The organism is Streptomyces sp. NPDC006283 (assembly GCF_040613325.1).
Taxonomy (GTDB): Bacteria; Actinomycetota; Actinomycetes; order Streptomycetales; family Streptomycetaceae; genus Streptomyces.
In genome coordinates, this window is the sequence record NZ_JBEXRZ010000026.1 from 1 (window position 1) to 49,935 (window position 49,935).

Below are 49,935 nucleotides of genomic sequence, written 5' to 3' on the forward strand. Positions count from 1 at the left end.
TGAGGGCCCGAGAAGATCGCCCGGACAGGTCCTGAGCGCCGGTACACCGGCTCCCGCCCGTCCGCCCGAGAACGACGCGGACGGGCGGGCCCCGCCGTCTGCGCCCCGTTCCTCCTTCGCCGCGTCCTGTCGCCCGCCCGTACGGCGGCCCTTTCCGCGCGGCCGGGAGCGGGTCCATGCCGCGGCACACCTCACTGACGCACCACCAGGGAAAGGCCCATTCGAACGATGTTTGACGTCGAGTCGGACCGGACGTCCGCTTCCGGCATATCCGTCACGGGCGGGCAGACCGGCATCTGGCTTGCCCAGCAGATCGACCCGGACAGCTCCGCCTACAACATCGTGTTCGTCCTGGACCTGTTGGGCGACGTCGACCTCGACCGTCTCGCCGCCTCGGTACGGCAGGCCGTGGGGGAGGCCGAGAGTCTGCACGTGTGCGTCGGCTCCGGTGACGGCGGCCCCCGGCAGACGCCGGCTCCCGTCTCCTTCGACGTCCCCGTCGTCGACCTGCGAAGCGCCGCCGACCCCGAGCGGGCCGCCGACGAGTGGATGGACGCCGAGCGCGACCGCCCCGCCGATCTCGGCGCGTCCCCACTCTTCGCCCACGCCCTGCTGCGACTGTCGGACAGCCATGTCGCGTGGTACCAGCGCTACCACCACATCGTCACCGACGGCATGGGCGTCGCCCTCATCACTCGCCGGGCCGGGGAGATCTACTCCGCCGGCGAGCAGGCACCGGCCGCCCCCGACTGGCGGATCGCCGCCCTGGTGGACGCCGACCAGGCCTACCGCGCCTCGGATCGCCACCAGGAGGACCGCGCCTACTGGCTGGCCCGCATGGCCGACCGTCCCGAGCCCGTACGCCTCGTGGAGCGGGCACCTTCGCCCATGACGCGGCGGCTGCGACGCACGTCGGAGTTGTCCGACGCTTCCTTCGAACGGCTGCGGGCCGCGGCGGACAGTGCGGGCATGCGGGTCTCCCGTCTGCTGATCGCCGCCGTCGCCGCCTACCTGCACCGGGTCAGCGGTGAGCAGGACCTCGTCCTCGGCCTGCCGATCGCCGCACGCCAGGACGCCGTGTCGGCCGGCATCCCCGGCATGGTGTCCAACATCGTCCCCCTGCGGCTGTCCGTCCGCCCCGGCACGACCGGCGCCGAACTCATGACCGACGTCCGCGCGGCGGTCGCCCAGGCGGTCGCGCACGGGCGCTACCGTGCCGAGGACCTGGCCAGGGAACTGGGCCTGGCCGACGGCGTGTCCGAGCTGGTCGGCCCGACGGTCAACGTCCTGCCCCGTCCCGAGGACCTGCGGTTCTCGGACCACGAGACCGAATTGGACCCCGTCTGGCTCGGCCCGGTCAGCGACCTGGCCCTCAGCTTCATCGAGACCCGGGAAGGCCGCGGCATACGGGTCCACGTCGACGCCGACGCGGACGTGTGCGACGAGGAGAGCCTGCGCGCCCACGAGACCCGCTTCCTGGCGCTGCTGGACGCACTCGCCGAGGACCTGCACCGTCCCGTCGGCCACATCGAGCTGACCTCCGGCGCGGAGCGGGAGCGGCTCCTCGGCGAGTTCGGGGTGGCCCCGCGCGAGACGGCCGAGCTGTCCTGGCCCGCCGCCTTCGAGCGCCAGGTACACCGCAACCCCGACTCCGTCGCCCTGGTCTGTGAGGACCGGGAGCTGACGTACGCCGAACTGAACGCGGCGGCCAACCGGTTGGCCCGCCTCCTCGCCGCCCGCGGCGTCGGTCACGAGGACATCGTCGGCGTGGCCGTGCCGCGCACTCCCGAACTCGTGGTCTCCCTGCTCGCGGTCATGAAGGCGGGAGCCGCCTACCTGCCCCTGGACGCCGACCACCCGCAGGACCGCATCGCCTACATGCTGGAAGACGCAGGGGCGCGCACCGTCATCACCACCCGAGAACTGTCCGACGCACTGCCCGAGGCCTCCGGCGTCGGCCGGCTGCTGCTCGACTCCCCGGCCGTGACCTCCGAGTGCGCCGCCTTCGACGCCTGTGACCTCGGCCTGCCCGTCACGCTCGGCCAGGCCGCGTACGTCATCTACACCTCCGGGTCCACCGGCCGGCCCAAGGGCGTCGTGGTCTCCCACGACGGCGTCGGCAGCCTCATCGCCACCGCCACCGACCGCATCGGCATCACGTCCGACAGCCGCGTCGTCCAGTTCGCCTCCGTGGGCTTCGACGTGACGGTCTGGGACCTGATCATGTCGCTGTGCGTCGGCGGCCGTGTCATCGTCGTGCCCGCGGAGCGGCGCGTCGCCGGGCCCGCCCTCACGGACTACATCGCACGCCACCGCGCCACCCACATGATCCTGCCGCCGTCCCTCGTCTCGGCCCTGCCGCAGGACTGCGACCTGCCCGACGGCGCCGTGCTGATCGTCGGCACCGAGGCGGTGCCCAGTGAGCTCATCGCCCGCTGGGCCGGCCGGCTCCAGGTCGTCGTCGCGTACGGCCTCACCGAGGCCACCGTCAACTCCACCCTGTGGATCGCCACCGCCGAGCGGCCCGGACCGGCGCCCATCGGCGAGCCCGACCCCAACACCCGTGCCTATGTGCTCGACTCCGCGCTCCGCCCCGTGCCGCTCGGCACCGAGGGCGAGCTGTACGTCGCCGGACGCGGCCTCGCCCGCGGCTACCTGGGCAGGCCGGGGCTCACCTCCGAGCGCTTCGTCGCCGACCCGTACGCCGCCGAGCCGGGCGCCCGGATGTACCGCACGGGTGACCGTGTCCGCTGGACCGAAGACGGCAACCTGGAGTTCCTGGGACGCGCCGACGGCCAGATCAAGATCCGCGGCCACCGCATCGAACCCGGCGAGATCGAGAGCGCCTTCATGGCCTGCCCGGGCATCGCCCAGGCCGCCGTCCTCGTCCGCGAGGACCACCGGAGCGCCAAGCGGCTCGTCGCCTACGTCGTGCCCGAGACCGGTACGGACACCGACGCCTCCGTGGCCGGGGCACGCGCCCGGATCGCCGAGGCGCTGCCCGACTACATGGTCCCCTCCGCCGTCGTACGCCTCGACGGGCCCCTCCCGCTGACGCCCAACGGCAAGCTGGACAGCCGCGCCCTGCCGGAGCCGCAGTGGACCGCGACGGCCGGCGGCGACGCGCCCACCACCCCCGACGAGACCGCGCTCGCCGCGCTGTTCGCCGAAGTGCTCGGGCTGCCGTCGGTCGGCGTCCACGACAGCTTCTTCGAACTGGGCGGCGACAGCATCGTCGCAATGCAGCTGGTCAACCGCGCCCGTGAGGCCGGGCTCGCGATCACCCCGCGTGACGTCTTCCGGCAGCGGACCGTGGCGGCGCTTGCGCGGTCGGCGGGTCGGACCGGCGTCGACGAGGCGCCGGCGGCCCGGACGGCCGCACGCGAGGTGCACCTCGACGAGGACGCCCTGCCCGTCTCCCCGCTCCAGGAAGGTTTCTTCTTCCACGCGGCGTTCGACCAGGAAGCCGGCGACCTGTACGTCGTCCAGGAACTTCTCGACCTCACGGGCACCGTCGACCCGGACCGGCTGCGCCGGGCGCTCCAACTGCTGCTCGACCGGCACCCGCTGCTGCGTGCCTCGTTCCGTCAGCTGCCCGGCGGCGAGGTCGTCCAGCGCATCCCCGACCGGACGGACCTGCCGTGGCGCGAGGCGGACACCGCCCGCACCACGCTGGAGGACCTGCTGCGGCAGGACCGCGCAGAGGGCTTCGACCTCGCCCGGCCGCCTCTGATGCGGGCCACCCTGATCCGGGACGGGCAGCGCCACCGTCTGCTGCTCACCCTCCACCACATCATCGCCGACGGCTGGTCGGTCTCCGTCCTGCTGCGCGAACTGACCGCCGCCTACCAGGGCGAGACACTGCCCGAGCCGCCCGCCCCGCAGCCGTACCTGTCCTGGCTGGCCGGCCGGGACCGCGACGCCGCCCGCGACGCGTGGCGGCAGGCGCTGGCCGGTCTGGAAGGCCCCACCCGACTGCCCGCCCCCAGCACGGGAGACGGCCGGGTCGCACCGGTCGCCAGGCCCGAGCACGTGGACGTCCGGCTGCCCGAGTCGCTCACCGCCGACCTGACCGCCTGTGCCCGCAGCCACGGCGTTACGCTCAGCACCGTCGTGCACGGCGCCTGGGCCGTCCTCCTCGGCGGCCTGACAGGCAGCCAGGACGTCGTGTTCGGCACCACCGTCTCGGGACGCACCACCGAGGTCGAGGGCCTCGACTCGGCCGTGGGCCTGTTCATCAACACCGTGCCGGCCCGGGTCACCCTCCAGCCGGGCGAGTCGCTCGCCGAGCTGCTGCGGCGCGTCCAGGACGAGCACGCGGCCCTCCTGGACCACCAGCACCTCGGGCTCGCCGAGATCCAGCGGATCGCGGGCGGCGGCGAACTCTTCGACACACTCGTGGTGTTCGAGAACTTCCCCTCCGGCGACCTGTCCGGCGGACACGACCAGGAGGCGCTGCGCGTCACCGGCGCCGAGGTGTTCGACGCCGTGCACTACCCGCTCGCGCTGATCGTCGAGCCCGGCGGCGCGCATCTGTCGCTGCGGTTCAAGTACGACGCGGCCCGGCTCGAAGCGCTGTCCGTGGCGGTGACCGCCCACCGGTTCGAGGCGCTGCTGCGCACCCTCGTGTCCGACCCGACCCGCCCGGTCGCCCGGCTCGGGATGCTGTCCGACCGCGAGCAGGAGCACCTCACCGCGCTGAACGCCACGGCACACCCGCTGCCCGACGCGGATGCCACCCTCGCCTCGCTCTTCGCCGCACAGGCGGCACGGACCCCCGACGCCACGGCCGTCGTCTTCGAGGACACCATCCTGAGCTACGCCGAGCTCGACCGGCGCGCCGAGGCACTGGCCCGGCGCCTGCGGGCACGCGGCGCCGGCCCGGAGCGCTTCGTCGCGGTCGCGGTGCCCCGCTCGGCGGAGCTGATGGTCGCGCTGCTCGGCGTGCACAAGGCGGGTGCCGCCTACCTGCCCGTCGACCTCGACTACCCCGCCGACCGGGTGGCGTTCATGCTCGCCGACTCGGGGGCCCGTACCGTCGTGACCAACGGCGACTCCGCCGGACGGCTGCCCGACGTGCCGGGCCTCGAACACGTCGTCGTGGACCATGACGAGGAGGTCCCCGACGCGCCGCGCGTGGCGGCGGGACCGGACCACCCCGCGTACCTGATCTACACCTCCGGCTCCACCGGGCGTCCCAAGGGCGTCGCCGTCACCCACCGGGCCATCGTCAACCGGCTGGCCTGGATGCAGGGCGAGTACGGGCTCACCGCCGACGACCGGGTGCTGCAGAAGACCCCCTCCAGTTTCGACGTGTCGGTCTGGGAGTTCTTCTGGGCCCTCGTCGAGGGCGCGACCGTCGTCCTCGCCCGGCCCGACGGCCACCGCGACCCCGCCTACCTCGCCGACCTGATCCGCACCGAGCGGATCACGACGATGCACTTCGTGCCGTCGATGCTGGCCGCGTTCGTCCAGGTGATGGACGGTGCCGCCGACGCACCGGACTGGGCGGCGAGCCTGCGCCGGGTGTTCTGCAGCGGTGAGGCACTCACCGGCCCGGACGCGCGCCGCTGGTCGGACCTGACGTCCCGCCACGGCCGCGGCCCCGTGCCGCTGCACAACCTGTACGGCCCCACCGAGGCTGCCGTCGACGTCACGTACTTCCCGTACGGGGGCGCGACCGAGCTCGCCGTGCCGATCGGCCGCCCCGTGTGGAACACCCGCCTATACGTGCTGGACGCCTTCCTGCGCCCCGTCCCGGACGGCGTTCCGGGCGAGCTGTACCTCGCCGGCGTCCAGCTGGCCCGCGGCTACCACGACCGGCACGGCCTGACCGCCGAGCGGTTCGTCGCCGACCCGTTCGGCGAGCCGGGCACACGCATGTACCGGACCGGCGACCTGGTCAGGCGCCGCGCCGACGGCGCCGTCGAATACCTCGGCCGCACCGACCGACAGGTCAAGATCCGCGGCAACCGCGTCGAACTGGGCGAGATCGAGGCCGTCCTGGCCGCCCTGCCGGGTGTCGCCCGCGCCGCCGTGATCGTCCGCGACGGGACGCTCCTCGGCTACGCGGTTCCCGGCAGCGGTGCCGCCCTCGACGCCGAAGCCCTTCACGGGGCGCTCGCCGAGGCGCTGCCCGCGGCGATGGTGCCGACGGCCGTCATGGCCCTCGACGAACTGCCCCTGTCACCCAGCGGCAAGCTCGACCAGAACGCCCTGCCCTCGCCGTCCGTCGCCCCCAGGGAAGGCGGACGCGCGCCCCGCGACGAGCGCGAGCGGGCCCTGTGCGAGATATTCGCCGCCGTCCTCGGCATGCCGGGGATCGGCGCCGACGACGACTTTTTCATGCTCGGCGGCGACAGCCTCACCTCGATCGCCGTCGCCACCCGGGCCCGTGAAAGGGGACTGACCATCAGCCCGCGCGATGTGTTCGAGCACCGTACGCCCGCCGCGCTCGCCGCGGCTGCCGCGAGCGTGCCGGACGAGCCCGCCGCCCAGGCCGCTCCCGAGCCGCCCGCCGCCGGTGTCACCGTGTCCGCCGCCGAGGCCGGGCAGGCCGCCGCAGCCCTCCAGGCGATGCTCGCCGCGCAGGCGCAGTCCGGCGGCGCGGTCGACCCGGCCCTGAAGGCGCTGCTCGACCAGCTGACCGCCGGCGCGCCGGCCGAGCCCGAAGCCCCCGCACCGCTCGGCGGCCTCGAGCTGTCCCCGGAGGAGACCGCCCGCGTCGAGACCGCCGCCGGGCTGCCGGTCGCCGACATCTGGCCGCTCTCCCCGCTCCAGGAGGGCATGTACTTCCACGCCACCTACGACGCGGGTGACGCGCTCGACGTCTACCTGTCGCAGGAAACCCTGGACTTCGACCGCCGCCTGGACGCCGACCGGCTGCGCGCCGCCTGCCGGGCGCTCCTGGAACGGAACACCGGCCTGCGCGCCGGATTCACCAGCGAGGGCCTGCCCCGGCCCGTGCAGTTCATCGCGGACGGCGCCGAGATCCCCGTGGTGGAGACCGACCTGTCCGAGCTCCCCGCCGACGAGCAGCGCGCACGCGTCGACGAGCTTCTCGCCGCCGACCGCCGACGCCGCTTCGACCTGTCGTCGCCGCCCCTGTGCCGCCTCCAGCTGATCCGGCTCGGCGACGGCCGCGACCGGCTCGTCGTCACCCACCACCTCATCCTGTGGGACGGCTGGTCCGCCTGGCTGTTCCTGGAGGAGCTGTTCACGCTGTACGAGCGGGCCGGCGACACCACCGGTCTGGCCGCCCCCGGCTCCTACCGCGACTTCCTGGCCTGGCTGGACGAGCAGGACACTGCCCAGGCCGTCGACGCGTGGCGCGGCGCGCTCGCCGGGTTCGACGAGCCGACCCTCGTCGCCCCGGCCGGCCGCGACGCGGGCCCGGTCATCCCCGCCGACTACGACGCGGTACTGACGCGGGAGAGCAGCGACCGGCTGCGGGCGCTCGCCCGGCAGCACGGTCTCACCCTGAACACGCTGCTCAACGCCGCCTGGGGCCTTGTCCTCTCCGCGATGACCGGCCGCATCGACGTCGCCTTCGGCACCGCCGTCGCCGGACGGCCCGCCGACGTGCCCAACGTCGCCGGCATCATCGGCATGTTCCTCAACACCATCCCGGCACGCCTCGCGTTCAGGCCGGACGAGCCGCTGATCGACCTGCTGCGCCGCATGCAGTCCGAGCGCGCCGCGGTCATGCCGTACGAGTACGTCGGCCTCGGCACGCTCCAGCAGGAGACCGGCCACCGCCGCCTGTTCGACACGCTCTTCGTGCTCCGCTCCGCCGACGGAGAGGACCGCGCCACGGCGCTCCGGCAGCGGCACGGCATCACCGACATGTCGAACGTGGACGGCACACATTTCCCGCTGACCCTGATCGTCACGCCCGAGAACCGGCTGCGGGTGACCCTGGCGGCCCGGCCCGACCTGTTCGACACGGAGGCAGCGACCACGATCCTCGGCCGGTTCACGACCGTCCTCGAGCGACTCGGGGAGATGCTCGCCGCTCCGGATGCCGCCTCGGCCCGGACCGTCGGCGTGGACCTGCTGCTGCCGCCGGAGCGTGCCGCCCTGAGTGCCGAATGGGCCGGCAGCCGCGAGCCCGTGCCGAACGAGACCATCGCCGACATGCTTAACGCCCAGGTCGCCCGTACCCCGGACGCGGTGGCGCTGGTCTTCGGCGAGCGCGCCCTGACGTACGCCGAACTGGACGCGCACATCAACCGGATCGCCCGCCTGCTCCTCGCCCGGGGCGCGGGACCGGAGAAGGTCGTGGCCCTGGCGCTGCCCCGCTCCATCGACATGGTCGCCGCGCTGTTCGCCGTCCTGCGGACCGGCGCCGCGTACCTGCCGCTGGACCTGGACCACCCCGCCGACCGGCTGCGGCTGATGGTCGAGGACACCGGGCCGCTGTGCCTGGTCTCCACCACGGCCGTCGCACCGGCCCTGCGCGGCGACGCAGGGGCCGTGGCGCCCGAACTGCTCCTCGACGACGAGGCGGTGGCCGCCGAGCTGGCCGCCCTGCCCGGCGCGGAGATCAACGACGCCGAGCGGCCCGCGTTCGCCCACGACGTCGCGGACCGCCTGGAGTACCCGGCGTACGTCATCTACACCTCCGGCTCGACCGGCAGGCCCAAGGGCGTCGTCACCCCCTACCGGGGACTGACGAACATGCAGCTCAACCACCAGAAGGAGATCTTCGACCCGGCCATCGCCTCGGCCGGCGGGCGGCGGCTGCGCATCGCGCACACCGTGTCCTTCGCCTTCGACATGTCGTGGGAGGAGCTGCTCTGGCTCGTCGAGGGCCACGAGGTCCACGTCTGCGACGAGGAGCTGCGCCGCGACGCCGAGGCGCTGGTCGCCTACTGCGACCGGCACCGGGTCGACGTGGTCAACGTGACCCCCACCTACGCCCAGCTCCTCATCGAGGAGGGCCTTCTCGAGAGCGACGAGACGGCAGGGAAGCACCGTCCGGCGCTGGTCCTGCTCGGCGGCGAGGCCGTCTCCGACACGGTGTGGACGAAGCTGCGCCGCACCGAAGGCACCTACGGCTACAACCTGTACGGACCGACCGAGTACACGATCAACACCCTCGGCGGCTCGACGACGGACAGCGCGACCTCCACGGTCGGGATGCCCATCCGCAACACCCGCGGCTACGTCCTGGACGCGATGCTGCGCCCCGTTCCGCCGGGCTGCCCCGGTGAGCTGTACATCGCCGGCACCGGCCTGGCCCGCGGTTACCACGACCGTCCCGGACTGAGCGCCGAGCGGTTCGTCGCCGACCCCTTCGGCGAGCCGGGAGAGCGGATGTACCGCACCGGTGACCTCGTACGGCAGCGGCCCGACGGCCTGCTCGACTTCCTGGGCCGCACCGACGACCAGGTGAAGATCCGCGGCTACCGGATCGAGCTGGGCGAGATATCCACCGCCCTGTCCTCGCACCCCGACGTCGCCCACGCGGCCGTCGTCGTCAACGAGAGCACCGGCACCAAGCGTCTCGTCGGCTACTTCGCGCCACAGGACGGTACCGAGGCGGGGGAGGAGCTGCTCCAGCGGCTGCGCGACCACCTGAAGGCCGGGCTGCCGGACTACATGGTCCCGTCCGCGCTCGTCGCCGTGGACACCCTGCCGCTCACCGTCAACGGCAAGCTGGACGTCCGGGCCCTGCCCGCCCCCGACTTCGCCGGAGCGGGTACGAGCCGCGCTCCTCGCACCCCGCGGGAGGAGACGCTCTGCGCCCTCTTCGCGGAGGTGCTCGGCCTGCCGGAGGGCAGCGTCGGCATCGACAGCGACTTCTTCGAACTGGGTGGCCACTCGCTGCTGGCCACCCGTCTCGTCAGCCGTGCCCGCACCGCCCTCGACGCCGAACTCGCGATCCGCGACCTCTTCGAGGCGCCGACCGTCGCGGAGCTGGTCGAGCGCGCGGCCCGCTCCGGCGGCGCCGCCCGGCCGGCGCTGACCGCCGGTGAGCGGCCCGACGAGCTGCCGCTCTCGCACGCCCAGCAGCGACTGTGGGTCATCCAGCAGATCGAGTGCACCTCCGCCGCCTACAACTTCCCGCTGGTCATGCGGCTGCGCGGAGCCCTCGACGTCGACGCGTGGACGGCGGCGCTGGCCGATGTGACGAGTCGCCACGAGGCCCTGCGGACGGTGTTCGTGGAGCCGGAAGGGCAGGCGATCCAGCGCGTACTGCCCACCGAAGAGGCGCGGCCCGCGGTGGAGCGGCTGCGCGCCACCGAGGACGAGGTGCCTGCCCTCGTCGACGCGGCCATCAACCGGCCGTTCGACCTCGCCACCGAACTGCCGCTGCGCGCCACGGTCGTGGAGCTGGCGCCGGAGGAACACGTCGTCGTCCTGCTGCTGCACCACATCACCACCGACGAGTGGTCGGACCGCCCGTTCCTCCGCGACCTCGCCACCGCGTACTCCGCCCGGATCTCCGGTGCCGCACCCGACTGGGAGCCGCTGCCCGTCCAGTACGCCGACTACGCGCTGTGGCAGCAGCGCCTCCTCGGCGACCCGGCGGACGCGGACAGCCTGGCCGCCCGGCAACTGGAGTACTGGCGTACGGCGCTGGACGGCGCCCCCGAGGAGCTGGAGCTGCCCACGGACCGTCCGCGTCCGGCACGGCCGGCGTTCTCCGGCGCCGAACTGGACATCGCCTTCGATGCCGACGTCCACGAAGGGCTGAAGCGGCTCGCCCGCGAGACCGGGGCCAGCATGTTCATGGTGGTGCACGCGGCCGTGGCCGCCCTGCTGCACCGCATGGGCGCCGGAACCGACATCCCCCTCGGCTCCCCCATCGCGGGGCGCGGCGACGAAGCGCTCGACGACCTGGTCGGCTTCTTCGTCAACACGCTGGTGCTGCGCACCGACCTGAGCGGCGACCCGAGCTTCACCGAGCTTCTCGCCCGGGTCCGGGAGACCGATCTGGCCGCGTTCTCGCACGCGGACGTGCCGTTCGAGTCGGTGGTGGAGAAGCTCAACCCGACGCGCTCACTGTCCCGGAACCCGTTGTTCCAGGTGATGGTCGGCTACCACGCCCGTACGGGCGACGGACTGGAACTGCCCGGCCTCCGCGCCGACTACGTACCGTTCCGGATCCGCTCCGCCAAGTTCGACCTGGTGTTCAGCTTCACCGAGCACACACCGGCCGACGGCGGCGAGGGCTCCCTGAACTGCCGTCTGGAGTTCGCCACGGAGCTGTTCGACCACGACACCGCCGAACGACTCGGCGACCGCCTCACGGCGCTCGTCGCCGCCCTCGTCGCCGCACCCGAGCGGCCCGTCTCGCAGGCGGAGATCCTCGGCGACGACGAGCGGCAGCTGGTCCTCGAGGGCTTCAACGACACCTCCCGCCATGTCGAAGAGGCGTCGTTCCCGGCGCTGTTCGCGCGGCGCCTCGCCGAGCGGCCCGACGCGGTCGCCGTCGTCGACCGCGCCCGCTCCATGACGTACGCGCAGCTCGACGCCCGGGCCAACCGTGTCGCCAGGCTGCTGGCCGCGCGCGGCGTGGGCGCCGAGAGCGTCGTCGGTGTCGCCGTTCCCCGTTCGGCCGACATGGTCGCCACCGTGCTCGCCGCGCTCAAGCTGGGCGCCGCGTTCCTGCCCCTCGACCTGGTCCACCCGGCCGAACGTCTCACCTACATGATCGAGGACTCGCGGGCGGCTCTCGTGGTCGGCACCGAGCCGGTCGCGGGGAAGATCCCGGCGGTGGCGGACGTATCGGTGGTGCTGCTCGACGAGCCCTCGGTGGCCGCCGAGCTGGACGCCCTGCCGGAGACCGCGCTCGGGAGCGAGCAGGTCGACCTGGACCAGGCCGCGTACGTCATCTACACGTCCGGCTCGACGGGCCGCCCCAAGGGCGTGGTGGTCCCGCACGAGGGCATCGCCAGCCTGGTGGCCACAGCCGTCGACCGCATGGGCCTGGAACACGACAGCCACGTCCTGCAGTTCGCGTCTATCGGCTTCGACGTCTTCGCCTTCGAACTGTCGATGGCGCTGTGCCACGGCGGCCGGCTCGTCCTCATCACGGACGAGGCGAGGGTCGCCGGCCCGGCGCTCACCGACTTCCTCGCGGACCAGCGGATCACCCACATGATCCTTCCGCCGTCGCTCGTGTCGGCCCTGCCGCCGGGCTGCGAGCTGCCCGAGGGGTCGACCGTCCTGGTCGGCACGGAGACCGTCCCGCCGGACCTGTTCGAGCGGTTCGGCGCCACGGCACACCTGATCTGCGCCTACGGGCTCACCGAGGCGACGGTCAACTCCACGCTGTGGCCCGCACGCGAGTACGGGGGCCTCCCGTCCGGTCGGGTGCCCATCGGCCGGCCCGACCCCAACACCCGCGCCTACGTGCTTGACGAGAACCTGCGGCCGGTCCCGCCGGGTGTCGCGGGCGAGCTGTACGTCTCCGGACGCGGCCTCGCACGCGGCTACCTCGGCAAGACCGCGCTGACCTCCGAGCGGTTCGTCGCCGACCCGTTCGGCCCGCCCGGCAGCCGGATGTACCGCACCGGTGACCGCGCCCGCTGGCGCGCGGACGGCAACCTCGACTTCCTCGGGCGCGTCGACACCCAGGTGAAGGTGCGCGGCTTCCGCATCGAACTGGGCGAGATCGAGGCGGCCCTCGCCGGACACCCGTCGGTCGCGCAGGCCGCCGTGGTGCCCGACCGCGACGGCGACATCGTCCGGCTGGTCGGCTACGCCGTTCCGGAAGCCGGGGAGCTCGACCCGCAGGAGCTGCGCACCCACGTCGCCGGTGTCCTGCCCGAGTACATGGTCCCGGCGCTCGTCGTGCCCCTGGACGGCCCGCTGCCCCTGACGCCCAACGGGAAGCTGGACCGCAAGGCACTGCCCACGCCGGACTGGGCCGCGATGACCGGAGACGCGCTCCCGGCCACCGGGACGCAGGCCAGGCTCGCCGAGCTGTTCTGCGAGATCCTCAAGCTGGAGAAGGTCGGCATCCACGACAACTTCTTCGCGCTCGGCGGCCACTCCATGGCCTCGATGCGGCTCCTGGGCCGTATCCGCGCCGAGTTCGGGGTCGAGCTGAGCATCCGGGACGTCTTCGACGCACTGACGGTCGCCGGTATCGAGGGCAAGCTGAAGGGCGCGGCGACCGCCCGCCCGGCACTGCTCCCGGCGGAGAACCGCCAGGAGCCGTCGGCGGCGGCCCCGGTCCAGCGCTGGCAGTGGGACACCTACCGCCGACACGCGGGCTTCGACCACGCGCTCGTCCTGCGCTCTCCCGGCGGTCTGGACGCGAATGCCCTGTCCGCCGCGCTCGCCGATGTGGCTGCTCGTCACGAGCCGCTCCGCACGGCGTTCACGGAACGGGACGGCGTTCTCCACCACCGGCCCGCCGCCGCCCCCGCCCTGACCCGGGAGAAGTGCGAGGACCTGGAGGCCCGGCTGGCGGAACTCGCGGCCGGGTCACCGAAGCCGGACCGCGAGGCGCCCCTGGGGGCGCACCTGCTGACCGAGGCCGCGGGCCGGCAGGCACTGCTCCTGACCATGCACTACCTGGCGGTCGACGAATGGTCGGTCGTGCCCCTCTTCCGTGACCTGACGACGGCGTACGCGGCCCGCACGGAAGGCCGGATGCCCGAGTGGCAGCCGCTGCCGGTCTCGTACACGGACTACGCTCACTGGGCCCGCGAAATCCTCGGCGACCTGGGCGACCCGGACAGCCGCGGCGGCCGGCAGCTCGCCTACTGGCGGGAGGCGTTGAAGGACGTACCGTCCGAACTGGCACTCCCGGCGGACGGCCCGCGCTCGTCCTCGTCCGGCGCGGACCACGTCGGCTTCGTGCTCGACGAGGAGCTGCACGCGGCCATGGACGACCTGGCCCGGGCGACCGGCACCAGCATGTTCATGGTTCTGCACTCCGCACTGGCGGCGCTGCTCACCGCCCACGGAGCGGGCACGGACCTGCCCATCGGTACGATGGTCGCGGGCCGTACGGACGACCAGCTGGCCGACCTGGTGGGCTGCTTCTTCAACACGGTCGTCCTGCGCACCGACTCGGCGGGGGACCCGACGTTCGCGGAACTGCTGTCCCGGGTGCGGGAGACCACGCTCAGCGCCCTGGACCGCCAGGAGGTCCCGTTCGAGGAGGTCGTCCGGGCGACCGGACTGCCTCCCGAGGGCCCGCAGGTCATGGTGATCCACCATGAGCAGGCGGATCTGGAGCAGCTCGAGGGCGGCGTCGGCTCCCTCGACGCCGTACCGACCGGCTCGACGCGGGCGCAGCTGACCCTCAGCTTCTACGAACCGCGCGGCGACGGCCCGGTCCACTGCGGCCTGATCCACGCGACCGAACTGCTCGGCACCGCCAAGGCACGGCGGCTCGCCGACGAACTCCAGAGGCTGCTGCGCTCCGCGGCAGCCGACCCCGAACAGCCGCTCTCGGAGCTGTTCACCGCCATGACTGCACTGTCGACAAGGAAGTGACACCGAATGACCACCAACCCGTTCGAGGACCCGCAGGGCCGCTTCCTGGTCCTGGTCAACGACGAGAACCAGCACTCGCTGTGGCCGTCCTTCGCGGAGGTTCCCGCCGGATGGCGGACCGCCTTCGGTGAGGACACCCGCGAGGCCTGCCTCGCCTACGTCGAGGAGCACTGGACGGACCTGCGCCCGGCGAGCCTGGTCGCCCAGCAGGGCTGACGCACACCGCGAGACGCCGCCGCCCGTGGAGAACTGCTCCACGGCCGGCGGCGGCGTCGTGCCTTGGGGCTTTCGTGCCTTGGGGTCGGGCGCTCGAGGGCTTGGGGGCTCGGGTGCCTTCGGGGGGCGCTAGCCCACCCACGTCCGCAGCAGCTCCTCCCGCTCGGCGGCCCGAGGCGACGAGCCCTCCTCCCACGTGCGGCCCCACTCCGACATCGCGGCCAGCGTGGTGGCCATCGTCGCGGCGCCGTCCGTGAGACGGGACAGGAGCGCCTGGGAGAGGTCGGCCTCCGCCGGGGTGTAGCCCACGGCAGCGGCCGCGTAGACCGACAACTCCTTCTCACCGCCCGGTGACTCCACCCGCAGCGTCATCAGCGCCGGGCCGCCGCCGGACGGTCCCGGACCGCCCGGCATCGCGAAGTTCACCACCGTGTCCAGCGCCATCTCCGTGACCGCGCCGATCTGCCGCTTCAGGGTCTTCACGGGAACCGCCGCCATCGTGAGGGCCCGTACGTCCTCCCACAGGTGCAGGCCGGCCTGCCCGTCGCCGAGGGCGAGCACTCCCTCGGGGGTCAGCCGGACCCCGGGAGCCGAACCCGTCGGCTTCGCGCCCACATACACATCGCCTTCGGCAATCCAGAACAGGCCCACCATGGCCATCGGTTGCTCACTTCCCCCGACGACCGTGCCGTCGTTGTTCCCTGCACCAAACAATCGGATCGCCCACCGGAACGTGCGAAGCAGCTGGGAAGTTCCCGCCGGAGCGGTGCGGGGGAGGTGGGGCGGCGATGTGGGGCGGCGATGTCAGTGACGCCGCGTAGCGTGGGGGGTGTCGATCAACAGCACGGGGGAGAGCGGCGCATGGGCACGCGTGTCGAGAAGAACGGCTACACCGCGGAACTGACGGACGACCTGGACGTCGTCTACCGCAACCCGCAGGGGCGGAAGCTGAAGAACGTCCCCGAACCCCTCTCCGGAACTCCCGGGCTCGGCCGGCTGCTCACGACCTGGACGCAGCTGAAGAAGCAGCGTGAGGTGTGCCGGGAGCAGGCGCGCGTGTGGGCGCAGGCCGGGACGCGTGTGCCCCGCGCAGTGGCCGACGCCGATCCGCTCTGGCGAGAAGCCCTGGAGTCGGAGGCCGTCGACCTCGCCGACGAACTGGGCGACGGCGGCCTGTGGGCGCGGACGTACACCGGGTTCGACGGGCGCACGCAGACCCTGCTGCTTCCCGAGCAACTCGTCCCGCACCGCGACCGCCTGATGCGCGAGGACGAGTGGGAGCCGGACGGCTGCTTCTCCACGGGCATCCCCGACACCTCCGACGGGAAGCTGCCGTTCCCCGAGCGGGTGATCGCCGCGCACCCGGGCTGGGAGGACCTGACCGCCCAGAAGCTCGTCGCCCTGCGGGAACGCACGAGCGGGTGGAGGTTCGTCTTCAAGTCGGATGTCGACGTGATCCTGCAGGAGCTGGAGGAGTCGGCTCCTGCGCTGCTGGTCACCCTCCTCGACGAGATGGCCGACCTGGCCCTTGGAAAGGGCGAGCAGCCGACCGCCGCCGCCTGGTTCGGCCGCGCCCGCACGGCCGAGCGGACGCAGGCGCGCAAGGTCGACCGGGAGTGGCTGGTGGGCCGCTACCTCGCGTACGCCGAGGGCAAGGCCCTCTCCGCCACGGTCCTGCGTGCCTGGGCCCGCGAGCTGGCCGTCAAGGGAGCGGCGACGGCGGCGTCCCTCACCGACTTCCGCCGGGTGGTCATCCGCCGCGTCCGGGCCTCGGGGGAGTTGTATCCGCAGCTGCCCACCGACGTCCGCAAGATCGCCAGGGCCGCCGGCCTCGAACCCGAGAGGGAAGTGGCCACGCTGCTCGGGGAGGTGTTCGCGGCCGGCGCCGTCTCGTTGTCCGACGACAAGTTCTGGGCCGAGTGCTTCAAGGGCTCGGCCATGGACCTCCTCGGCGACCACGCCCCCGAGGCGGTGCGCCAGGTCCTGAAGCTGCGGCCCAGCCGCTACGGTGGGAACGCCGGGCTCTGGCGGGAACTGCTCGAACGCACCGGCGCGCTGGCCCTTCTCACGGGGGAGACCGACGGCCTGCCCACGGGCGAGGCAGCCGCGTGGCTGTCCGCGTGCGTCGCGTCGAACAGCAAGCACACGGGTCCCTGGCGGGTCATGCACGAGATCGCCGAGAGGATCGCGCCACGGCTGGCCGCCGACGGCGTCCCCGTGGAGTTCCATTACGACACCTTCGACCGGCGGACCGACCGACGGACCCCCCTCGACCTCATCGACCTGCTCCTCGAGCACGGCGCCCCCGTCGCCGACCCACCCGAGCTCCTCGGCCCGTCGGAGTTGTACCACCTCCACCTCGACCGCCGGCCTAAGCTGGAGCACCTGCGCGCGGACGCCCGCTTCGCCCACGAACTGAGGGCGCGCGTGCGCGCCGACCTGGAGATGACCACCAGGAGCCAGGCGACCAACAGCTGGTACCAGCCGCAGTCGACCAAGGGCTGGGACCAGATCCCCACGCTCTTCGACAACGAGATCGGCCACGAGGAGATCCGCGCCTGGTCCACCAGGGAGCGGGCGAAGCTGCGCGCCGGGGTCGACTTCGAGGAGCTGATCCTGCTGCTCGGCCGATACGCCCACGTGGGCGTGGCGACCGATCTGCTCCTCAAGGACGCGGAGGCCGCCGCTGAGTTCGCGGCCGTGGACGTCATGCCGCTGCTGATGGCCGAGCTGCCCGACACCGTCTCACGTGAGGAGGTGGAGGAGCTGGTGGGCAGGCTCGAGCCGTACCACGTCGACGCCGACGGTGTACGAGGCGTCAACCGGGGGCCGATCCTGGAAACGCTGCCTCAGCTGGGCGAACCGATGCACAGCCTGGCCGCCCGCGCCTTGGTCATGGCGGCCAACTGCCGTGATGGTCTTGAGCGGCTGGTCCGCCGCCTCACCCCCGACGAGACCGGTCCGACGACCGCGCCCGCTGCGGAGACCGACGAGCCGGACCATCCCGACATCCGGATGAGCCGTCGGCTCGTGCGCCTCGCCGAGCACGGCACCACCGTCTGGGGAGGCGATCTGGCGCAGCCCAGCACCGCGCTGGACAACCTTCCCCGTGACAAAAGCTTCCGCATCACGCACGCCTGCGCCGCGCCGATCGCCCTGTGCGCCGTCTCCTCCAAGGTGGGGGACCGGGCGGGCCGGCAGCTGCTGGCGTACGCTGCCCACCCCGTCGTCATCGGCGAACCGGGCCGATGGCGGCTCGGCCGGTGCGAGGTGCCCGAGGACCGCACGGACATCACACTGCCTCCCCCCAGCAAGGTGTTCCGCACGGAGTCGTCCGTCACCGTCGTCCTTGGGGGCGGCAAGTCCCACCGGATGCTGTGGGAGTACGCCCCCGACGGCTCCTTCGCCGAGGAAGGCCCGCTGGCTCCCGCGGGCCTGAAGCTCACGCGCGCCCATGTCCTCGAGCCGGTCCGCCCCAGCAGCTGGTTCGGACGCTTCGCCGAGCTGTACCGCGAGCACGGGCCTGCCCCCGCCCGCCCGGAGCTCGCGGAGACCTTCGCGCAGCGGCTCGGCCTCACGCCGGCGGAGGCCACCGTGCTGCTGATGGCACACGTCCCCTGCGCGCCGCACCAGCTGGAGGACGAGGAGGGGTACCTCTCCCGTCACCCCCGGGCCGATCTGGAGCCCTGGAAGATCCGGTGGAAGGACGCGGAAGAGGCGGTCGGCGCGCTGCGGTCGACGCTCGACCCCCGGCTCGTCACGACGCTCTACGACAAGCTCCTTCCCGACGACCCCGAGCAGCTGTGGACCACCGGCCCCGACGTCGACCGCGCCGCCGCATGGTGGGTACGGGAGCTGGGCGCGCCCCTGCCCGTCCCCGAGACCGTGCTGCCCCTCGCCGCCAAGGAGACGCTCCCGCCCCAGGGAGAGCGGGCCCTCCATCGCGTGCACACCCGGGACGCCCGGGCCTGGTGGCCCCACCTGCGACTGCCGGCCCTCATCGGCCGCGTCGCGACCGGGGCGCACTGTCTTGACACCCACCGTTCGCCCCTGCTGGGTGAACCCCAGGTGCTGGCGCTCCCGAGGACGGCCGCCTGGCTCGCGTACCGCACGCCGGCGGGCGATCCGCTGCGCCCGGCGGTGGGCGCGGCGATCGCCCGACTGCGCGAGGAGGCGGCGGTCCCCGGCGCACGCACCCTCTTCTCCCTCCAGAGCAACTACCTGATGGGCCCGCCTCCTTCGACCGAGGGAATCGCAGCCCACCCGGCGGTCACGGAGGAGGAGGACCCGGTGTACGACATACGCCATCTCCGCGTGGACCAGGCAGCGCTCAAGGGGGCCGACGATCCGCTCCTGGACACCCTCGACGCGTACCTCGACTCCGTACTGCCCTCCCAGTGGCTGCCCACCTCGTCCGGGCTGCCCACCCTCGCGGACCTGAGGCTCCTGCTGAGCGACGACTTCGCGGCACTCGGGGAGCACCTCGCCACCGACGGGGACCGGTCCCCGGGCTGGGAGCAGAACCCGGCGTGCTCGGTGCCGCATCTCGTCGAGGAGTGCGCCACGGCGTACGGGCTAAGCGAGGACGCCGCGGCGCTCTACCTGATGCTGCTCGCCCTGCCGGACCCGACGGACCGGAACGTCAAGGCGTGGACCGGGTGGAAGACCCCCCGTTTCAAGGCCGCCGAGACCGAACTGGGCGCCTCGGGCCGTGTGCTGCGCGCGGTGCGGGCGCGAGCGGGTCGCTCGCTCTTCCTGCCGGGTGCCTGGCAGAAGCGGAAGCCTCCGCGTCTCCCGATCGAGGTGGCGAAGCTCGGGCTGCTGCCGCTGGCCAGGGAGCACCGGTCGACGACGCATCTGGCGTCGGTGCCCTCGACGCCCCTGCCCACGCTCTTCACGCGGGCGTGGGAGGGCCGCGGGGCCTGACCGGCTCAGCCTTCGACCGCGGCGACGCGTCTGATGTTGACGCCGGCCGGTACAGAGGCACCAAGCGTGGCCACCACGACAGGGTCCACCCCACTCACGGAACCCGACACGCCCGTGTGGCGGATGCTCCTCGGACACGTCCGGCCGCACCGCTGGACGCTGCTCGGCGGCGCGGTCCTTTCGCTGGTCATCGGGGCCACCGGGCTCGCGCTGCCGCTGGTGGCCAAGTACCTCATCGACGCGCTCTCCGACGACCGTCCCATCCCGGCGCTCTGCTGCTGATGTCGGCCCTGGTCCCGCCAACGCGGGGATCGGCGCGCTCGGCGGGTACGTCCGTGGGTAGGCCACCATGTCGAAGTCCCCGTGCACCCCTGTGCAGGGTGGACGGGAACTTCGAAGGGCGCCCTCGGCGCTACGCCGGCACCGCCGGCACCGCCGGCTCCCGGCGGCTGTCGGACCAGGCCGACCAGAGTTCGGCGTAGCGGCCGCCCGCCGCGACGAGTTCGTCGTGGGTGCCCGTCTCGACGACGCGGCCCTGGTCCAGGACGACAACGCGGTCCGCGGTCGCCGCCTGAGGGAGGCGGTGCGCGACCATCAGGCCCGTGCGGCCCTCCAAGGCGCGCAGGGCGGCGGTCTCCAGCACGCGGGCGCCCGCGCTGCCGGCGTCCGCGGTGGCCTCGTCCAGGATCGCGATGGGCGGGTCGGCGAGGACAAGACGGGCGAGGGCCAAGTGCTGGGCCTGGGTGACCGTGAGGCGGTGGCCGCCCTCGCCCACGACCGTGGCCAGGCCGTCGGGCAGTGCGTCGACCCAGTGGAGGGCGTCGACATGGGCCAGCGCGGCGCGCAGTTCCTCGTCCGTCGCCTGGGGCCGGGCCAGTCGCAGGTCCTCGGACAGGGGGCCGGCGAAGACGTGGACCTCCTGGCTGATGAGGGTGACCGCCTGCCGGACCCCGGCCGGGCCCAGCTCCCGGGAGTCCACGCCGCCCAGGGCGATGGTTCCGGACGCCGGGTCGTGGACACCCGCGATCAGCTTCGCCAGTGTGGTCTTCCCCGCGCCGCTGGCGCCGACCAGGGCCACGCGTTCGCCGTCCCGCACCTCCAGGTCCACCGCCCGAAGCACGGGGTGGCCGTCCACGTACGCGTGGCCGAGGTCCTTCACCTTGACCGAGCCGTCCACGGGCGCGGCGGCCCGCCCGTCGGGCTCCCGTTCGGCCGGGAGGCTCGACACGCCGACGAGACGGGCGAGGCTCGCCCCGGCGGACTGGGCGTCGTCGATGAGGAAGAGCGCCGCGTTGATCGGGTTGAACAGGCCGTGGAAGTAGAGCGCCGCGGCGGTTGCCGTACCGATGCTCACCGAGTTGCTGTCGACCAGGAGGAATCCGGTGACGAGGATCGACGTCATGCCGATGAACTCGGCGATGTTCAGGCGGGAGAAGAAGCCCGAGACGAGACGCATGCCTCGCGCCGCCAGGTCGACGGCCGCCTGCGACCGCTGCTCGAGCAGCTCTGCGTGCCGGCCGTTCAGCCGGAACGCCCGAACCGTGCGGACTCCGCCGACGCTGTCGAGCAGCTGGTGCTGCAGAGCGCCGGTCGCCACCCGGTGCGCGGCGTAGATGCTCGCGGCGCGCGGGATGTACCACCGCACCGTGAGGACGTGGACGGGGACGGCGATCAGGACGGCGAGCAGGAAGCGCCAGTCGAGGACGGTGAGACCCACCAGCGTGAGCACGATGGTGAGAAAGGCGCCGGCGAACTCGGGCAGCGCCTGCCGTACCGCCTTCGCGATCAGTGTCACGTCGCCCGTCACACGCGATGTCAGGTCGCCCGAACCGGCCTGCTCGACCCGTTCGAGCGGCAGCCGCAGCGCCCGCGCGATGAACCGTTCACGCAGGTCCGCGAGGACCGTCTCGCCGAGCCTGGCGACAAGGGACTTGCCGATCGCGGTCGCGACGCCCCTGGCGACGGCGACCGCCAGGAGAAGCACCATGGGCACGGTCAGCGCGGCCGCGCCGCGTTCGTCCACGACGAGGTCCACGATGCGGCCGAGCAGCGGGGCGGTCAGCAGGCCGATGCCCGTGCCGACGACCAGTACGGTCACCGCGCCCACCGTGAGCAGCCGGTGACGCCGGAGCAGCTCCCGGACGACGGCGAGGGTCTGGGCGCCGGTGGCGGTGGGCAGAAGCTCGCGTTCGGGCGTGCCGGGTCCGCTCATCGTCCGTCCGTCGTCCTTCTCGTGTCGGTCCTGCGGGTCTACGTTCTGAGAGGCCGTCATGCCAGCACCGCCGAGCGGTAGCTCTCGTGGGCACCGACCAGCTCGGGATGGCTGCCCTCGGCGGCCACCCGGCCGTCGTCGAGCATGACCACGACGTCGGTGCCGGCGAGCAGGGCGGGGCTGGTGGTCACCAGGACCGTCGTGCGGCCCCGGCGCAGGTCGCGCAGCCGGGCCGCGATGCGGGCCTCGGTGACGGTGTCGACGGCGGTGGTCGGGTCGTGGACGACGAGGACCGGCGGGTCGGCGGCCAGGGCCCGGGCGAGGGCGACGCGTTGGCGCTGGCCCCCGGAGAGCGACCGGCCGCGTTCGGTGAGGAGGGTGTCCACTCCCTTGGGCAGCGCCTGGGCGACGTCGTCCGCCGCCGAGGCGGCCAGCGCCGCCTTCATGTCGGCCCCGTCGTTGTCCGCTCCGGCACGTACGTTGGCGAGGAGGCTGTCCTCGAACAGGTCGGCGTCGTGGTGGGCGACCAGGATCGTGCGGCGGGCGTCCCCGGGGTCGAGGTCGCTCAGTGGTACGCCGTCGAGTTCCACGGTGCCTGCGGCCGGGTCGACTTCGCGGCCCAGGCACAGGAGCAGGTCGTTCGCGGCGGCCGGGTCACGGGCGACCACGCCGACGACGCTGCCGGGGGCGATGTCGAGGTCGACGCCGTGCAGCGCGCCCTGGGTGACGCCCCGCAGCCGCAGCCGCCCCACGAGTGGCTCGGGCAGCGTGGCCGTTCCGGCCGCGACGGCGGGAGGCGAAGCGAGGACCTCGGCGATCCGGTCGGCGGAGGCACGGCCCTGGGCGAACTCGCCGTTGACATAGGTGAGGAGCTGGAACGGACCGAGGAGGTACTGGGCGAGGCCGACGGCCGCGACCAGGTCACCCACGCTGATGGTGCCGCGCATCGCCAGATGGGCGCCGACGAGTCCGATGACCGCGATGAAGATGCCTGTCAGGGCGAGGATCGCGCCGTCGTGCCAGGCCCGGCTGCCGGCCGCTCGCAGGGCGGCGGCCAGAGAGCTCCGGCTCGTCTCCCGGTAGCGGGAGACCGCCGCCGGCTCGGCGCCGATGCCCTTCAGCACGCGCAGTCCGGCGACCAGGTCCGCGGCGACCCCGGACGCGTGGGCCGCGTGCTCCTGCTCGGCCTCGCTGCGCCGTTCCAGCGGGCGGCTGATGAGGTGGCCGATCAACAACAGGGGCGGGACGCCGAGGAGGACGGTCAGGCCGAGCGGAACGGAAATCCGGAGCAGCGCCACCGCGCTGATGGCCAGTCCGGCGATCGCGGACAGCGCGTACGGCAGCGCGGAGGCGACGGAGCCGACGCGTCGGGCGTCGCCGGTCGCGACGGCGGTCAGCGCGCCGGGCAGCCGGCCGGTGTCGGCGCCGCCCCGCGGGTCGAGCACTCGGGCCGCCAGGTCCTGCCGGATCCGGTGCGCGGCGCCTTCTCCCGCACCCTCGGTGAGCCGCGCGGAGTTCCGGTAGCACGTGGAGAGCACGAAGAAGAGACCGGCGAGCACCAGCAGCCAGCGCAGAAGGGCCCCCGAGGAACCGGTCGCCACCGCCTCGTCGATGACCAGACCGATGACGACCGGGACGAGGGCCTCGCACGCCTGGTGCGCCATGCCGAGGACCGACGCCCCGACGACACGGCGGCGCTGATCGGCGAGCGCTCTGCGGAGGACATGGCCCCCCGTTGGTCCTCCAGCGGGCATGCGGCGCCTCCACAGGGAAAGGGCTGGATAGTTAGGTAAGCCTACCTTAATTGGGGCTGGTGCCAAGGGTGCGCGCGGGGTCCCGGCGGCGGCCCGTCCGGCGGGTGTCGACGCAGGTCGCATCGCCGCGTTGACCCCGCCATGGCCATACGGTTAGGCTCACCTAAGTTACGCTGTTCGTCTGTCATGTCGCCTGCCGCATGCCAGTGTTCAACGCCTCGCGCGCTGCGCGGGGCACTCGAAACCGCCGCCAGGGGAGTGGTCGTTGTCCGTCGAAGCCCAGGCGGCGTCCGGAAACGAGACCCGTGGCCCCGTCGAGCCCGCCGTGTCCACGGCGCGCCCGTCCGTGGTGGCCCTGCGCGGTCTCGGGCTGCTCGTCACGCTCGGCGCACTCGCCCTCGTCTCACTGATCAGTGTCTGGGTGGGCACCAGAGGGATTCCGTTCGCCGCGACGTGGGACCTCCTGTGGCAGTCCGACGGGTCGGAAGCCTCCGTCATCGTCCACGACTACCGGATCCCCCGTACCCTCCTCGGCCTCCTCGTCGGCGTGGCCCTCGGACTGTCGGGCGCCCTGATGCAGGCCCTGACACGCAATCCGCTCGCCGACCCCGGACTGCTCGGAGTGAACCTGGGCGCCTCCTCGGGCGTCGTCGTGGCCATCGCCTTCCTGGGCGTGGCCGCGCCCCTCGGCTACGTGTGGTTCGCCCTCGCCGGGGCCGCCGCAGCGTCGGTCGGCGTCTATCTCCTCGGCTCCTCCGGGCGGAAACTGGCCACACCCGACCGGCTCGTGGTCGCCGGAGCGGCCGTGACCGCGGTGCTGTACGCCTTCAACTGGGGCGTGCTGCTGTTCGATCCGGAAGCGTTCGACCAGTTCCGCTTCTGGACCGTGGGTTCTCTCGCGGGCCGGTACTACGACATCGTGCTCCTCGTCCTGCCGTTCGTCGCCTTCGGCCTGATCGTCGCCTTCCTGCTCGCGCCGTCCCTCAACGCCCTTGCCATGGGTGACCAAATGGGGCGCGCCCTGGGCGTGAACGTCGGCCGTACCCGTGTGCTGGCGGCAGTCGCCGTGATGCTGCTGTGCGGCGCCGCGACCGCCGCCGTCGGACCGATCAGCTTTGTGGGCCTGGCCGTTCCGCACATCGCCCGGTTCGTCGCCGGAGCCGATCAGCGCTGGGTGTTCGCGTACTCGATGCTGCTCGCGCCGGTCCTGCTCATCGGCTCGGACGTGCTGGGCCGCGTGCTCGGAGCTCCGGGCGAGGTACAGGTCGGCATCGTCACCGCGTTCATCGGCGCCCCCTTGTTCCTTGCACTGTGCCGCCGTCGGAAGCTGGTCATGCTGTGAGCGCCGTACAGGAGGGGAAGACCTCCGTGCCCGGATCCGCGCACACCCCCGCCCCCCGCGTCATCAGTGGCCGCGTCCTGCGCACCGCAGCGGGCGGCGTCTCGCTGCGCGTGCAGGGCCGGACCGTCGCCGTGACCGTCCTGCTGCTCGTCTCGCTCGTCCTCGTCATGGGCATCACCCTGACCACCGGCGACTTCCCGCTCACCGTCACGGAAGTCCTCCAGGCGCTGACCGGCAACGGCTCCGCAGCCGCCGACTTCGTCGTCACCACCCTGCGCATGCCGCGGATCCTGACCGCGGTGTTCGTCGGCGCGGCCCTCGCGGTGAGCGGGGCGATCCTGCAGAGCCTCACCCGCAACTCGCTCGGCAGCCCCGACATCATCGGGTTCACCAACGGCTCCGCCGTCGGCGCGCTCGTCGTCATCATCGTGCTGCACGGCAGCATGACCCAGATCGCGCTCGGCGCGCTGATCGGCGGCCTCCTCACGGCCCTCGCCGTCCACCTGCTCCTGATCGGCCGTGGGCTGCAGGGCTTCCGGCTGGTCGTCATCGGAATCGGCGTCAGCGCCCTGCTGCTCGCCGCCAACTCGTACCTGATCACCCGGGCGACCTTCCAGGAAGCACAGGAGGCCCAGGCATGGCTGATCGGCAGCCTGGGGAACCGGCTGTGGATGCACGCCAACGCCATCGGTCTCGCCCTCGCCGTCCTGCTGCCGCCCGCCTTTCTCCTCTCCCGCCGCCTCTCCATGGTGGAGATGGGGGACACCACCGCCATGGCGCTCGGTGTCAACGTGGGGCGCACCCGAACGGTCCTCCTCGTCATCAGCGTCGCACTCGCCGCGTTCGCCACCGCCGTCACGGGCCCCATCTGGTTCATCGCCCTGGCCGCTCCCCAAGTGGTCCGCAGACTCACCGGATCGTCCGGACCCGCGCTGCTGCCGTCCGCCCTCATGGGCGCCGTCCTGCTCGCCACGAGCGACCTCGTCGTGCAGCGGGTCTTCGCACCCGCCCTCCTCCCGGTTGGCACGGCGACCGGCGCCGTCGGCGGGCTGTACCTCATCTGGCTGCTGATCACCGAGTCGCGAAAGAGCCGCGCATGACTGGAACGACATCCCCGCAGCCCCGGCTGCGCGCCGACGACCTCACGCTGGCCTACGACCAGCGGACGGTGGCCACCTCCCTGAGCGTCGACATCCCCGACCACTCCTTCACGGTGATCATCGGTCCGAACGCCTGCGGCAAGTCCACGCTGCTGACGGCGCTGGCGCGGATGCTCAAGCCCAAGGCCGGGCAGGTCTACCTCGACGGCGCCGCCATCGCCTCGTACCGCTCCCGTGAGGTCGCCCGCCGGCTCGGTCTGCTCCCGCAGTCCTCCAGCGCGCCCGGCGGTATCACGGTCGGCGACCTCGTGGCCCGGGGCCGGTACCCGCACCAGCGGCTGCTGAAGCAGTGGTCCGCGGAGGACGAGTCGGCCGTCGTCGAGGCGATGCGCCAGACCGGGGTGCTCGAACTCGCCGACCGGCCCGTGGACGACCTCTCCGGCGGTCAACGGCAGCGCGTCTGGCTGTCGATGGTGCTGGCGCAGCAGACCTCCATCCTTCTGCTGGACGAACCCACCACCTACCTCGACATCGCCCACCAGGTCGAGGTGCTCGACCTGTGCGCCGAACTGCACGCCCGCAAGGGCCACACCGTCGTGGCGGTCCTGCACGACCTCAACCAGGCGTGCCGCTACGCCACTCACCTCGTCGTGATGCGGCCCGGCGGGGTCATCGCCGCGCAGGGCGACCCGGCCACCGTCATGACCGCCGAGCTCGTCGAGGACGTTTTCGGCCTGCCCTGCCGGATCATCGACGACCCCGAGACCGGCACCCCCCTGATGATTCCGGCCGCCCCCAAGCGGTTCGAGCCGGACGCCGGCACGGGCGGCAGGATGGACCCGGCTGCCGACGCCGTGCTCGCCGAAACCTCCTAGGGACGGACGGACTGCCCATGATGCTGTGCACGAGACTGACCAACGCGCACATCCTCACCATGGATCCGGACCACCCGGTCGCCCGTGACCTGGGCATCTGGCGGGGCCGGATCGTGGGCGTGGACGAGGCCGTGACCGCACTGCCCGCCCGCGAGGTGATCGACCTCCAGGGCGCCACCGTCCTGCCCGGATTCATCGACAGCCACGTCCACCTGGCGTGGACGGGCCTCAAGGCGAGCTCCCCGAGCATCGCCGGCCTCGAAAGCGTCGAGGACGTCCTCGACGCCGTGGCGGACGCCGCCCTGCGCACACGCGCCCCCGGCGCGTGGGTGAGCATCGGCGGCTACGACCAGCGGGTCCTCGGGCGGCACCTGAGGGCGGCGGAACTCGACCGGGTCAGCCACGGTCGCCGCGTGTTCGTGATGCACGACTCCGGCCATGCCTGCGTGGTCAACAGCGCCGTGCTCGACCTGCTGCCGGCCGGCGTCCCCCACGACGACGGCGTCCTCGTGGAGAGCGCGATGGGTGCCGTACGGAACCTGCGCCTGCCCTACTCCCAGGAAGAGCTCGCCGACGCCATCGAGCACGCCGCACGGGTCTGCCTCGCCGAAGGCATCACGGCCTGCGCCGAGGCCGGCATCGGCGGCGGCCTGCTGGGCCACAGCCCCGTCGAGCTCGGCGCCTACCAACTTCTGCGCGACCAGGGCCGGCTGCCCCTGCGGATCCAGCTCATGCCGGGCGGCGACACTCTGCGACCGCTCGGCGCGCACGAGCACGACGGCATCCCGCGCGCGCTCGACCTGGGCCTGCGCACGGGGTTCGGCGACGACTGGCTGTCGCTCGGCGCTCTCAAGATCTACACCGACGGCGGCATGATGGCCCGTACGGCCGCTCTCACCTCGCCGTACGAGGGCATGACCCACACCGGCCAGCTCCAGGACGACCCCGAGCGCCTCACCTCCCTCATCGTCGACGGCCACCTCGCGGGATGGCAGCTCGCCGTCCACGCGATCGGCGACCGGGCCGCGGACCTCGCCCTGGACGCCCTGGAACGGGCACAGACGCTGCGGCCCCGTCCCGACGCGCGCCATCGCATCGAGCACGCCGGGCTCATCCGGCCCGACCAGCTGCCGCGCTTCGCCCGGCTCGGGCTCAGCGCGGTGGTCCAGCCCAACTTCCTGCGCTACTTCGGTGACGACTACGCGGCGATCATGGGCTCGGAGCGCGCGCCCTGGATGTACCGCGGCCGGGCCTTCCTCGACCACGGCGTCACACTCGTCGGAAGCTCCGACCGGCCGGTCACCGACGGATCGCCGCTGCGGGCCGTCCAGTTCATGGTCGAGCGTGCCTCCCTCTCCGGGCAGCTCATCGGGCCCGAGGAGACGATCACCGTCGACGAGGCGCTGCGTGCCTACACGGTCGCCGGGGCGTACGCCTCCCGATGGGACGACAGCGCCGGCACCCTCACCGCCGGCAAGCGCGCCGACTTCGTCGTCCTGGGCGACGACCCACGCCGCGTCGATCCGTCGAGGATCGGCGGCATCGAGGTCGTCGCGACCTTCGTGGACGGCCGCGAGGCGACGGAGGGCCGGAAGCTGTGAGCGGCGCCACGCACGATCCGGCACGACCGTGCCGGTAGTGACGCATCCGGCGCAGCTGGGCACGAACGCTCTGCCCGCACCCTGGGAGCCCGGGCGGAGTGAGACACACCTGTGGGCCGTGCGGGTCAACGCGTATGCGCCCGAGGCCCTTGCGGCGGAGGGGCTGCTCGATCCCGACGAACGGGCCCGGTGCCAGGCCTTCGTGCGGGACGCCGACCGAGTCCGGTACCGCGTAGCGCACGTGGCGCTGCGCCTGCTCCTCGGGGCCTATCTGGACCAGAACCCGGCGGCCGTACGCTTCGTCCGCGAGCCGTGCCCCGGGTGCACAGAGCCGCACGGCCGGCCCGCCGTGCCCGGCGCGCCCCTGCACTTCTCGCTCTCCCACGCCGGTGACGCCGTGCTGCTCGCCTTCGCCGGCGCACCGGTCGGCGTCGACGTCGAGGAGGTACCGGCCGCCGACGCGGCGGCCGAGGTGGCGGCCATGCTGCATCCGGCCGAGCGGGCCGAACTCGCCGCGCTGCCCCGGCCGGAGTTCCGCGCGGCGGTGGGCCGCTGCTGGTCCCGCAAGGAGGCGTACCTGAAGGGCGTCGGCATCGGCCTCGGGGAGCTGCCGTCAGTGACGTATGTGGGCACGGGCCGGGCTCCGGGGGCCGTGCCCGAGTGGACTGTGACCGACGTGGCATGCCCGCCGGGTTATGCCGCCGCCTGTGCGGTCCTTACGGGTGAGGCGACTTGAGTGATCTACTAAGGTAAGGCTAACCTTTGCTTGATAGTGTTCCACCGGGGCGGCACGGCGCACCAAGAGGGCGCCTCGCACGGTGGAGCCGAGGAAGGAACGCCTTGATCACGGCCACGCCGCGCCCCGCCACGCTGCTGTCCGACGCGCCCCGCCCGACGTCTTCCGTCCCCGTTCTGCCGGTGCGCTCCGCCCGCCCCCAGGACGCCGCGGCGCTCGCTGCTCTCTCCGAGCCGTTCGTCCGCTCCGGTGCACTGAGAGCCCGGCCGTTCCAGGTCTACGCCTGGCACGCCACGGACTTCCTGGTGGCCGAGGCTCCCGACGGAACACTGGACGGCTGCCTGGCGCTCCGTCAGCACCCCGAGACGACGCGCGAGGCGCGGGTGACCGGAGTCCTGTACAACTTCTGTGTCGCACAGCGCAGCCAGGGCAGCGGGCTGGGCGCACAACTCCTGTCCGCGGCGCTGACCGAAAGCCGTGCGCGGGAACTCGACGCGCTGTTCACCGCGACGACCGGAAGCGGCCGGCTCTTCCTCCACCACGGCTTCGTCGAGGTCTCCCCGCACCTCGCCCCGAAGACCTGGGCGCGGTCCCTGGACCCGCGACGCAACGCCAAGGTCTTCGCCTGTGTTCTCTGAACACGGCCCACGCGTACGGAAGGCATGACAACGGGCAGGGCTCGAGCCGTCCGGCTCGGTCCCTGCCCGTTGTGGCGACCGCCCGCGTCAGGCGCCCAGAATGCCGGGCAACTCCTTCACCAGTGCGGCGATTTCCTCCTCCATGACCGTCAGGGCCGGAGCCAGGCGCACGGTCGACGTGCCCGTCGCGGTGACCAGGAACCCCGCGTCCTGAGCGGCCCGCTGGACACGTGCCGCCACCGGTTCGGCGAGGCCGACACCCAGCAGCAGGCCCGCGCCCCGCACCTCCCGCACGAGGGGGTGCCTCAACTCCTCGATGCCACGTCGCAGTTCAGCACCCTTGAGTACGACCTGCGGAAGCAAATTCTCCGCCTCGACGGTCTCCAGCACGGCGAGCCCGGCCGCGCATGCCACGGGGTTGCCGCCGAAGGTCGACCCGTGGTCCCCGGGGCCGAGCAGATCCGCCGCTTTCCCGAACGCCAGGGTGGCGCCGATCGGCAGTCCGCCGCCGAGACCCTTCGCGAGGGTCACCACGTCGGGAGCCAGGCCGGGCACCGACTGATGGGCGAACCAGTGCCCCGTACGGCCGATGCCCGTCTGCACCTCGTCCAGGACCAGCAGTGTCCCCGTGGCATGTGTGATCTCGCGCGCCGCCCGGAGATACCCCTGCGGCGCCGGCACCACCCCCGCCTCGCCCTGGACCGGCTCCAGGACGACGGCCGCGGTGTCCTCGGTGACGGCGCCGCGCAGGGCCTCGACGTCTCCGAAGGGTACGTGCGTGACCTCACCGGGCAGCGGCAGGAACGCGTCGCGCTTGGCGGCCTGCCCGGTCAGGGCCAGAGCGCCCATGGTGCGACCGTGGAACCCCTGCTCGGCGGCGACCATGTGGGTGCGCCCGGTCCGCCGCGCGATCTTGAAGGCCGCTTCCACCGCCTCCGTACCCGAGTTGGCGAAGAACACCCGGCCCGGCCGCCCGAACAGGGCCGACAGCCGCTCCGCCAGGGCGACGGCCGGCTCCGAGACGAAGAGGTTCGACACGTGCCCCAGCCGGGAGACCTGGGCGGTGACCGCTTCGACCACGGCGGGATGCGCGTGCCCGAGTGTGTTGACCGCGATCCCGCCGGTGAAGTCCGTGTAGGCACGGCCCGATTCGTCCCAGACCGTGCTGCCTTCACCGCGGACGAGCGCCGGCCGCGGAGTGCCGTACGTGTTCATCATGACGGCGCTCCAGCGGTCCGCGAGTGATACGGCGCTGTCTTCGGCGGTCACGTGCGGTTCTCCTTGTCGTCGGGGGCCTCGTCCGGGACGACCGTCGTGCCCGGGCCCTCCTCGGCGAAGACGCCGCGCAGCAGCGCGTGCGGCACCCGGCCGTCCAGCACATGGGCTTTGCGGACCCCCGCACGCACCGCCCGCAGACAGCCCTCCATCTTCGGGAGCATGCCGCTCGCGAGCCCCGGGAGAAGCGCGTCCAGTTCACCGGCCGTGAGCCGGCCGATCACCTCGGTGCTGTGCGGCCAGTCCGCGTACAGCCCCTCGACGTCGGTCAGCACCACCAGCCGTTCCGCGCCGAGCGCGACGGCCAGTGCCGACGCCGCGAGATCGGCGTTGACGTTGTACACCTCCCCCTCCGCACCGCGTGCGACGGGCGAGACGACGGGGATGCGGCCCTCGTCGAGCAGGGTGCGCACTGTGGCGGGCTCCACGGCCACCACCTCTCCGACGAGCCCGATGTCGACCGGCCGTCCGTCCACCAACGCCGGGCGCCGTACGGCGGTCATGGTGTGAGCGTCCTCGCCCGACATGCCCACGGCGAAGGGGCCATGGGCGTTGAGGGCGCCCACGAGATCCCGCTGCACCTGGCCGGTCAGCACCATGCGGACCACGTCCATGGTCTCGGGCGTGGTCACCCGCAGCCCCGCCTCGAACCGGACCTCCAGATCGAGGCGGTCGAGCATCGCGCTGATCTGCGGGCCGCCGCCGTGCACGACGACCGGACGCAGTCCCGCGTGCCACAGCTCCACGACGTCCTGGGCGAACGTCCGGTGCAGCGCGGGGTCCACCATGGCGTTGCCGCCGAACTTGACGACCACCGTGCGGCCCTGGAGCTCCTCCAGCCACGGCAGGTCGGCGACCGTCAGGCCGGCGGCCGCGGCGGCCGCGGCGGGCCGGTCGGCCGGGAGCGATCTCATCGGTGTCGTCCCCTGCCCGTTCATGAGCTGTACGCGCTGTTCTCGTGGACGTACTCGGCGGTGAGGTCGTTGGTCCAGATCTTTGCGGAGGAGTCGCCAGCACACAGATCCACCGTGATCGTGATCCGGCGGCCCGACAGGTCGACCTTGTCCCTGGACTCGCCCGCCGCGCCGTTCCGGCACACCCAGACCTCGTTGATCGCCACGCCCAGGCTGTCGGGGTCGAAGGCGGCCGACGTGGTCCCGATCGCGGACAGCACCCGCCCCCAGTTGGGGTCCTGCCCGTGCAGCGCGCACTTGAGGAGGTTGTTGCGTGCCACCGACCTGCCCACCTCCACGGCGTCCGCCTCCGAGGCCGCGCCGACGACGGCCACCTCGATCTCCTTGGACGCGCCCTCGGCGTCGGCCACCAGCTGCTGCCCCAGATCCAGGCACACCGCGTGCACGGCCTCGGCGAACTCAGAGGGATCGGGTGCGACTCCCGAGGCGCCCGACGCGAGCAGCAGCACGGTGTCGTTGGTGGACATGCAGCCGTCGGAGTCCACCCGGTCGAAGGTGGTGCGCACCGCCTCACGGAGCGTCGAGTCCAGAGCGGCCGCGTCGACGTCGGCGTCCGTGGTGAGGACGACCAGCATGGTGGCGAGACCGGGGGCGAGCATGCCCGCGCCCTTGGCCATACCGCCCACGGTCCAGCGGTTCCGGGTGACCACGGCGGTCTTGTGCACCGAGTCGGTCGTCTTGATGGCGACGGCCGCGTCCTGGCCGCCGTCGGCCGACACTCGCTCCGCGGCGGTGTCGATGCCCGCTGTGACCCGCTCCATCGGCAGCGGGACGCCGATGAGACCGGTGGAGCACACCGCGACCTCGTTCGGGTCCACGTCAAGGGCGCCTGCCGTGCACTCGGCCATCAGCTGTGCGTCGGCGGCGCCCGCCTGCCCCGTACAGGCGTTGGCGCCGCCGGAGTTGAGGACGACGGCCGAGATGCGGCCGTCGGCCAGGGCGCGACGGGACCAGCGCACGGGCGCGGCCTGCACACGGTTGGAGGTGAAGACGCCGGCGGCGGCGCGCGACGGTCCTCGGTTCACCACGAGGGCCAGATCACGGTCACCGGACTCCTTGATGCCGGCGGCCACACCGGCGGCAAGGAATCCACGGGCAGCGGTCACGCTCACGGAGCGACTCCATTCGTGGGCAGGCCCAGCCGTTCCGGCAGGCCGAGGGCGACGTTCATGCACTGCACCGCGCCACCGGCGGTGCCCTTCGTCAGGTTGTCGATGGCGCTCACGCAGATCAGCCGACCGGAGTCCGGGTCCACGGCGATCTGAACCTGCGCGGTGTTGGAGCCGGCCACGGCTGCGGTCGAAGGCCACTGTCCGGGCGGCAGCAGCCGCACGAACGGCTCGTCGGCGTACGCGGCTTCGTAGGCCGCGCGCGCCTGGGCCTGCGTGGTCGCGTCCGCCCGCAGGCGCGCCGAGCACGTGGCGAGGATGCCCCGGGGCATGGGAGCGAGCGTCGGGGTGAAGGAGACCGTGACATGTTCGCCCGCCACCAGGGAGAGGTTCTGCGTCAGCTCGGGCGTGTGCCGGTGGCCGCCCCCGACTCCGTACGGGCTCATGGAGCCCATCACCTCGGCGCCGAGCAAGTGCGGCTTGAGCGCCCGGCCCGCGCCCGACGTTCCACTGGCCGCGACGATCACTGCCTCCGGCTCCACGAGGCGGGCGCCGAAAGCGGGGAACAGTGCCAGCGTGACCGCCGTCGGGTAGCAGCCGGGTACGGCGATTCGGCGGCTCCCCGACAACTCGGTGCGGGCGCCGGGCAGTTCAGGAAGCCCGTACGGCCACGTTCCCGCGTGCTCGGAGCCGTAGAAGCGTTTCCACTCGGCGGCGCTCCGCAGCCGGAAGTCCGCGGCGCAGTCCACGACGAGGATGTCGTCGCCGAGAGCGCGTGCGAGCGGCGCGGATTCACCGTGCGGGAGGGCGAGGAACACGACGTCGTGTCCGCGCAGGGCCTCGGCGGAGGTCGGCTCCAGCGTGCGGTCGGCGAGCGAGCCGAGATGCGGGTGTGTGTCCCCGACCCGGCGCCCCGCACTGCTGTGGGCCGTCAGGGACCCGATCTCCACGCCGGGATGGGCGGCCAGGAGGCGCAGCAGTTCACCGCCGGCGTAGCCACTGGCCCCGGCCACCGCGACCCGTACGGTCATCTTCGTTCCGTCTTTCTTTGTGTGAGAAGGAGCTCCTGCAGGGCGGAGCTCGTGTCCGGGGAGGCCGACGAGGAGGGCTGTTACGCGTTCCTCGTCGCCTTCTGGAGGAGCAGGTCCCGCAGGAGTGTGTCCGTCGTGCAGACCACGCCGCTCCTGGCCGCCCACCGCAGGGCCATGGTGTGTTCCTCCGCGGAGAAGTCGGCCACGGCGTCCGCGACCACGAAGGGCTGAATGTCGTTCATGAAGGCGTCGGCGGCTGTCAGGAGGACACCGAGGTGCGCGTGCACACCGCAGATGATCAGTTGGTCCCGCCTCTCCAGGCGCAGCAGTCTGCCCAGATGGCTGCGGAGGAAGGCGTTGTGGCGCACGTTCGCCAGCAGATGTTCGCCGGGGCGCGGGGCCAGCGGGGCGATGATGGCAGCGGCGTCGGGCTCGTCGCCGATGCCGGGACCCCAGACGTCCGCCACGAGCCCGCGCTGTCCGGGGAGTTGGGCCGCCGGCTCTGCGCTGAAGATCACCGGCATGCCGAGTGATCCGGCGAGCTCACGCAGGGCGGCGATGTTGCGGACCATGCCCTCGACAGGCGACTTGTCCGGCGGAAACGCCCGTACGAAATGGTTCTGCATGTCGTGGACGAGAAGTGCCGCCCGGTCGGGGTCGATGTCCCACGAGGCGCACGACGCGGGGAGTTCGGTGCGGTCCGGCAACGGATACGACGCGATGACTGGCAAGCCCATGACTGCCCCTCCCCGGATGACGTGCATGCGCACCATCGAGCTGACTTAGCTAAGCCTAACCTAACTTATCGAAGTGGGGTTCGCTCAGTCGGCCTTCCAGTACCCCAGGGCGTGCAGCCGCTCCTTCGGTATGCCGAGCTGCTTGCGGGCGAAGGAAGCGAGTGCGCGGGTGGTGGCGGTGTCGCAGGCGATCCAGAGGTAGGACGAGTCGTCCATGCGCTCCGCGAGGGCCGCACGGACCGTCTCGACTAGGTGGGCGCCCTGGTCCTGGCGCGGCAGCCGGATGACCTCGCGCGTCGCGCTGCCGCGGCTCGGGGTGTGGTCGCTGTCGCGGGGGTGGGAGGTCTCGTACCAGACCGTGGCCGGGGTCAGTGGCATGGCGTCGAGCAGTGAGTCGATGGCCGGGCGGGACGCCGCGTCGCCGACGACGAGGAGCCGGGACGGCAGAGGGTCGGGCACGGTGAACTCCGAGCCCTGCACCGTCGCCTCGATGGTGTCGCCGGGGCGCGCCGAGCGGGCCCAGTCGCTCGCCCGGCCGGGATGGAGGGCGAAGTCCATGCCGAACGTCCCCGTGGCGGGGTCGGGGTCGACGAGCGTGTAGGCGCGCTGGTGAGGACGGTCGCCGTTGTCGAACCACAGGCGCACCCACATGGTCGGATGGACTCCCGTGGCGCGGAGCATTCCGCCGTCCGTGAAGGACAGGCGGTGAAGTCGCTCCGAAAGCCGCTCGTTCGATCGGACGGTGAAGGTGAAGTCCTTGCCGCGCATGAGCTTGAGGACGGTGCCCTGCCAGCCGTGTCCCACTCTGTCTCCCTGCAGTTCGTGATGACGGGTTGCGCCTCAGCCGAGTTGAGGCACGAGGAGTCGGTTGATCTGCTCGCCCGCTTCCGCGGCGTTCCGGGCGGGTACCGGGAACGGCAGGCGCACGTCGCAGTGGCCAATGCGGTATTCGCAGCGCAGTGTGATGCCGTGACGGTCGAGGGCCAGCGGCACGGCTCGGGTGAAGCCCCGCGGTACGTGGGGCCCGGCGAGCGCCACGAGCCCGGCCAGCATGTCCTCGTGTGCGTCGGCGAGATGCGTGAGCATCTCCGCCTCCTCGATCGCGAGCGGATCGGGGGAGGCCAGTGTCATCTCGTCGAGCCCCACCTCGACCGTCTCGGCCGGCGTGCTCAGCGTGACGCGCGCGGTGTCGAGGCGCAGCGTTGTGGCGTCGCCGCGCCTGTCCGGTGCCAGCCACCCCGAGACCCTGACCCGGGCCCGCACGCGGGCGCGTGTCGCGGTCGGGGTGATGTCCGTGAACTCCAGCAGGGCGGCGAGACTGCCGCGCGGCGCGTGCTCCACCTGGGCGGCGAGCGGGCTGTCGGCCTGCGGGTGCAGCGTGATCCGGCCCCTGCGGCTCACGGAGTGCATGCCGATCAGGTCGTATGCCTGGCCTTGCGTGGTGAGGGACAAGGAGACGGCGCGGGCGATGACGGAGCGGACCTGTTCCGCCGCGGTCGGCGCGGTCGGCTCGGTCGGCGGTGTCGCGGCGGCGGTGCTCAACTGGACTCCATGTGGTGCGGGTTGAATCGGTGCGCCCTCAAGTGGAGGCGGCGCAGGGTGCCGCTCCCGACGGAGCGGGCAGGGCGGTCGAGGTGATGACTCGCCTCGTTCCGGTGGTGGTCCGAAAAGCGGAATGCAGGGTTCGCGCACCGGCATCGGTGCGGCGTTCCTCCTCCGGAGTGAGCCACAACCCCCTTGAGCCAGGTAAGGCTAACCTTACCTGACTGGGTGTGTCCATGCGGTGTGAACGAGCCGCGAGGTGCGAAACGCGCGGATGCGCCGCCTCGAACGAGGACTCGCGCATGTTTCCCGACGCGCGGACCACTTACATCCGGCCACGGCGCCGCTACGATGACAGCCGCCGCGCCGGCAACCCGTCCACGGGCTTGGCCCCGACGAGATCGCCGACCGGTTCTGTCTGCTCGGACCGGCCCAGACGCACACCCGCCGGCGCGAGGCACTGCGTGCCCTGGGCGTCGGTCAGTTCGCCGTTCACACCCTGCACGAAGCGAAGGAATCCCGGTGATCGACGCGCACGACGCGGAGATCACCCGGTCCTGAACCGGCCTTGAACCGCTGATCCGGCCTGATCCGAATGAGGGGGTCCTGCCCGTCATGACCGCGACCGTCCCGCCCGTGCCCCCGTCAGGACCCGTGCCCGACCCGTCCGGACGCGTCGAACTGCCACCGGGCACCACCTTCCCCGACAGCCGCTTCGTCAACGACGACCTGCTGCCGGTGCCCGTCGCCCGCCGCCGCTGGACCACGTACAACTTCGCGGCCCTGTGGGTCGGCATGGCCCACAACATCCCCTCCTGGCTGCTCGCCTCCGGCCTGGTCGCGCTCGGCATGGACTGGAAACAGGCCGTCTTCACCATCGCCCTGGCCAATGTCATCGTGCTGCTGCCGATGCTGCTGACCGGGCACGCCGGCCCCAAGTACGGCATCCCCTTCCCGGTCCTCGCCCGCGCCTCCTTCGGGCTGCGCGGCGCGAACCTGCCCGCGATGATCCGGGCCGGGGTGGCCTGCGCCTGGTTCGGGATCCAGACCTGGATCGGCGGCCAGGGAATCTTCGTCCTGCTCGGCAAGATCTTCGGCGGCTGGGCCGAGGCGGCGAAGTTCGGTGGCCAGCCGTGGACGCTGTGGGTCTGCTTCCTGCTCTTCTGGGTGCTCGAACTCGCCATCATCTACCGGGGCATGGAAGCCCTTCGCCGCTTCGAGAACTGGGCCGCGCCGTTCGTGATCGTGGGCGCGCTGGTGCTGCTCGGGTGGATCGCCGTCAAGGCGGGCGGCCTCGGTCCGCTGCTCGACCAGCCGTCGCGGCTGGGCTGGGGCGCCGACTTCTGGCCGGTCTTCTTCCCTTCCCTGATGGGCATGATCGCCTTCTGGGCCACGCTCTCCCTGAACATTCCCGACTTCACCCGCTTCGGCGCCGGTCAACGCGCCCAGGTCTGGGGCCAGACGCTCGGCCTGCCCACCACCATGACGCTGTTCGCGCTGCTGTCGGTGTTCGTCACCTCCGGCTCGCAGGCGGTGTACGGCGCGGCGGTCTGGGACCCCGTCGAACTGGCCGCCAAGACCGACAACGTCTTCGGGCTGCTGTTCGCTCTGGTGACCGTGCTCATCGCCACGATCTCCGTGAACATCGCGGCCAACGTCGTCTCACCGGCGTACGACCTGGCCAACCTGGCGCCCTCGTTCGTCAACTTCCGCACCGGAGCGCTCATCACGGGCGTCGTCGGGGTGCTGATCATGCCCTGGAAGCTGACCGCGACGCCCGAGCTGTACATCTTCACCTGGCTCGGGCTGGTCGGCGGGCTGCTCGGCACGGTTGCGGGCATCCTCATCGCCGACTACTGGCTGCTGCGCCGCACCGTCCTGGACCTGCCCGCGCTGTACACGCCCGGCGGCCGCTACTGGTACACCGCCGGCTGGAACCTGCGCGCGGTCGCCGCGTTCGTGGTGGGAGGGGTGCTCGCGGTGGGCGGCTCCCACTCCGCCCCGGGCAAGGGCCCCTTCCCCGAGGACGGACTGATCCCCTTCCTGAGGCCGCTCGCCGACTACGGCTGGGCGGTGGGCCTCGCGGCGTCGCTGGGGCTGTACGTGGCGCTGATGGGAGCCGGGCGGAGTCGTCGGACGAAATAGGCGTGAGAGCGGCTCCGCGCCGGGCGGAGAAGCCCGACGACGCAGGCGTGGGAGCGGCTCCGCGCTCGGCGGCGATGCACGTGTGGGAGCGGCTCAGCGACGGGCGCGCTGGGCCGCCACCACCTGGCGCAGGGTGCGGTCGCCGGCGCCGCCGCGCTGTACGCGCTCGGCGAAGCCCGGGAACTGACCGGCGATCGCGCTCAGCAACCGCAACTCCACCGGCGCGACGTTGATTTCGGCGACATCGCGCTCCACGGCCCGTACCACCCCGGCGACGACCTGCCGCGGCGACACTGTCCGCATGCCCGCCGGGGGCTTCGCGCCGGTCGCGGCGAACATGCCGACGTCCCGCACGAAGCCGGGCTGGACGATCGACACGCCGACGCCCGTGCCGTGCAGGTCCTGGCGCAGCCCGAGCGCGAAGCCCCGCAGACCGAACTTCGTCCCGCTGTAGAGGGACGCCGACTTCGTCGCGGCCTTGCCCGAGATGGAACCGACGAAGGCGAGATGACCGCTGCCGGCCTCGACCATGGCAGGGGCGAGCAGACGCGCGAGCATGGCGGGGGCGCGCAGGTTGACGGCGAAGGCGCGGTCGACCTGCTCGGGGGTGTAGTCGAGCAGATCGCCGCTGGAGGGCAGGGCGGCATTGGCGATCAGGATGTCGGTACCGGCGGCCTCCTCGGCGAGCCGTTCCACATCGGCCGCTTCCGCCAGATCGGCGACGACCGCGCGGGCGCCGTGGCGCTCCGCGAGCGGTTCGAGGGCCTCGGCACGGCGGCCACTGACGATCAACTTTGCCCCACGGGCGGCGAGTTCGGCGGCGAGCGCGGCGCCGATACCGCCTGTCACTCCGGTGAGCAGAACGGTTGCTCCGGTGATCCGCATCTGGTTACCCTCCAGTTCTGTTCGTTCGAACGAACAATAGGGAGGCGGTCGCAGCGTGTCCACAGACGAATTCACCGGGCTGGCGGAACACATCAGGGCCTTGGCGGCCGGCGAGACGACGTCGGAGGCGCTCGTCATGGGCGCACTCGCCCGAATCGAGGCGACGCAGGGCACCATCAACGCCTTCCGCACCGTCCGGTTCGAGCAGTCCCTCGAAGAGGCGCGGGACGCCGACCGGCGGCTCCTCGCAGGGGAGCGCCTGCCCCTGCTCGGGGTACCGATCGCCGTCAAGGACGACACCGATGTCGCCGGCATTCCCACCTACTTCGGCTGCCCCGGCGACATCCCGGAAGCCACGGCCGACGGCGAGGCCGTCCGCAGGCTGCGCGCCGCCGGCGCCGTCGTCGTCGGCAAGACCAACTCCTGCGAACTCGGCCAGTGGCCCTTCACCGAAGGCCCCGCCTTCGGCGCCACCCGCAACCCCTGGTCAACGGACCACACCCCCGGCGGCTCGTCCGGCGGGTCCGCCGCCGCCGTCGCCGCGGGCCTCGTGCCCGCGGCGCTCGGATCCGACGGCGCCGGCTCCATCCGCATCCCGGCAGCCTGGACCCACCTCGTCGGCATCAAGCCCCAGCGCGGACGCGTCTCCGTCCACCCGTACGCCGACTGCTTCCAGGGCCTCACCGTCAACGGGCCCCTCGCCCGGACCGTCGCCGACGCGGCCCTGCTGCTCGACGCGGCGTCCGGCGCGCACCCCGACGACCCCTTCCAGCCCGACGCCATTGACGCCTCGGCCGCCGCGCGCCGCGACCCCGGCCGACTGCGCGTCGCGCTCGCCCTGCGCCCGCCGCTCACCCTCACCGGCGCCCGCCCGCACCCGGAGGTACGGCGGGCGGTCACCGACCTCGCGGAGATCCTCGCCCGTCTCGGCCACCAGGTGGAAGAGGCCCGCCCCCGCTACGGTCTCATCGGCCTCAGCTTCCTGCCGCGCGCCGCCACCGGCATCGCCGAGTACGCCGACCGGCACCCCGACCCTTCGCTCCTCGACGCCCGCACCCGGTCCTCCACCCGCTCCGGCCACCGGCTCGGCGGCCGTGCCGTGCGCGCGGCCCGCGCCCGCGAGGCTGCGCAACACCGCAGGATCGGCGGGTTCTTCGACCGCTACGACGTCCTGCTCACCCCCAGCACGGCCACCCCGCCGCCGCGCATCGGGGCCTTCGACGGACTGTCGGCGCAGCGCACGGACGTCGGCATCGCCGCCGCCTGCCCGTACGCATGGCCCTGGAACGTCCTCGGCTGGCCCGGCGTGAACGTGCCGGCCGGCTTCACCCGCGACGGCCTCCCCGTCGGGGCCCAGCTGCTCGGGCCGGAAGGCGGCGAGGAACGGCTCATCTCCCTCGCCGCCCAGCTCGAGGCCGAGCTGCGGTGGTACGAGAAGCGCCCGCCCACCCCCGCGACCAGCGAAAGCGTTCCGATGGGACAATGACGGCATGTCCACCGCCGCCCGTTCCACGCCCACCAGGCAGCGCATCATAGAAGCCGTCCTGCTCATCATCGGCAGGGACGGTGTTGCGGCAGTGACCAATCGGCGCATAGCCAAAGAGGCAGGAGTCTCGCTCGGCTCGGTCACGTACCACTTCGAGACGCAGCACGAACTCCTGCGCGAGAGCCTGTTGCACTTCGTGCGCGACGAGACCCGCCGCTTCACCGAGCTGGCCGACGGGTGCCGGAGCGAGGGCATCGACATCGCGGGCGCCGCGGCCCTCGCCGGCCAGGTCGCGGGGGGCATGGGCTTCGACAACGGTCACATCGCGACGTTCGAGCTGTATGTCGAGGCCGGCCGCGACGACCGCCTGCGGGAGGCCGCCGCCGAGGCCTTCGCGGCCTACGACCGGCTCGCCGCCCAGATCCTCACCGGCCTCGGCGTCCCCGACGCGGAGCGGCTCGCCGCGACGACGGTCGCCCTGGTGATGGGGCTTCAGTTGCGCCGGCTCGCCACCGGTGGACCCGCGGAGGATCTGGTGGACGCCCTGCTGCTGCTCGCGCGCGGCGCGGTGGGACCCGAGGCGCTCAGCCTGCCCGCCGGGCAGTGACCACCCACACCCCCGCCCTCAACAGGACGCCCCGCCCCGTCTCGTAGGGGCGCAACGCGTCACGCATCGCGGCCCGGGCCGTCTCGGGCACCGTTGCGCCCGGATGCCGCGAGACGTAGAAGTCGACGGCGTCCTCGGCGTCCGCGCCCCAGCAGGTGGGCGCCAGGGCCCCGGTGACGACGACGTCCTCGAACCGGGCCGCCTCCAGGACCGCCCGGATCCGGTCCGGGGCCGACAGCGAGGCCATCGCCGCGGCGAGGTCGACGCCCTCCGGCGCACGAGGCGCGGGCGCGGACAGCAGTGAAGCCAGCAGGCCGAGGGCCCGCGCCTCCTCCCCGTCCGGTTGGGCCGGCTGCGGGCAGATGAACGCCAGCCGTCCGCCCGGCCGCAGCGCCCTCCCGATGTTCGCGAGAGCGGCGATGTGGTCGGCGAAGAACATCACCCCACCCCGGCTCATCGCCACGTCGTGGCCGCCCGCGGGGAACGGGTGGACCTGGGCGTCGCCCCATTCGTAGCCGACGTTCATGATGCCCTCGGATTCCGCTCTCGCCCGGGCGAGCAGCGGCTCGGAGATGTCGACGCCCGTCACCCGGCCGTGGACGGCCAGCCCGGCGGCGCGGCGGGTCGTCGCCCCGCTGCCGCATCCGATGTCCAGAACCCGGTCACGCTCCTTGACGGCCGCCGCCTCGAAGAGTGCCGCGTCGAAGGACGCCAGCATGGCGTCGTAGCGGTCGTGGTGCTCCGCCCAGTGCTGCCCCACCGGACCGTTCCACGCCGCGGCCTGCCCGGTGTTCACGATCGTGCTCACAGCTGCTCCTCGATGCGTTCGACAGCGGTCATCGCCCCGTAGGCGACCAGATGGACCAGGCAGTGGCCCGTGTGCCGAGAGGTGCGCCAGGCGGTCACGTCCTCCTGCGTGATCCGGTACGGTGCGAGGGCGGCGAGCAGGGCCAGCCGCGCCCCCGGTCGGTCCTCCCGGGCCGGCAGCCAATCGGCCGACAGCGATGGATGATTGACGCAGTCGTGGGCGGCGACCGTCTTTCGCACCAGCGCCTGATCGTCGTCGGACAGCAGTCCGGCGCCCATCAGCGCCGCCTCGCGCAGCGCCCCGTACGCCGTACCGACCGCCTGGCCGGCCGCCCACCTGGGCTCCGGGCCCGACGTCTGCAGCAGCTTCAGGCTCTCCCCGGGCCGCAGTTCGCGGCGCACGGTACGTGCCAGGGACCGCCCCGCCGCGCTGCGCACCACCCGGTACTTCTGCGCGCCGCGGGGCAGCATGTCCTCGACCAGCAGCGCCGAGACGATCCGGTTGATGAAGTGGAACGTGAGCGCGGTCCCCAAGTGTTCGGCGGTCTGCTCGGCGGGAAACGGCCGCGGACCCCGGATGTCCCTGCCCCACGCCAGCAGCCGTTGGTGCTCCGGATCCGCCGGCTCCTCGCCGCGCGCGATCCGTTCGGCGAGCACATGGTCTCCGGTGGCGTGCAGCAGCACCGTGTGCGCGTCCACGCAGAACGGACAGCGGTTGGCCAACGACACGCCCGTCGCGACGAGTTCCTTCGCCGTACGGGAGACCCGCCCGGCCAGCAGGGATTCGCGCAGCAACGCCCACGCGCCGGTGAGCAGCGGGGGAGACTCGGACAGCACCACGAAGGTCGAGGCACGCGCGATTCCGAAGTCGGAGGCCAACTGGGCGTACACGTCAGCGGTCACGCCGGTCGCGGTGGACGGCGGCGGAGGATCGGTGAAACGGAAGGCTGTGGTCATGGCGTCGATGCTGACCCGCGCACCAAGCCCCGGTCGTCGTACGGCCGGAGGCATTGCCCTCTGATCCGGGCGGGTGGGCGCGCCCGGCGACTACTGCCCCGGGAGTAGTGCGAAAGGGGTCTCACAGGACGAGGCGCGCGGCCGTGGCGCCGACATAGGCTGGCGTTCATGGCGGATCCAGGGGTGAGAGAGACCCTGCTCGACACGGTGCTCGCGGGCGTGATCGCGGCCGCCGTGACCGTCGCCGCGTACGCGGCGGACCCGGCGCCCGGCGCTCTCGACGTGCTGCTGATCGTGGCCGGTTCCCTCGCCCTCGCCGGCCACCGGCGCGTCCCGCGCACCGTGCTCGCGCTCAGCACCGCCTGCATGCTCGTCTATGTCGTCCACGCGCAGCCCGGATCCTGGGCGGCCTTCCCCGTCCTCGCCGCCGTGCACGCGGCGGCGCGCAGCGGGCGGCGCAGGGCCGGCATCGCGGCGAGCGCGCTGTTCCTGGCCGTGTTCTTCGCCGCCGACCCGAACACCGCCGACACCGTCGAGCGCACACTGCTGCTGGTCGGCTGGTTCCTGTGCGCCGGCGTGACAGGGCTCATCGACAAGAACTGGCAGGCGTATCTGCGCCAGACCGAGCAGCGGGCCCTCGAGGCAGAACGGGGACGGGAAGAGGCGGCCTTGCGCCGCGCGGGCGAGGAACGGCTGCGGATCGCCCGGGAGTTGCACGATTCGCTCACCCACTCCATCTCGATCGTCAAACTCCAGGCCGGAGTGGCCGTGCACCTGGCTCGCAAGAGGGGCGACGAGGTGCCGGCCGCGCTGCTGGCCATCCAGGAGGCGAGCGGCGAGGCCATGCGGGAGCTGCGTTCGACCCTCGAAATCCTGCGCACAGAGGAGCCGGCGGCCGGCACCGGGCTGGCGCGCATCGGTGAACTCGTCGGCCGGGCACGGGCAGCGGGCATCGCCGTCGACGTCACCGTCGGCGGCGAGGAACGGCCGCTGCGTGCCGAGGCGGACCGTGCCGCCTACCGGATCGTCCAGGAGGCCCTGACGAACGTCGCCCGGCACGCCGACCGGGCCAGAACCGAGGTCCGCATCGTCCACGGGCCGGACGAGGTGACCGTGACCGTCGAGGACGACGGACCCGCGGCACCGGACACCCCGGTCGTGGCCGGCACCGGGCTGACCGGCATGCGGGAACGTGTCACCGCCCTCGGCGGCACCTTGGCCACGGGGCCACGGCCCGAAGGAGGCTTCACGGTGCACGCCCGCCTTCCGCGGGACGCCGGTTCCGTGGCCTCCGCCGGGGGGCCGGCGGCTGCCGCTGCCGGCCCCGCCGACGCCGTCGCCGCGGAGGCACTGTGATCCGGGTGGTGATCGTCGACGACCAGGCACTCATGAGAGCCGGTTTCCGCGCCCTGCTGGACGCCGAGGACGGCATCGAGGTCGTTGCCGAGGCCGCCGACGGGCAGCAGGGCCTCGACCTGGTCCGGCGCCACGTCCCCGACGTAGCCCTCATTGACGTGCAGATGCCCGTGATGACCGGCATCGAGACCACCCGGCACATCGCCGCCGACCCGCTTCTCGCGGGCGTGCACGTCGTCATCCTCACCAACTACGGCCTGGACGAGTACGTCCTCGACGCGCTGCGCGCCGGGGCGGCGGGTTTTCTGCTCAAGGACATGGAACCCGAGGAACTGTTGCAGGCCGTGCGCGTCGCCGCCCGCGGTGACGCGCTGCTGTCACCGGCCATTACCCGCCGGCTGATCGGCGAGTTCGTCACCCGCCCTCCGGACCGGTCGAACACGCCCGGTATGGCAGCGCTCACCCGCCGTGAACGCGAGGTCACGGCGCTGGCGGCGCGCGGGCTGACGAACGAGGAGATCGCCGCCCACATGGTGATCAGTCCGTTCACCGCCAAGACCCACATCAGCCGCGCGATGACGAAGCTCGGCGCGAGGGACCGGGCCCAACTGGTCGTCTTCGCCTACGAATCGGGCCTCGTCGAACCGCGTGAGCAGCTCGGCCGGCGTGAGCAGCCCCGCCGCGCGGACGCCGGGCCTCGCGGCGCAGGGCCACCAAGCGTCGGCCCTTGATGCGGGCCCGCCACCCCAAAATTACCCTGAAAGGGTGCATATCGCTCGCCGATGCTTCCCCTTCGTGCTGGCCGCGGGGCTGCCGCTCGGCCTGCTGCCCGCGCAGGCGTCCCAGGCCGCCGTCCCGCGGCTGTCGGCCACCGTCAGCGAGGTCTCCGCGGCCCGGCTCGGCGCGAGCCATGAACCCGGCTGCCCGGTGCCGCCGTCCCGACTGCGGCTGATCGAGATGAACCACTGGGGCTTCGACGGGCGCATCCACCGAGGCGAGCTGATCGTGCATCAGGACGTGGTCCGGCCCGTGCTCCGCGTCTTCGGCAAGGCCTTCGAGGAACGCTTCCCCATCCACCGCATGCGCGGCATGGCCGAGTACGGCGGCAGCGACGCGTCGGCCATGGCGGACGACAACACCTCCGCCTTCAACTGCCGCCGCGTCACCGGCGATTCCAGCCACCTGTCGCGGCACTCCTACGGCGACGCCATCGACATCAACCCCGTGGAGAACCCGTACGTGGACCGCGCCGGCGCCATCCACCCCCCGGCCGGCAAGCAGCACCTGGACCGCGACCGGCGCACCAAGGGCATGCTCAGGCCCGGCGACGCCGTCACCGTCGCGATGAACGAGGCCGGCTGGGAATGGGGCGGCCACTGGTCCCCGCCCGACTACCAGCACTTCTCGGCCGACGGCACCTAGCGAACGTCCATCAGGGCGCTCCGGGCATCCGACACAAGCTTCTCCGAACCTGACCATCGCTCCGGCTCGAGGAGTCGCCTCGGACCGCTGCTTCACGTTCGGCTCTTGCTGCCGTGAGCAGGGGTCTTGACCCTCACGTGGCGTCAGGCTGCATAGTCGGTGCCGTGGACGATCACTGGACCGTGGGACGCGTGGCCGAGTTGGCCGGCGTGAGCGTCCGCACGCTGCATCACTACGACGAGATCAAGCTCGTTCGGCCTTCGGCGCGGACCGCGGCCGGGTACCGGGCCTATTCGACGGGCGACGTTGAGCGACTGCGCGAGGTGCTGGCATACCGGCGGTTGGGCTTCGGGCTGCGGGAGGTTGCAGAACTGGTCGACGACCCGTCCACCGACGCGGTCGCGCACCTGCGCCGACTGCGCGGCCTGCTGCTGGAGCGGCGTGATCGCGCTGACGCCATGGTGGCGGCCATCGACAGGGAACTTGAGGCACGGGCGAAGGGACTGAAGGTGACGCCGGAGGAGCAGCTGGAGATGCTCGGCCCACGGCTGTACGACGCGATCGGCGACGCTTACACCGCGACACGGCGTACTGATCCGCGGATCGCCGCGCAGATCTGGGACGCGCTCGGGGACGCGCAGACGGTGCTGAACGTCGGGGCCGGCACCGGCTCCTATGAGCCTGCTGATCGCGACGTCACCGCGGTGGAGCCAGCGGCGGTCATGCGAGGGCAGCGGCCTCCCGGCTCGGCGCCGTGCGTGGCCGCCGCCGCGGAGAGCCTGCCGTTCGAGGACCAGTCCTTCGACGTCGCGATGGCCGTCTCCACCGTTCACCACTGGGGGCACCCGATAGCGGGGCTGTGCGAGATGCGGCGCGTGGCCCGCCGGCGTGGTGGTGCTCACGTTCGACACCGACGAGCCCGGATGGCAGGACCGGTTCTGGCTCACCCGCGACTATCTGCCCGAGTTCGCCGCCGTCCTCGCGGAATTTCCCTCGCTTGCCGGGATGGCCGATGCGATCGGCGCCCGCGTCGAGCCGGTGCCCATCCCGTGGGACTGCGCTGACGGCCTGTTCGAGGCGTACTGGCGTCGACCGGGGGCGTATCTGGAGGATCACGTGCGCCGTGCGATGTCGGTGTGGACGAGGGTCGGGCCGGAGGCCGAGCAGCGGGCGGTGCGACGCCTCAGCGACGACCTCGGCTCCGGTCGGTGGACCGAGCGCAACAGCGACCTCGCCGACCTCGACGCGGCAGATCTCGGCCTCCGCCTGCTCATGGCGTGAACCACGTCGCAGCGTCAGCGTCATGGCGACTCCTGATCAGCCCGCCGGTCTGCAGTCCCTCAACCTCGTCCTGCGTCGTCCACTTCTTGCTCACGCGTTCGGCGCCTCGACGAGCCGGATCACCACGGCCTGGCTGATGTTCCTCCGCCGCCAAGGCCAGCATCGGATCCGGCTGCCAATCTATCGTCACCTGGCCGGCGACAGTGACTTCACCGGCGACGGCTGGCCCGGCGTGGTCGCCGTCGACAATGCAGACATGCCCGGCTCTACAAGGCGACCGGCAGCACGAGCGGCCCGTTCGCCGTCTGCAAGGAGATCGGCCTCAGCGGCTGAGATGCGGTGGGCATACTCGCCGCCGCCTGGCCGGCCGCAGGGGCGACACTGTTCTGGTAAGGGCGGCGGCAGGGAGGTGCTCGGGGATCACGGGCCACATGGATATCAGGACGGAGCTGCGGAAACTGGTGGGGTCGCTGACCGATGGGGAGCGCGTCTATGGGCGAGTGGCCCCCGCGGGCGTGGATGCCGTTGCTGAGGAGGTCCACCGGCTCGCCGTGAAAGCTCAGAGGGCATGGGCCCGTTATGCCGTGCCCGGGGCCGAGGGCCCGGACTCGCCGGCGGAGGTCGCTGACGCGCTCGTTGAAACGACGGGACAGTGCGCGGGTGAGCTGATGACCTATTTGTCGACTGAGGACTTGGTGTTTTCTGGGCAGCTTCGGCGCAGCCGTGCCCATGCGCCTCGAGCCGCTGAGGGCGTGGTGAAGCTTTTGGGCGATGACTCGCGGTGGTGGACGAACGTCGAGGACTCCTCCGTCGGCGTCCGAGCATGGACGCCCGTGACCCGGCTGACCTTCGACGGGGTTGTTGCAGGTGCTGCAAATGGGCTTGTTGTCGTGCTGCTGCAGGTGAGTGAAGACTGAGGCAGGGCTGTCATGTGCCGTCCCGGACACCGGGCATGGTGCTGGTGGGGGCGGCCCGTATCTCGTCGACCGTGTCGATGGTGGTCTCCACGAGGTCGGCGCGGTCTCCTGGGTGACCGCGGCCTGAGGGCGGACTACCGCGAGCGGATCCGGGGAGCGCCTTGACGCAGTGCAGTGCAAGAACTCCATGACAACTGCGCGACACGGCGGCCGAGCGAGGAAGGCTGCATGCCGTGCGTCTGCTCCGGCAACGGGTGCCAGGGTTGCATCCTGCTCAGGCCATCGCGTACGTGCACGCCCTGCAAGATGGCGACCCGTCGCCGGACCGCCTCTCCCTGGCCGCAGGCGCACTCGTCGAACCGGTCGAGCAACACGTGTCACCATTCGTCGCGGAAAACTGCCCGCGCCGGCACACCGCCGGAGGAGAAGCCATCGGCTGAGGCGCCAATCATGGTTCGGGAGCAGCCGGCCCGGTACGTACGGTCTGACGAAAGTCTGCGCGGTGTGGTCGAGAGGCTGCCGAGGACGGGGAGGGGCCGGTGGGACGGCGTGTACAACGAGCAGCGGGAACGCTGAGTTCTGGTGATCTGCTGCGGCATCCCGGCCGGGCGATCGAGGCGCTTCTGGGCGCGGCGCCGCAGCGGTCCGCCGCGGACATCGAGGCACTCCGCGCCGGCCAGGCGAGGGCCGTCGTTGCGTTTGTCCGGGACGAGGGCTGCTTCCGGCATGGTTACTTGATCCTCGATCCGGCCTCAAGCCCGGCGATCTGCTGGACGCCTGCCGGCATCCTCGGCCGGCCTGGTAGCCCCCACACTCCTGTGCTGCCTCCTTTCCATGTCTTCGGTGTCATCCCGGTGACCGGACCCGGCAGCCACAGGATCAAACGCGACCAGTTCCGGCTTGTGTCCGTCCAGGCAGCCGACCGGCACTGGGGACTGGCCATCCCCACCATCGACGTACCCCTTCTCCGCGTAGCCCTCCAGCCACAGGCGTAGCGCCCGGTTCACAGCGGATGTGAACCGGGAGCACGCCCCAACTCCGCCGGGCCGGTACGGCCCCGTTCGTTTGGCCCGGGGCCGTCTTGTTGCCCGCGGTTGCTGAAACACCCCTACATGGCCAGTGCAGGGCAGTGGCGTCCCGCGCAGCTACAGCTCCTTTGAACGATCGAGGCGCGGACAGTGGCCGCATTGCGGTTGATTACGGCTCTGGAATCCACATCGCGGGGACACCAGAGTCGGGATCGGCCGGCGCAAGCCGCCTTCCCCGCTCAGCAGTTGCGGGGTCAACCCGCGGCTGTCTCACCATGCTGCCCCCGGCCGCCTCTTCTGCAAGGGGTTGTTGTGTCCGGCCGCTTCCCCTGCGCACGACGGTGCAGAGCCACCCCGTCGCTCCGCACCACACGCTACGAGACGATCGCGTACAGCACCTCCGAGGAGCTGTACTCCAGCGGTGGAACCGGAAGAGGTCCGCCGCAAGGTGAAGCCCCACGGCCCGAACGCGGCGACGGTCTTCCTGACCCGCGTCGCGGGCGCCCCGACGAT

Annotated in this window: 30 protein-coding genes and 2 pseudogenes; 18 read left to right on the forward strand and 14 right to left on the reverse strand. The window is 72.3% G+C overall.

Annotated features, from left to right (window positions below):
- Positions 1 to 228: 228 nt before the first annotated feature.
- Positions 229 to 14,463, forward strand: coding sequence for an amino acid adenylation domain-containing protein (locus tag ABZ070_RS08425; RefSeq protein WP_356631315.1), 14,235 nt, complete (start codon positions 229 to 231; stop codon positions 14,461 to 14,463).
- 6 nt (positions 14,464 to 14,469) lie between these two features.
- Positions 14,470 to 14,679, forward strand: a complete 210-nt coding sequence (locus ABZ070_RS08430; RefSeq protein WP_356631317.1) for an MbtH family protein — start codon at positions 14,470 to 14,472, stop codon at positions 14,677 to 14,679.
- A gap of 129 nt (positions 14,680 to 14,808) precedes the next feature.
- On the opposite strand, the gene ABZ070_RS08435 is transcribed toward ABZ070_RS08430, so the two are convergent.
- Positions 14,809 to 15,339, reverse strand: a complete 531-nt coding sequence (locus ABZ070_RS08435) for a hypothetical protein (RefSeq protein ID WP_356631319.1) — start codon at positions 15,337 to 15,339, stop codon at positions 14,809 to 14,811.
- Positions 15,340 to 15,540: 201 nt separating this feature from the next.
- Here ABZ070_RS08435 and ABZ070_RS08440 point away from each other — a divergent pair, with 201 nt between their 5' ends.
- Positions 15,541 to 19,605 carry a hypothetical protein gene (locus ABZ070_RS08440; protein WP_356631321.1) on the forward strand — a complete coding sequence of 1,355 codons (4,065 nt, stop codon included), beginning with the start codon at positions 15,541 to 15,543 and terminating at the stop codon, positions 19,603 to 19,605.
- A 123-nt stretch (positions 19,606 to 19,728) separates the two neighbouring features.
- Positions 19,729 to 19,939 (forward strand): annotated as a pseudogene (locus tag ABZ070_RS08445) (ABC transporter ATP-binding protein); the annotation flags it as partial.
- 78 nt (positions 19,940 to 20,017) lie between these two features.
- On the opposite strand, the gene ABZ070_RS08450 reads toward ABZ070_RS08445, so the two are convergent.
- Together ABZ070_RS08450 and ABZ070_RS08455 are read right to left on the reverse strand one after the other, a co-directional pair.
- Positions 20,018 to 21,817 (reverse strand): ABC transporter ATP-binding protein, encoded by a 1,800-nt coding sequence (locus ABZ070_RS08450; RefSeq protein ID WP_356631323.1) that lies wholly within the window; start codon positions 21,815 to 21,817, stop codon positions 20,018 to 20,020.
- 56 nt (positions 21,818 to 21,873) lie between these two features.
- Positions 21,874 to 23,571, reverse strand: a complete 1,698-nt coding sequence (locus ABZ070_RS08455) for an ABC transporter ATP-binding protein (RefSeq protein ID WP_356631325.1) — start codon at positions 23,569 to 23,571, stop codon at positions 21,874 to 21,876.
- Between the two features lie 265 nt (positions 23,572 to 23,836).
- Here ABZ070_RS08455 and ABZ070_RS08460 point away from each other — a divergent pair, with 265 nt between their 5' ends.
- The 6 genes from ABZ070_RS08460 (at position 23,837) to ABZ070_RS08485 (ending at position 29,863) form a co-directional block, all read left to right on the forward strand.
- Positions 23,837 to 24,913, forward strand: coding sequence for an iron chelate uptake ABC transporter family permease subunit (locus tag ABZ070_RS08460; RefSeq protein ID WP_356631327.1), 1,077 nt, complete (start codon positions 23,837 to 23,839; stop codon positions 24,911 to 24,913).
- Positions 24,910 to 26,013: an iron chelate uptake ABC transporter family permease subunit gene (locus ABZ070_RS08465; protein WP_356631329.1), complete on the forward strand. Its 1,104-nt coding sequence runs from the start codon at positions 24,910 to 24,912 to the stop codon at positions 26,011 to 26,013. Before ABZ070_RS08460 ends, ABZ070_RS08465 begins: the two co-directional genes overlap by 4 nt.
- On the forward strand, positions 26,010 to 26,888 hold the full coding sequence (locus ABZ070_RS08470) for an ABC transporter ATP-binding protein (protein ID WP_356631331.1): 879 nt from the start codon (positions 26,010 to 26,012) through the stop codon (positions 26,886 to 26,888). The genes ABZ070_RS08465 and ABZ070_RS08470 overlap by 4 nt, the downstream gene beginning before the upstream one ends.
- A gap of 20 nt (positions 26,889 to 26,908) precedes the next feature.
- Positions 26,909 to 28,489 carry an amidohydrolase gene (locus tag ABZ070_RS08475; RefSeq protein ID WP_356631371.1) on the forward strand — a complete coding sequence of 527 codons (1,581 nt, stop codon included), beginning with the start codon at positions 26,909 to 26,911 and terminating at the stop codon, positions 28,487 to 28,489.
- Between the two features lie 37 nt (positions 28,490 to 28,526).
- On the forward strand, positions 28,527 to 29,225 hold the full coding sequence (locus ABZ070_RS08480) for a 4'-phosphopantetheinyl transferase superfamily protein (RefSeq protein ID WP_356631333.1): 699 nt from the start codon (positions 28,527 to 28,529) through the stop codon (positions 29,223 to 29,225).
- Between the two features lie 137 nt (positions 29,226 to 29,362).
- Entirely contained in the window at positions 29,363 to 29,863 is a 501-nt protein-coding gene (locus ABZ070_RS08485; protein ID WP_356631373.1) for a GNAT family N-acetyltransferase, read from the forward strand.
- An 87-nt stretch (positions 29,864 to 29,950) separates the two neighbouring features.
- On the opposite strand, the gene ABZ070_RS08490 is transcribed toward ABZ070_RS08485, so the two are convergent.
- The 8 genes from ABZ070_RS08490 to ABZ070_RS08525 all read right to left on the reverse strand — a co-directional run bounded on the left by ABZ070_RS08490 (position 29,951) and on the right by ABZ070_RS08525 (position 37,027).
- Positions 29,951 to 31,132, reverse strand: a complete 1,182-nt coding sequence (locus ABZ070_RS08490; RefSeq protein ID WP_356631335.1) for an acetylornithine transaminase — start codon at positions 31,130 to 31,132, stop codon at positions 29,951 to 29,953.
- Positions 31,129 to 32,052, reverse strand: a complete 924-nt coding sequence (gene argB, locus ABZ070_RS08495; protein ID WP_356631337.1) for an acetylglutamate kinase — start codon at positions 32,050 to 32,052, stop codon at positions 31,129 to 31,131. Before argB ends, ABZ070_RS08490 begins: the two co-directional genes overlap by 4 nt.
- 20 nt (positions 32,053 to 32,072) lie before the next feature.
- Positions 32,073 to 33,224 carry a bifunctional glutamate N-acetyltransferase/amino-acid acetyltransferase ArgJ gene (gene argJ / locus ABZ070_RS08500; RefSeq protein WP_356631339.1) on the reverse strand — a complete coding sequence of 384 codons (1,152 nt, stop codon included), beginning with the start codon at positions 33,222 to 33,224 and terminating at the stop codon, positions 32,073 to 32,075.
- Positions 33,221 to 34,252 (reverse strand): N-acetyl-gamma-glutamyl-phosphate reductase, encoded by a 1,032-nt coding sequence (gene argC, locus ABZ070_RS08505; protein WP_356631341.1) that lies wholly within the window; start codon positions 34,250 to 34,252, stop codon positions 33,221 to 33,223. Before argC ends, argJ begins: the two co-directional genes overlap by 4 nt.
- 80 nt (positions 34,253 to 34,332) lie before the next feature.
- Positions 34,333 to 34,989 carry an isochorismatase family protein gene (locus ABZ070_RS08510; RefSeq protein ID WP_356631343.1) on the reverse strand — a complete coding sequence of 219 codons (657 nt, stop codon included), beginning with the start codon at positions 34,987 to 34,989 and terminating at the stop codon, positions 34,333 to 34,335.
- An 84-nt stretch (positions 34,990 to 35,073) separates the two neighbouring features.
- Positions 35,074 to 35,793 (reverse strand): siderophore-interacting protein, encoded by a 720-nt coding sequence (locus tag ABZ070_RS08515; RefSeq protein WP_356631345.1) that lies wholly within the window; start codon positions 35,791 to 35,793, stop codon positions 35,074 to 35,076.
- 36 nt (positions 35,794 to 35,829) lie between these two features.
- Positions 35,830 to 36,531, reverse strand: coding sequence for a DUF2470 domain-containing protein (locus tag ABZ070_RS08520; RefSeq protein ID WP_356631347.1), 702 nt, complete (start codon positions 36,529 to 36,531; stop codon positions 35,830 to 35,832).
- A 346-nt stretch (positions 36,532 to 36,877) separates the two neighbouring features.
- Positions 36,878 to 37,027 carry a hypothetical protein gene (locus ABZ070_RS08525; RefSeq protein WP_356631349.1) on the reverse strand — a complete coding sequence of 50 codons (150 nt, stop codon included), beginning with the start codon at positions 37,025 to 37,027 and terminating at the stop codon, positions 36,878 to 36,880.
- A gap of 119 nt (positions 37,028 to 37,146) precedes the next feature.
- Here ABZ070_RS08525 and ABZ070_RS08530 point away from each other — a divergent pair, with 119 nt between their 5' ends.
- Positions 37,147 to 38,676 (forward strand): NCS1 family nucleobase:cation symporter-1, encoded by a 1,530-nt coding sequence (locus ABZ070_RS08530; protein WP_356631351.1) that lies wholly within the window; start codon positions 37,147 to 37,149, stop codon positions 38,674 to 38,676.
- 93 nt (positions 38,677 to 38,769) lie between these two features.
- On the opposite strand, the gene ABZ070_RS08535 is transcribed toward ABZ070_RS08530, so the two are convergent.
- Complete coding sequence (locus ABZ070_RS08535; protein ID WP_356631353.1) at positions 38,770 to 39,561, reverse strand: SDR family NAD(P)-dependent oxidoreductase; 792 nt, start codon at positions 39,559 to 39,561, stop codon at positions 38,770 to 38,772.
- 55 nt (positions 39,562 to 39,616) lie between these two features.
- Between ABZ070_RS08535 and ABZ070_RS08540 the strand changes: the two genes are divergently transcribed.
- Both ABZ070_RS08540 and ABZ070_RS08545 read left to right on the forward strand, forming a co-directional pair.
- Positions 39,617 to 41,047, forward strand: coding sequence for an amidase (locus ABZ070_RS08540; protein ID WP_356631355.1), 1,431 nt, complete (start codon positions 39,617 to 39,619; stop codon positions 41,045 to 41,047).
- A 4-nt stretch (positions 41,048 to 41,051) separates the two neighbouring features.
- On the forward strand, positions 41,052 to 41,654 hold the full coding sequence (locus tag ABZ070_RS08545) for a TetR family transcriptional regulator (protein ID WP_356631357.1): 603 nt from the start codon (positions 41,052 to 41,054) through the stop codon (positions 41,652 to 41,654).
- On the opposite strand, the gene ABZ070_RS08550 is transcribed toward ABZ070_RS08545, so the two are convergent.
- Positions 41,632 to 42,462: a class I SAM-dependent methyltransferase gene (locus tag ABZ070_RS08550; protein WP_356631359.1), complete on the reverse strand. Its 831-nt coding sequence runs from the start codon at positions 42,460 to 42,462 to the stop codon at positions 41,632 to 41,634. The genes ABZ070_RS08545 and ABZ070_RS08550 overlap by 23 nt on opposite strands.
- Positions 42,459 to 43,418 (reverse strand): carboxymuconolactone decarboxylase family protein, encoded by a 960-nt coding sequence (locus ABZ070_RS08555; RefSeq protein ID WP_356631361.1) that lies wholly within the window; start codon positions 43,416 to 43,418, stop codon positions 42,459 to 42,461. The genes ABZ070_RS08550 and ABZ070_RS08555 overlap by 4 nt, the downstream gene beginning before the upstream one ends.
- A 168-nt stretch (positions 43,419 to 43,586) precedes the next feature.
- Here ABZ070_RS08555 and ABZ070_RS08560 point away from each other — a divergent pair, with 168 nt between their 5' ends.
- The 5 genes and pseudogenes from ABZ070_RS08560 to ABZ070_RS08580 all read left to right on the forward strand — a co-directional run bounded on the left by ABZ070_RS08560 (position 43,587) and on the right by ABZ070_RS08580 (position 48,394).
- Positions 43,587 to 44,774 carry a sensor histidine kinase gene (locus ABZ070_RS08560; protein WP_356631363.1) on the forward strand — a complete coding sequence of 396 codons (1,188 nt, stop codon included), beginning with the start codon at positions 43,587 to 43,589 and terminating at the stop codon, positions 44,772 to 44,774.
- Positions 44,771 to 45,505 (forward strand): response regulator transcription factor, encoded by a 735-nt coding sequence (locus tag ABZ070_RS08565; protein WP_356631365.1) that lies wholly within the window; start codon positions 44,771 to 44,773, stop codon positions 45,503 to 45,505. Before ABZ070_RS08560 ends, ABZ070_RS08565 begins: the two co-directional genes overlap by 4 nt.
- 34 nt (positions 45,506 to 45,539) lie before the next feature.
- The gene (locus ABZ070_RS08570) at positions 45,540 to 46,196 is read left to right on the forward strand and encodes a M15 family metallopeptidase (RefSeq protein WP_356631367.1); all 657 of its coding nucleotides are present in this window, start codon (positions 45,540 to 45,542) and stop codon (positions 46,194 to 46,196) included.
- 182 nt (positions 46,197 to 46,378) lie between these two features.
- Positions 46,379 to 47,477, forward strand: a pseudogene (locus ABZ070_RS08575) (MerR family transcriptional regulator).
- Positions 47,478 to 47,908: 431 nt separating this feature from the next.
- Positions 47,909 to 48,394, forward strand: coding sequence for a hypothetical protein (locus tag ABZ070_RS08580; protein ID WP_356631369.1), 486 nt, complete (start codon positions 47,909 to 47,911; stop codon positions 48,392 to 48,394).
- Positions 48,395 to 49,935 lie beyond the last annotated feature (1,541 nt).

Bases quoted from the DNA above. Each gene is read 5' to 3' on its own strand.
- argB (WP_356631337.1), bottom strand. From the start codon at position 32,052: ATGAGATCGCTCCCGGCCGACCGGCCCGCCGCGGCCGCCGCGGCCGCC.
- ABZ070_RS08435 (WP_356631319.1), bottom strand. From the start codon at position 15,339: ATGGCCATGGTGGGCCTGTTCTGGATTGCCGAAGGCGATGTGTATGTG.
- ABZ070_RS08555 (WP_356631361.1), bottom strand. From the start codon at position 43,418: ATGACCACAGCCTTCCGTTTCACCGATCCTCCGCCGCCGTCCACCGCG.
- ABZ070_RS08430 (WP_356631317.1), top strand. From the start codon at position 14,470: ATGACCACCAACCCGTTCGAGGACCCGCAGGGCCGCTTCCTGGTCCTG.
- ABZ070_RS08545 (WP_356631357.1), top strand. From the start codon at position 41,052: ATGTCCACCGCCGCCCGTTCCACGCCCACCAGGCAGCGCATCATAGAA.
- ABZ070_RS08510 (WP_356631343.1), bottom strand. From the start codon at position 34,989: ATGGGCTTGCCAGTCATCGCGTCGTATCCGTTGCCGGACCGCACCGAA.
- argC (WP_356631341.1), bottom strand. From the start codon at position 34,252: ATGACCGTACGGGTCGCGGTGGCCGGGGCCAGTGGCTACGCCGGCGGT.
- ABZ070_RS08440 (WP_356631321.1), top strand. From the start codon at position 15,541: ATGGGCACGCGTGTCGAGAAGAACGGCTACACCGCGGAACTGACGGAC.
- ABZ070_RS08580 (WP_356631369.1), top strand. From the start codon at position 47,909: ATGGATATCAGGACGGAGCTGCGGAAACTGGTGGGGTCGCTGACCGAT.
- ABZ070_RS08530 (WP_356631351.1), top strand. From the start codon at position 37,147: ATGACCGCGACCGTCCCGCCCGTGCCCCCGTCAGGACCCGTGCCCGAC.
- ABZ070_RS08425 (WP_356631315.1), top strand. From the start codon at position 229: ATGTTTGACGTCGAGTCGGACCGGACGTCCGCTTCCGGCATATCCGTC.
- ABZ070_RS08475 (WP_356631371.1), top strand. From the start codon at position 26,909: ATGCTGTGCACGAGACTGACCAACGCGCACATCCTCACCATGGATCCG.
- ABZ070_RS08450 (WP_356631323.1), bottom strand. From the start codon at position 21,817: ATGAGCGGACCCGGCACGCCCGAACGCGAGCTTCTGCCCACCGCCACC.
- ABZ070_RS08455 (WP_356631325.1), bottom strand. From the start codon at position 23,571: ATGCCCGCTGGAGGACCAACGGGGGGCCATGTCCTCCGCAGAGCGCTC.
- ABZ070_RS08470 (WP_356631331.1), top strand. From the start codon at position 26,010: ATGACTGGAACGACATCCCCGCAGCCCCGGCTGCGCGCCGACGACCTC.
- ABZ070_RS08535 (WP_356631353.1), bottom strand. From the start codon at position 39,561: ATGCGGATCACCGGAGCAACCGTTCTGCTCACCGGAGTGACAGGCGGT.
- ABZ070_RS08560 (WP_356631363.1), top strand. From the start codon at position 43,587: ATGGCGGATCCAGGGGTGAGAGAGACCCTGCTCGACACGGTGCTCGCG.